Source organism: Subtercola sp. YIM 133946 (assembly GCF_036553535.1).
Classification (GTDB): Bacteria; Actinomycetota; Actinomycetes; order Actinomycetales; family Microbacteriaceae; genus Subtercola.
In genome coordinates, this window is record NZ_JAZHPE010000002.1 from 55,967 (window position 1) to 113,637 (window position 57,671).

Below are 57,671 nucleotides of genomic sequence, written 5' to 3' on the forward strand. Positions count from 1 at the left end.
TCTCGACGGTGCCCGCACCATATTCCCCGTGCGGAATGGTGCCCGCGAACGACCCGTACTCGAGCGGGTGGTCTTCGGTCTGCACAGCGAGGTGGTTCTTCTTCGTCTCGGTCGGCGGCCCCTTCGGCAGCGCCCACGACACCAGCACCCCGTCGTGCTCGAGCCTGAAATCGTAGTGCAGCCGGGTCGCGTCGTGCTTCTGGATGACGAACGTGTTGCCCTCGCCTGGCGCCGGGCGGGCATCCGGAACCGGCTCGGGCGTCTTGGCGGCGTCGCGCATCGAGCGGTAGGTGTGCAGCCGGTCGCGCTCGGTCTCGCCCGCATCGCCAGCCGCTGTCGGCAGCTCGAGCTCGCCGCCCTCGGTGTCGAGAATGACGGCCAGCGGGTCGCCCCGGCGCTTCACCCGCGCGAGCACCTCGGTGTAGTCGAGCTGCGCCAGCGACGACTGCGCCAGCTCGCGCCAGGTGCGGGGCGCGGCGACCATCGGGTGCGCCCGCCCGCGCAGCGAGTACGGGGCGACCGTGGTCTTTGACCCGTTGTTCTGGCTCCAGTCAACCAACACCTTTCCGGCCCGCAGCGACTTCTTCATGTCGCTGACGATGAGGTCGGGGTGGTCGGCCTCGAGCACCCGGGCGAGCTCATGGGCGACCGCCGAGACCTGGTCGCTGGTCTGGCTGCCGTCGAGGGCGGCGTAGAGGTGGATGCCCTTGCTTCCGCTCGTGACCGGCATCGGGTCGAGGCCCATGCCCTGAAGCAGGCTCCTCGCCATGCGGGCGACCTCGGCGCACTCCTGCAGCCCCGCGCCGTCGCCCGGGTCGAGGTCGAGCACGAGCCGGTCGGGATTGTGGCGCACCCCGGTTCGCCCGAACCGCCACTGCGGCACGTGGATCTCGAGCGCGGCGATCTGCGCCAGCCAGGTGAGCGTGGCCCGGTCGTTGACGAGGGGGTATTCGTTGTCGTGCGTCGAGTGCTCGATGGCCCGTCGCTTCACCCATGATGGGGTGCCGTCGCCGAGGTTCTTCTGAAAGAACATCTCACCCGGATGCTCGGCGGTGCCGACCCCGTTCACCCAGCGTTTGCGCGTGGCCGCCCTGTCGCGGATGTACGGCAGCATCACCTCGGCGATGTCGGCGTAGTACTGCACGACATCCGCCTTCGTCGTGCCCGTCTCGGGGTAGATGACCTTGTCGAGATGGGTGAGTTTCAGCCGGTGCCCGTCGACACTGACCAGCACCTCGTCGCTCGACCCCGTGCTGCTGCTCTTCGTGCCCTGGCGCGGCGCATTCATACCGTCATTCTGGGGGTGGGCCCGTCAACCCACTAGCTCTTGACACGGTTATGGTGAAAACTCGGGTCATGAGATCAATTTGGAAGGGTGCGATCACCTTCGGGCTGGTGAATGTGCCGGTCAAGGTCTACAGCGCGACCGAAGACCACGACATCTCACTGCACCAGGTGCACGATGCCGACGGCGGCCGCATCCGGTACCAGCGGGTGTGCGAGATCGACGGCAAGGTCGTCGAGTATGCGCACATCGACAAGGCCTACGACGACGGCGAGCGCACCGTCATCATCACCAGCGACGACCTCGCCTCGCTGCCGGCCGAGAAGAGCCGTGAGATCGACGTGGTCGAGTTCGTGCCGAGCGACCAGATCGACCCCATCAGGTTCGACCGCAGCTATTACCTCGAACCCGACTCCAAGTCGTCGAAGGCCTACGTGCTGCTTCGCAAGACGCTCGAGGAGACAGACCGCACCGCCATCGTGAAGTTCGCGCTGCGCCAGAAGTCGAGGCTCGCCGCGTTGCGCGTCACGGGCGACGTGCTGGTGCTGCAGACGCTGCTCTGGGACGACGAGGTTCGCGACGCGAAGTTCTCGTCGCTTGACGATCGCCCCACGGTGTCGGCGAAGGAGCTGGAGATGTCGGCTCGCCTGGTCGACTCGTACTCGGCCGACTTCGAGCCCGAGAAGTTCAGCGACGACTACCAGGTGCAGCTTCGGCAGCTCATCGACGCCAAGCTCGAGGCCGGCGATTCGGTCGACACCGAGGCGACGTTCGGCGAGCAGCCCGACTCTGAGGAGAAGGGCGGCGAGGTGCTCGACCTCATGGAGGCGTTGCGCCAGAGCGTGGAGAAGAGCCGTTCGAAGGGCGGCGAGAAGTCGGCCGCGCCGCGAGCGCGCAAGTCGGCGGCGAAGAAGCCCGCCTGATCGGTGCGGTCTGCGAGCGGCGGATGCACGGCCATCCGGTCTCGCCATGCTTGGTTGTCGCTTTAACGGTTTTCTCCCAATTTCGATCGATACTGTCGGCACGTGCCCGCCGATGACAGCAAGAAGCCCGCAGCCAAGCCGAACCCGAACGCAAAACCGACCGTGAACGGCAAGTCGGCTGTGAACGGCAAACCGACGGTGAAGCAGGAGCGTGAAGCGCGCCGGGCGGCGAAGGTCGAAGAGATGCGCCGGGCGCAGGCCAAGGCCACGCGAAATCGCCGCATCGCGTTCGGCACCGGGTTCGGTGCGCTGGGCCTCATCGTGGTGCTGGTGATCGTGTTCGTCGTGAGCGGTGCCGGGTCGGCACCAGCCCCCGTCGCCACCAAGGCCGACGGCGTGCAGACCTTCACCGGCCTGACCCGCAACCACGTCACCGGCTCGGTCACCTACCCGCAGGTTCCGCCCGTGGGCGGCGACCACAACCCGGTGTGGCTGAACTGCGGCGTGTACGACCAGGCGGTTCCGAACGAGAACGCGGTGCACTCCCTCGAGCACGGAACTGTGTGGGTGACCTACGATGCCACGCAGGTGACCGGCGACGATCTCACCAAGCTGCGCTCCGAGCTGCCCGACACCTACATCATCGTGTCGCCCTACGTCGGGCTGCCCTCCCCCGTGGTCGCCTCGGCCTGGGGCGCGCAGATCCAGCTGACCGGGGTCGACGACACCCGCCTGCAAGACTTTCTGAACACCTACTGGCAGTCGCCCGATGCCCCCGAGCCGGGCGCGGCCTGCACCGGCGGGGTGACGGCCCCGGGCCTGGTGTCGTGACCGCAGACACTCCCGCACCGGCAGCAGCGCCGACAGCAATGGCGGCATCCGTATCGTCGGATGCGCCGCGGGCCCCCCGTGAGCTTCCGCCTGCAGCCGACCGCGGCCGCCGGCTGCGGTTGCGCGTCGCCATCGTTCTGGGTGCGGTGCTGCTGCTCGTCGTCGGCCTCGTCGTCGGACGGGTGACGACCCCCGTCACCAGCACTCCCGGCACCCTGAGCGCCGAGGCGGGTTTCGCTCGCGACATGCAGGTGCACCATCAGCAGGCGATCGACATGGCCCTGATCATCCGCGACCAGACGACCGACCCCGAGATCAGGCAGCTGGCCTACGACATCGCCACCTCGCAGGGCCAGCAGGCCGGCCAGATGTTCGCCTGGCTGAACCTGTGGAAGCTGCCGCAGCGTTCGCCTGTGCCGGCGATGACCTGGATGACCCTGCCCACGCTCGACCAGTCGCAGGCCGAGCACGGCATGAACATGAGCTCAGTGGCCGCGACCGACGCCGCCATCGCCGCCTCGCCCACCATGCCCGGCATGGCCAGCCAGACCGATCTGGCGCGGCTGCAGACGCTCACCGGTGTCGATGCCGAGAAGCTCTTTCTGACGCTGATGATCGCGCACCACCGGGGCGGGGTGGAGATGGCGGATGCCCTGGTCGCTCGCTCGACCAACCCTGATGTGGTGGCGCTGGCCAACACGATCATCACGGCCCAGACGAGTGAGATCACCTACATGCAGCAACTCCTGGCGGCGCGTTCGTAGCATTTGCTGACATATTCTCGGCAATCTGTAGACAATTGCTGAGTTTCCGTCATACTTGTTCGCATGACGATTCTCTCTTCCTTCTCTTCTGCCGACCGCCGTCGCCCCGTTGCGCGGTCGCGGTTCGTACGGTCGCTGCTGGCGCTCACCGTGGCGGGCCTCGTCGCGCTGGCGGCCGCTCTCGCGGTTCCCAGCGCAGCCGAAGCCGGCACGCTGACCGCCGCGAAGACGCTCACGGCGACGCCCACCCCGACCCTCTCGGGCACCACCACGGTCGGGCACACGCTGGCCATCACGGCGGGCTCCTGGGCGCCGGCCCCCGTCACCCTCGCCTACCAATGGAAGCGCGGCGGCACCGCCATCGCAGGGGCCACCGCGAAGACCTACACCCTGACGAATGCCGACGCCGGCTCGACCATCACGGCGAGCGTCACCGGCACAAAGACGGGCTACCTGGCGGTCAGCAAGACCAGTGCTCCCTCGGCCACCATCGGCGGCGGAACGCTGGCCACCGCCACCCCCACCGTCTCGGGCACCGCCCGGGTGGGCCAGAAGCTCAGCTCGGCCACCGGTTCATGGGGCCCGGCCCCTGTCTCCTTCACGTACGCCTGGCTGCGTGACGGCGTCGTCATCTCCGGCGCCACGTCGTCGTACCACACGCTCACCCCCGCCGACGCCGGCCACTCGGTCGCGGTGCGGGTCACCGGGTCGAAGGGGTCGTTCACGTCGGCGTCGAAGACCAGTGCTGCGGTGAAGGTGAGCCCGGGCATCCTGACCGCCCCCGCGCCGGCGGCCCCCGAGCCGACCATTCCGGGGTCGATCGACCCCGGCGACACCATCACGGTGCCCGCCGGCACGTGGAGCCCCGCACCGGTCGCCCTGAGCTACCAGTGGATGATCGACGGCACGGCCGTGGCCGGCGCGACCTCGACGAGCTTCGTGATTCCGGCGACAGCGGGCGGCGAACAGGTCTCGGTCGCCGTGACCGGCGCCAAGGCGGGGTACACGACCCGCACGCTGGTCTCGAAGGAGATCAAGGTCTCGGTGCCCAAGTAGCGGCGTTCCCACGGCGGCATACAGCCCAGGGTGGGAGCGGCGGGGTCACCCGCCGTGGCGGTCGCAGACCGGCGTGACACGTACGCTGGGGCCATGTCGAAAGTCAGACCCGGCGGCGCGGCGGCGGTGTCGGCGTGGGCTCCGCTCGGCATCACTGTCTTCCGGGTACTGTGGCTGGCTCAGCTGGGCAGCAACATCGGCACGTGGATGCAGACCGTGGGCGCGCAGTGGTTTCTCGTCGAGAGCGCCGCCGGCGCCACGGTCATCGCGCTGGTTCAGACCGCCAGCCTCACCCCCTCACTGCTGTTCTCCCTGCCGGCCGGCGTGCTGTCAGATTCGGTCGACCGACGCCGACTGCTCATCTGGGGCTCGCTGGCCAGCGCGATCGTGGCAACGGGCCTGACGGTCTTCACCGCGGCGAACGCCCTGACCCCGCTTCTCCTGCTCACCTTCACCTTCGTGCTGGGTGCGACCTCGGCCCTCACGGGGCCGGCCTGGCAGGCCATCCAGCCCGAACTGGTTCCGCGCGAGCAGATCTCGGCCGCGTCGGGGCTCGGCGGGGTCACGGTCAACGGCGCACGGGCCATCGGGCCGGCCCTCGCGGGCCTCATTCTCGCCCAGGCCGGCACCGCGGTGGTCTTCGGCATCAACGCGGCCAGCTTCGTGGCCGCTGTTCTCGCGCTGCTGTGGTGGCGGCGGCCGGCGCAGGCCGGACTCGACGATCCCGAGCCCGCCTGGGCGGCCCTGAAGGCCGGTCTGCGCTACGTGGGGTCGGCGCACCTCGTGCGACGCATCCTGTTGCGGTCGGCGGTGTTCGCGTTTCCGGCCAGCGCGCTCTGGGCACTGCTGCCCATCACGGCGGCACGCATGGGGCTCGGCAGCGCGGGCTACGGCTTTCTGCTCGGGTCGCTCGGCGTGGGGGCGGTGATCGGCATCTTCGTACTGCCCGTGGCGCGACGGCGATTCAGCGACAACGTCGTTCTCGCCGCGAGCGCCCTGCTCTACGCGGTGGGAGTGATCGCGGCAGCCCTGCTGCCGTTCGGCGCGACGGTCGTGCTGTTGGCGCTGGCCGGCCTCGCGTGGATCGGCACCCTCACCGTGCTCAACTCCGCGCTGCAGCTCACCCTGCCGCAATGGGTCAGGTCGCGGGGCGCCGCCGCGTACATCCTCGTGTTCACGGGAACGATGGCAGCCGGGTCGCTGGTGTGGGGCGTCGTGGCGCAGATCATCGGCACACCCGAAGCACTGGGCGTGACCGTGCTGCTGCTCGTGCTGGTGGCGGCGAGCATCCGGTTTCTGCCCCTGCTGCACGGAACGGGGCAGATCGACCGCAGCATCAGCATGGCCTGGCCGATGCCCACCCTCGTGTTCGAGCCCGACCCCACCGACGGGCCGGTCACGGTGCTCGTGCGGTACCGGGTCGAGGCGGCCGACGCTACCGCGTTCCGGGCCGCCATGACGCAGCTCGGCTCGTCGCGGCGGCGCACCGGCGCGGCGCGGTGGCGGTTCTACCGCAGCGCCGAGGCGGCCGACGAGTACCTCGAGATGTTCGTGGTGTCGTCATGGTCGGAGTACCGCCGCCAGCAGACCGAGCGGCTCACCGGGCGCGACCGCGAGTTTCGGGATGCCGTGACCGCCCTCACTGCGTCTCCCCCGGTTGAGACGCACTACTTTCCGCCGGGGCTGCATCTCGCCGGCTGACGTGGTCTACGACCCGGCCGCCGCCAGGAACGGCAGCACCGCGCGCAGAAACTCCTGCGGGCGCTCCTCGGGCAGCCAGTGCCCGCACTCATCGATGACCACGCCCGTCACGTCGTCGGCGACCGCCTCCATCGAACTCACGCAGAGATCGCGGATGCTGTCGGCGCCGCCCAGCGCGAGAACGGGGATGGTCAGCCGGTTCTCCTTCAGCTTCGCGTTATCGATACCGTCTTGGTAGAACGCCCGGTAGAACTCGAGTCGCAGCCCGCCCGGCCCCGCGTAGCTGCGGGCGTACACCTCGATGTCGTCGTCTGAGATGGCGTCGACGTTGACGATCTGCATTCGGTAGAACCAGCGCAGGTACTCGCGCTCCCGGCCGCGGATGAGCATCTCGGCCACGTGGTTGGCCGCGTGGAACGAGAGGTGCCAGAGCCGCAGCTCTTCGCGCTGGTCCATGAAGTACTCGATGCCCCTGTCACCGGCGACACCCATCAGCGCCATCTCGCAGAAGACGAAGCTTCGCACCTCGTCGCGGTAGGTGGCCGAGTAGGCGTAGGCGACCGCCGCGCCGTGGTCGTGGCCGATCACGTGCACCGGCCCGAGCCCGAGCCGCTCGACGAGTTGATGGATGTCTCCCGCCACCGTGACCTTGTCGTACCCGCTGAGCGGCTTCTGTGGCAGGCCCGAGTCGCCGATGCCGCGCAGATCGGGCACGATCACCGTGTAGTGCTCCGCCAGCTCTGCGTGGCCCGCCCCAGAACATTCGATGAGACGCAGGCGCTCCGAGCCGCCCTGCTCGCCTTCTGGGAGTTCGGCTACGAGGCGACCACGCTCGCCGTTCTGATGGAGGCGACGGGTCTCAACAAGACGGGCCTCTACCGCACGTTCGGCAGCAAAGAGCAGCTGTTCGGTCGCGCCGTCGAGCATGTCGTCACGTCGGCACTGCGTATCTGGGGTGACTGAGCACCGTCGCGCGAGGGTGGTCGGCCGTATGCTGATGCACGAACATCGCCGGCAGAAGGGTATGTCATGACACGCACACGGGTACACAACTTCGCAATCTCGCTCGACGGGTTCGGTGCCGGCGAGGGCCAGACCCTCGACTCGCCCTTCGGCCACGCGGGGGGCCGGCTGATGGAGTGGTTCTTCGACACTCCGACCTTTCGCCAGATGCAGGGCGCCGAGGGCGGTAGCAACGGCGTCGACGCCGCCTTCGCCGCGAACTGGGGAGCCGGTGTCGGTGCCGAGATCATGGGGCGCAACAAGTTCGGGCCGCAGCGCGGCCCGTGGAGCGATGATGAGTGGAAGGGCTGGTGGGGAGACGATCCCGTCTTCCACACCCCCGTCTTCGTGCTGACCCACCACCCCCGGCCGACGCTCGAGATGGAGGGCGGCACCACCTTCCACTTCATCGACGCCACGCCCGCCGAGGCGCTGGCCCTTGCGCAGGAGGCCGCGGGCGGGCTGGATGTTCGCATCGGGGGCGGTGTCGAGACCGTTCGCCAGTTTCTCGCCGCCGACCTCGTCGACACGATGCACCTGGTGCAGGTGCCCATCGTGCTGGGCCGGGGAGAACGGCTCTGGGACGGCCTCGAGGGCCTCGAGCAGCGCTTCGACATCGAGGCGGTGAGCTCGCCGAGCGGCGTCACGCACCTCACCTTCGACCGCCGGGCGTAGTCGGGGCCGCGGGCCGCGGGCCGCCCGCCCGTCTCAGCGTTCGATGTCGGCGGCCTCAGCCTCGTCGGCGTCTTCGCGGGCGACGGCAGCCGTCAGCACGAAGTACTCCGCCTCCTGCAGCGCCTGAATGGCGAAGTCGATCGCGTCTTGCGCATCGAGTTCTGCGCTGTCGGCGGCACGATCGGCGTGGGTCGCCTTGCGGTGGGTTCGCCGGGCATCCGCGTCTGCCTTGAGCGACGCGAAGCTGTCAGAGACCGACCTCTGCATCTGAGCCCATGCCGTGTCGATCTCATCGGCGTCGGCGTCGAGCTTCGAGTCGACCGAGACCTTGGCAGCGTCGAGCGACGCCCGGAGCTCTGCGATGCGTGCCTCTGCCTTGGCTTTGTTCTCGGCGTGGATGCTCGCAGCCGAGTCTTCGAGGGCTTTCGCCTGGGTGCTGAGCTCGCTGAGCTGATCGGAGAGTGCCATTGTGTGTCTTCTTTCTGTTTGTTTCGGTGGGGATGTGATGAACTTCGGATGAGGACGTGACGACGATCAGCACCGCTGCGCTGGCCGGCCGGAAGGTCAGCGGGTGTTCTGCGCGATGCCGCGCACAGCGAAGGCGGCGGCGATCTCGGCGACTCCGCGGAAGAGGGCCAAGACGCTCACGTAGGTCACGAGCACGACGATGCTGGTCTGCCATGACGACGAGGCGATGAGGCCCAGCACGAGCTGGGCGATACCCGACAACAGCTGCAGCCACCAGCCGGGAACAGCCGTGCTGAAGAGGCTCGAGACGATGTCGAAGGTTCCGGCGAAGACGAAATAGAAACCGACCACCAGAGCGAGCGAGACGAACGCATCGCCGGGGTTGACGAAGATGACGACGGCACCGATGACGAGCAGTACGGCGAAGATCGCATGCCAGACACGCCAGCCGCCCGGCGTGACGAAAGCGCGGAAAGCCTCGCCGGCCGCCGAGAGAAGCACCATGATGCCGAAGATGATCGACACCACCGTCACGGTAGACGAATCGAACCTCAGCACGACGAAACCGACCACGACCCAGAACACTCCGATGACGAGGAGGATCCACCATCGCGAGCCCACTCGGTCGGCGATGGTGGCAAGGGGGCTGGCTGTCGATGGTGCCGGCATGAAGGGTCTCCTCTGAGCGTGATGATTCTGAGCATGATGATGTGACTGACGAACGAGGCGGCACTGGCTCTCTGCGATCTTGCTGGAGGGCACGGCAACATCACAATGGACGCCGCACCAGTGATCGGCGGGCCGAAACTGTGCCGCTGCACAGTGCGGCCGGCGGTCTGTCGAAACGGCCGGGGCATCGTTAGAGTGGGGCCACCGACGACCTCGCCGAGCCGGTCGAGAGGAGGCGCGCACGCATGGAGGCTCCACCCGACGGGCTCTCGAACGGCGTGGTGCTGCGGTCGACAGCTCCGACCCCTGGCTCCCCCTGGCCGACCCTGCAGGCGCTGTTCAGTTCGCTCTGCGGCACGGTGCCAGACATGTCTGTGCGGCTGGCGGCTGCGCTGCGCTCCGCCCTGCCGTTCTACCAGCCTCCGTCGCAGGTCTCGTCAGAAGAGCTCGCGGCATCCTGCCGGTCGCACATCGACTTCCTCCTCGATTATCGAACCGGCGACGGCGGCATGCGGGTGCCGTTCGAGATCGGATCAGCACGCGCCCGTATGGGCATTCCTCTGCCCGACGTGCTCGATGCTCTGCGCGTCGGCTCACGCTTTCTGTGGGATGAGCTGGTGACCTACGCCCACGCTCTGCAGACGGTGACAGACGCCGAACTCGTCGAGCTGGCGACCGAGATGTGGCTCATGCACGACGAACTGGTGAGCCGGATGGAGGAGGGGTACCGCGCCGAACAGGCCGCACTGCTGGTGACCAGGGAACGCGTGCGGTTCAGCCTCATCCACACCATTCTCACCAGCAGCGATCAACCCACCGAGACGCTCTGGGAGGCGGTCGACCGGCTCGGGTTTCCGCGACGGGGCGGCTATGTCGTGGTCGCAGCGGCGATCGACAGACTGGGCCAGGTGCCGCTTCCTGACATCGAGCGCCTGCTCAGAGCCCGGGGCGTGCCGTCGGTCTGGCTGCTGCTGGCCGATGTGCAGGCCGGAATCGTGAGCACACAACGACCGGATGCTCTCGACCGACTCCGCGCCGAGCTGGAGGCTGCGCGCACCGAGGTGGGGGTGAGTCCACAGCGCGCCGATTTCAGTCAGGCCGCGCCCGCCTTCCGTCTGGCCCGTACGGCCCTCATCGCCTCACCACCTGGGGTGACCACCTTCTTCGGGCAGTCTCCGCTGGGTGTCATGGCGGCAGGGGCGCCCGACATCGCCTCCCAGGTGAGCGTCGACGTGCTCGGCGACCTCCTGCACATCGCGCAGAGCGACCGCGACGTGCTCGTCGAGACGGTTCAGGTCTGGTTCGACTGCGGCGGATCGACCCGGTCGGCGGCCGACCGGCTCTTCCTCCATCCGAACACCGTTCGCAACCGTCTGAAGCGGTTCGAGACGCTCACCGGCCGAACGCTCTCGAATCCGCGGGAGGCAGCGGAGGTGCTCCTGGCGCTGGCGGCGCACCAGCAGCGGTGACGATCGTGGGCCGACGCTGACGCTCGTGGGCCGACGGACGCTCATTGGCCGACAGACGCTCGGTGGCCGACAGACGCTCGGTGGCCGACAGACGCTCATTGGCCGACAGACGCTCGGTGGCCGACAGAGCCTCGCCGGAAACGAGAAAAGGCCCGGCCTGAGGCCGGACCTTTTCTCTGCATTCATGCAACCTGCGTTGCGGGGACAGGATTTGAACCTGCGACCTCTGGGTTATGAGCCCAGCGAGCTACCGAACTGCTCCACCCCGCGGCACAAGAGATAACACTACCAGAGGTTTTGCATGCTCGTGACCAGAGGGCGAGGCTGAGCCGCCGATCATCCGCCCGCCGTGGGGGCCGGACTCGGCGTCGCCGTGCTCGGCGTGGTGGTGTCGGTCGGCGTTCCGCCGCTGGCCGCGATGGCCGCGTCGACCGCCGCCTTCAGCTGCGCATCGGCCACGCCGTAGGCCGTCCAGTCGGCGTTCTGCAGCGCGGCGTCTCGGGCTGCCAGGGCGGCCTGGGCGTCGTTCAGTGCCTGCTGGAGGGCCGCGTTGTTGCTCGTCGTTCCGGTACTCGTGCCGGTGCCGGTGCCCGCCCCTGTCGAGGGCGTCGTCGGCGTGTTGCCGTCGCCCGCGGTCGCCCCGGAGTCGCCGCCGAAGAGATCGTCGAGTGCGGCATCCAGCGTGTCTTCGAAGGCGATCTTGTCGCCGAAGCCCACCAGGATCTTCTGCAGCAACGGATAGCTGGTCTCACCACGCGACTGCACGTAGACCGGTTGCACGTAGAGCAGGCCGCCGCCCACCGGCAGGGTGAGCAGGTTGCCGCTGAGCACCTCTGTCGAGCCCTGTTTCAGCAGGTTGAGGGCCTGAGACACCGTCGGGTCTGAGCTGAACTTGTTCTGTTCCTGGCCGGGGCCGGGCACCGTGGCGTCTTTCGGCAGCGTCAGCAGCCTCAGCTTGCCGAAGTCGGCAGACTTCACCCCCGCCGCGTCTCCGGCGTTGGAGTCGACCGCCAGATAGCCATTGAGGCTCTTCGAGGTGTCTTCGCCGGTGAGCGGAATGAACGTCGAGTAGAGCGAGTACTCGGGTTGATCCTGGCCCGGCATCTGCAGCGTCAGGTAGTACGGCGGTTGCAGAGTGGGGTTCGTCGCTGACGAGGTCGGGTCGTTCGGCGTGGTCCAGGCGTCTTCGCGCGAGTAGAACGAGCCGGCGTCGGTGACGTGGTACTGGCCGAGAATCGCTCGTTGCACCTTGAACAGGTCGGCCGGGTAGCGCACGTGGCTCATCAGCTGTGAGCTCATGTCGCTCATCGGTTTGACCGTGGCCGGGAAGATCTTCTCCCAGGTCTGCAGGATGGGGTCGGTGTCGTCCCACGCGTAGAGCGTGACCTTGCCGTCATAGGCGTCGACCGTGGCCTTCACCGAGTTGCGGATGTAGTTGATGTTGTTGTCGACCGCGTACCCGGGCTTCGGTGTGTACGTGTCGGCGATGGCCGCACTCAGCCCCTCGGTTTTCGAGTAGGGGTAGTTGGAGCTCGTCGTGTAGCCGTCGACGATCCACACGACCCGGCCGTCGACGACCGAGGCATACGGGTCGGAGTCGATGGTCAGGTACGGCGCGACCTTCGACACGCGTGTCGCCGGGTCGCGGTCGTACAGAATCTGCGAGTCGTTGTTCACCGCCTCCGAGAGGAAGATCTGCTCCGACTGGAACTTCAGCGCATACGCGAGCTTGTTGAACACGTTGTCGAGCTTCGGGCCGCCGTCGCCGGTGAACGTGGTGTACGTCTGCTGGGCATCCGCCGTTCCCGACGGGTAGTCGAGCTCGGTCGGGGTCGACCCGGCCGGCGCACCGACGATCGAGTAGGTGGGCGAGTTCTCGCCGAAGTAGATTCGTGGTTCGTAGTCGCCGAGCACACCGGCGCTCGGGATGCCCGACTCGGCGAACACGGGCTGGCCGTCGGCCGAACGCTGGTTGCCGTAGGCAGCCACGACGCCGTAGCCGTGCGTGTAGACGACGGTCTGGTTGTACCAGCTCGCCGAGGTGCCGAGCTGTGTGAGGTTCAGGTCGCGCACGGCCGTCACGGTGTCTTGGCTCTGGCCGTTCACCTCGTACCGGTCGACGTTGAGGTCGGTCGGAAACTGGTAGTACTGCCGAAACTGCTGCAGCGCCGCGAACGTGCTCGAGACGAGAGCCGGGTCGAGGATGCGGATGCTCGACGTGGTCGCGGCATCCGACCGCAGTGCCCCCGCCTCTGCAGTGGTCGTGGCGTCGTACGGAATCGTGTCGACGTCGGCCACCCCGTAGGCGTCACGGGTCATGTCGATGTTGCGCTGCAGGTACGGCGCCTCGAGGCTGCGCTCGGAGGGGTCGACCTGGAAGCGCTGCACGACCCACGGGGTCAGCGAACCGAGGATGAGCGCGCTGACGATGAGAAGGGCGGTGCCGATGACGGGCAGTCGCCAGCGGCCGACGAAGGCCGCGATGAAGAAGAGGATGGCGACGATGATCGCGATGCCCGACAGGATCTGCAGGCCCGGGATGGTCGCATTGACGTCGGCGTACGACGCACCCGTCAGCAGGCCGCCGCTCGACGTCAGCGTGGCGAACTGGTCGAGCCAGATGCTGATGCCCTGCAGCAGCAGGTAGATGCCCGCGGTGATGGCGATCTGGATGCGGGCCGTCTTCGAGATGCGCACCTCGCGCTGGCCGAACCGGATCGCGCCGTAGAGGTAGCTGGTGGCGATGGCGGCCAGACCCGAGATCAGCACGACGGCCGAGGCGAAGCCCACCACGCTCTGCCAGAACGGCAGGTCATAGATGTAGAACGAGATGTCGAGGTTGAACTGCGGGTCGGTCTGGCCGAACGACGTGCGGTTCAGGTACATGAGCACGACCTGCCAGCGCGTCGCCGCGGCGACTCCGGCGAACAGGCCGAGCAGAGCCGGGATGCCGAAGGCGGCGAGGCGACGCAGCGGCTCGACGACCTGTTGGTAGCGGTCGAGTTGCGAGTTCAGCTTGGCGTAGACCGGGCGGAACCGGAACGCGATGTCGATGCTCACGAACACCGGGATGGCCATGGCGAAGAAGCCGACGAAGAACATGATGCCGCCGGCGATCCACTGCGTTGTGAGCACGCTCAGGAAGCCCAGCTGGTTGAACCAGAGCACCTCGGTGTACAGGTTGGTGAAGACGAAGAACAGAACCGCGAGAACGGCGATGATCGCGATCGCGATGGCGATCACGGTGCGCGACCGTCGTGCGGGCCTGCCCGCGCCCGGGTTCTGCGCGCTGGAGTTCGGCGCCGGGGAGGAAGTCACGTTGTGCCTCTTGAGTTGGGTGTTTCTGGTCAGTGCGGGTTGAGCGACCCAAGCTGTGGATGTCAGCTAATCCTAGACAACCGCGGCTGGCATTCCGCCCCGCCAACCTCCCAAGGCGCTGAAAGGTCAGTCACACGTCGGTAACGACGAGAGGTCGGCACCGGCGCTGATGTCGTTCAGTGCCGTGAGCGAGTCGCTCAGCGTCTTCACCGCGAAGACCTGCAGGCCGGCGGGCACGTGGCCGACGACCTCGTCGCAGTTCGACGCGGGGGCCAGAAAGTAGCTCGCGCCGCTGTCGACGGCCCCGTACAGCTTCTGCCGGATGCCCCCGATGGCACCGACCGTGCCGTCGGCGCTGATCGTGCCGGTGCCGGCCACATTCTTGCCGCCGTTCAGCTCGCCGGGCGTCAGCTGGTCGATGATGCCGAGCGCGAACATCATTCCGGCGCTCGGGCCGCCGACGTTGTCGAGCTGGATGTCGACGGTGAACGGAAAGGTGTAGGTCGCCCCGGCACCGATGCCGAGCAGCAGGGTTCCATCGCTCGCCTTCACCGGCGTGACCTGTACGGTCTGCTGCGCACCCGAGCGGGTGATGACGATGCTGGCCGGCTGGGCATCCCCGTTGGCGGCGACAGCGGCGCGCAGCTCGTCGACGCTCGTGACGGCGGTGCCGTTGACCGAATCGACGGTGTCGCCGACCTGCAGGATGCCCGTGGCGGGCGAATCTGCAGTGAGCTGGGCCACAGTGACCGAGGTCTGGAACGGGATGTCGAGGTTCGTCAGCGCGGCCGCGATGGCCTCCTGCTGCGAGTCGACCATCATCGCCTGGTTCTCCTGGTTCTGCTCGTCGACAGTGACCGTCGGCGGGTAGATGGCGTCGACCGGCACGATGGCCTTGCTGGTGTCGAAGAAGGCACCGATGATCTCGGCCCAGCTGGGCAGGCTGGTGGGCGTGCCCACCACCGAGACGGTGAGCATGTCGAGCGAGCCGGCGGTCGGGTAGGTCGGAGCACCCGTGATGGAGATGAGCGGGGTCTCGGTGCCGTCGTGCGAACTGGTGCCGAGGGTGTTGAACACGGGGCCGGGCTGCTCGATGACGTACGGCGACGGAATGAAGCTCATGCCGAGCGCCAGGGCGAGCGCGGCGATCAGGCTGACCCAGCCGATGGTTCTGCGGCGTCTCACGTCAGCCCTCTCGTTTTCTTCTGCAGCTGTGCCCGGCGTCGCCCTGTTCGCCACAGGCGCACGAGTCGGCACCCCAGCATATGAGAAATCCCAGCTTGGCCGATGGGCCACGAAGTAGCGTAGAAGTCGAGGCTGATAGGCACCATGGAGACAACTGGGGCTTCAGCCACATGGCCGTATGAACGCCGTGGCCGACCGAAGACGTGGAGAAGCGCAGTGAGCGACGAAGACAAGAACCCCGAAGACGAGTTCACAGAGATGCTGCGCCAGTTTCTCTCGGGCAACTCCGACCTCGACCCGTCGAAGCTGGCGAGTGCCGCCGGTCTGCCCTCCGACCCTGCCGCCGTGGCACAGCTGATGCAGCAGTTGCAGAAGGCGATGCAGCACACCGGTGACGGCGTCGACTGGAAGGTGGCCCTCGAGGCCGCCCAGGAGATCGCCGCGAAAGACGCGGTGGTCATCTCGCCCGCGAGCCGGTCGGCCCTCGAGCAGGCCCTGCACGTCGCCGAACTCTGGCTCGACGAGGTGACCTATGTGGCCGAACTCGCCGCCACGCCGCGGCTGCTCAGCCGCAAGGAGTGGGCCACCGCGACCATGCCGGTGTGGACCCAGCTCGCCGAACCCGTCGCCCTCAGCATCGCCGACGCCCTCACCCGCGTGCTCAAGGAGCAGGCCCCCGAAGAGCTGTCGGGCATGATGGCGAGCGCGAGCCAGCTGATGCGCAACATCGGCGGTGCGCTGTTCGCGATGCAGCTGGGCCAGGTGGTCGGCCAGCTCTCGACCGAGGTGGTCTCGGGCGGTGATGTGGGCATCCCGCTGCTGAGCGAGCAGCAGGCCGCGCTGGTGCCGCAGAACCTCGACGCGTTCGGCGAGGGGCTCGACATTCCCGTCGACCAGGTTCAGCTCTACTTATCCGTGCGCGAGATCGCGCACGCCCGGCTGTTCAGGCACGCGAAGTGGCTGCGACTGCACATGATCAGCTCCATCACCGAATTCGCGCGCGGCATCTCGATCGACACCGACCGGCTCGAGGAGCTGGCCTCGGGCTTCGATCCGTCGAACCCCGAAGAGCTGCGGCAGGCGATGGTGAGCGGGGCCCTGATCCCGCCGAAGTCAGACAGCCAGCTGCAGGCCCTGGCCCGCCTCGAGACCACCCTGGCGCTCGTCGAGGGCTGGGTCGACGTGGTCACCGCGGCGGCCACCGTGCGCCTGCCGAAGCGCGACGCCGTCGCCGAGACGGTGCGCCGCCGCCGGGCCACCGGCGGTCCGGCCGAGTCGGCCTTCTCCACGCTGGTCGGGCTCGAGCTGCGGCCGCGCCGGCTGCGCGAAGCGGCCGCCATGTGGCAGGCCGTGACCGACGCCGTGGGCGCCGAGATGCGCGATTCGCTGTGGTCGCACCCCGACCTGGTGCCGACGTCTGACGACATCGACGACCCGGCGGCGCTGGTGGCGCGGCTGCTCGCAGGCGTACCCGAGCCCGACGAGATGGATCAGGCGATCGAAGACTTCTTTCGCGAGGAGGAGGGCGGTGGCGCGGGTGACGAGCCCAACCCGGTGTGACCTCATCCCGGCGCCGACAGGAGCCTGTGGATAACTCCGGGGGCTGATTCGGCTGCGGGTGCAGCATGGTCGCATGACCGCGATGCTCTCCCCCACATCCCCTCCACCCGCCGCCCACGCCACCTACCGGCTCGACCGGCGGTACCCGGTCGTCTGGCGATCACCCAGCTCGGTGCAGATCGGCGTCGACCACGCACGCGTTCGCCTCGACGACGTCTCCCGGGCCGACGAGGCGATGCTGCACGCCCTCAGCGTCGGAATCGGCGCTGAGGGGCTCCGGATGATCGGCGACGCGGCGGGCGCGAGCCCCGCCGACGTGACGCGGTTCGTCGAGCGGGTTCGCCCGGCCCTCGATTCGGCGCGTGCATCGCCGTTCGCGGGCGCCGACATCCTCGTCGACGGATCCTCGGCCGGGGCCAGCGCACTGCGCCGCCTCTTCGCCCAACTGGTGGCAGAGGCCGAGACCACCGCGCGATCCCGGCCGACTGATGCGGGTGCGCAGCCCGAGCTGGTGGTGATCGTGGCGGCGTGGGCCATCAGACCAGTGGTGGCCGCCCGGTGGCTGCGGCTCGACGTGCCACACCTGCCGGTGGTGTTCGGCGACCACGAGGCGCGCATCGGTCCACTGGTGCTGCCGGGCGACGGGCCGTGCCTGCACTGCGTCGAACGCTGGGCTGCTCAGCGGGATGAGGCGTGGCCGGCCATCGCGGGCCAGTTGATCGGGCGGGCGGCTACCGCCGAGCATCCGCTGCTCGTCGCCTCGGTCAGCGCCATCACTGCACGGCTGGTGCGCAGCCACTTCGCCGCCGACGGCCGCGGGCTGCGGGCGGGGGCCGTCGTGCACGTCAACGCCGCGAGCGGGGCGGTCACCGAGAGCGCGCGGGCCGTGCATCCGGAGTGCGCGTGCCGAGCTCTTCCAGAAAGCGGGAACGGGCGCGTGACTGCGAGCGCGTCGCACCTGTCTCTGCCCACGAGAGGGCGAGCCGTTGACGCGCGCGGGTGATGCCGACGTAGAGCAGCCTGCGCTCTTCGTCGACCTGCTCGAGCGTGCTGGCGTACGAGATGGGAACGAGGCCTTCGCTGAGACCGGCGATGAAGACCACGGGCCACTCCAGGCCCTTCGCCGAGTGCAGGGTGGCGAGCGTGACCGCCGAGATGGTCGGTTCGTGCTGCGCCGCCTGGCGTTCGAGGAGTTCATCGGTGAAGGCCCGGAACGTGGTTCGAGGCGGCTGCTGTTCGGCGAGGCTCATCAGCGCGTTCAGCGACTCCCAGCGGTCGCGCGTGGCGCCGCGGCCCTCTGGCGGGCTCTGCGACCAGCCGAGCGAGCGCAGAACGTCGCTGACCGACTTGAAGAGCGGTTCGCCCGAGATCGACACCGACGCCGCGCGCAGCGACATGACCGCCTGCTTCACCTCGGGCAGATCGAAGAAGCGCTGGGCTCCGCGGATCTGGTAGGTGACACCCGCCTCGGCGAGGGCGCCTTCGAGCGCGGCGGCCTGCGCGTTCATGCGGTAGAGAATCGCGACGTCTTCGGGTTTGGTTCCGTCGGCGACGAGCCGGGCGATCGACTCGGCGATGCCGCGTGCCTCGGCCGCTTCGGAGGCGTAGGCGGTGAGCGTGGGGGCGGCGCCGGTGGTGGCCGGTGCTGCAGTCTTCGTGGCGGTGGCGGCGGTGGTCGCGGGGTGCGTATCGCCGAGAGAGGCAGGAGCAGGGTCGGCGGGCGAGGCAGGAGCGGCGGCGCGCAGGCTCAGGGCTCCCGTGCGGCCGCGCATGAGGCGGTTCGCGGTGTCGACGATGGCGGGGGTCGAGCGGTAGTTCTGCTCGAGTTTCACGATCGTGGAATCGGGGTACGTCGACGCGAACGACAGCAGATAGTCGGCGCGGGCCCCGGCGAACGAGTAGATCGTCTGGCTGGCATCGCCCACCACGCAGAGTTCGCGCCGGTCGCCCAGCCAGAGGGTGAGCAGGTGCTGCTGCAACGGCGACACGTCTTGAAACTCGTCGACGGTGAAGAAGCGGTACTGCTCGCGAACCTGCATCGCAACCGAGGGTTCCGACTCGATCATGCCGGCCGTGGCCAGCAGCACGTCTTCGAAGTCGAGCTGGCGGCGTTCGTCTTTGAGCCGCTCGTATCCGTGCTGCAGGTCGATGACCTGGTCGACGCTGAGGTTTCCGGGCTGCGCGCGCGACGTGCGAGCCGCGAGCTCGTACTGGGCGATCGACAGGTTCGAGATCTTGCGCCACTCGATCTCTGCCGCGAGGTCGCGCAGCGAGGCGGTGTCGACCCGCAGCTTCAGCTGCTCGGCGACCTGGCCGAGCAGCCGCGCCTTGCCCTCTACCAGGCGGGGCACCGTGCCACCCACGACCTGCGGCCAGAAGAAGTTCAGCTGGGCGAGCGCCGCAGAGTGGAAGGTGCGGGCCGAGACTCCACCGGCGCCGAGCGGCCGCAGTCGCGAGCGCAGCTCCGAGGCCGATCGCGACGTGAAGGTGAGAGCCATGACCTTGTTCGGCGCGAACACCCCGGTCGCGACCCCGTAGGCGATGCGGTGCGTGATCGCCCGGGTCTTGCCGGTGCCGGCGCCGGCCAGCACCGCGAGCGGGCCGTGCAGGCTGGTGGCGACGCTGCGCTGATCGTCATCGAGCCCCTCCAGCAGGGCTTCGGGTTCGCCCGCGGTCACCACGACGGTGCGGGAATAGGCCCGCCGTACCAGTGCTCGATGATGGCGCGCGCGATGGATGCTCCACCGGGCAGCAGCGGGGCGGTCGCCGGGTCGGTGAGGTCGGCGCGGCTGAACCACCGCACGTCGAGAATCTCTTCGCCGTCGGGCAGCAGGGCATCCCCGGCCGTCGCGGGGTCGACCTGGGCCAGGAACCCGCACATCAACGACGCCGGAAAGGGCCACGGCTGCGATCCGAGGTACTGCGGCTCGAGGATGCGCACGCCAGACTCTTCGAAGACCTCGCGAATGGTGGCGGCCTCGAGCGACTCCCCCGGCTCGACGAACCCGGCGAGCAGCGAGTACCGGTTGTTCTCCCAGAGGGCGTTCGAGCCCAGCAGAATGCGGTCGTCGCCGTCGACGATGCCCACGATGACGGCGGGGTCGGTGCGTGGAAAGATCTCGATGTCTTGCACCGGGCACCGGCGAACCCAGCCGCCGGTCTCGACGACGGTGGCGGCGCCGCAGCGCGGGCAGTGCGTGTGCGAGCGGTGCCAGTTCAGAATGCCGAGCGCCTCGGTGAAGGCGCCGGCGTCGCGGTCGCCGAGCGCCTGGGCGCCCTGGCGCAGGTTGACCCAGCGCGACTCGTCGGGTTCGAGGGCCCGCGCGTCGTCGTCAGAGAGAGATGCCGCCACCAGTCTCGTTCCGACCGGTTCGGCCGTCTCGGCCGACAGGTTCAGCCCGAGGTAGACGCGTTCTTCGGCCTGCGGAATGCGGGCCGGCGGCAGGAAGGCGAGCGCTGCGGTCGGGGCTGCAGTGGTGGCTGCAGTGGTGGCCGGCGTGTCAGTGGATGGCGTGGTGCCCCAGTCGTCGGCGTCGGCGGCGCCCGACGCGAGCAGGGCCTGGCCGTTCCAGATCGGCAGAACCCGGGTGGTCTCGTCGGCCCACAGCGTGTCGAACAGGCCCGGCAGCACCCGAGAGGCGTGATCCCGGTCGATCTCGAAGCGCGACAACGGCAGAGAGGCGAGCAATGTCTTCACGGGGTTGACCAATCATGCGTGGCGAAAGCCATCTGGCGAAGAAGCCAGCCCTACCCTGAAGTATGGCCAGATCTCCTCTCACTCTAGCCGCGCTCGCCACTGCGGCAGTCGCTGGCCTCGATGTCGTCTCCACCGCTCCGCTGACCACCGGCCAGGGCGGCCGCTTCGACTCGGCGCTGCTTACCGTGCGGGGCGGAGACCAGCTCGCGGTGCGCGTTCCGACCAGCCGCGAGGCCGAGATCGAGCAGTCGGGCGACCTCGTCGCCCTGCGCGCGCTCACCGGCGGATCTCGCAAACGCCTGCCGTTCGAGGCGCCCGAATTTCTCGGCCAGGCCGCCATCGGCGACACCCGGGGCATCGTCTACCGGTACATTCCGGGTCACCCCGCCAGCCTCGAGAGTCTCGACGTGAGCGTCGAGCTCGCCGAGTCGTTCGGCCGGGCGATCGCGGCCGTGCACTCGCTGCCCACCTCGGTGATCACTGACGCCGGGCTGCCCGTGCTGAGCGCCGCCGAGTCGGCGCGCGCCGCCCGCTCGGTCAAAGACCGCGCGGCCGCCACGGGCCGGGTGCCCACCGAGCTGCTGACCCGCTGGTCGGTCGCGCTGGAGAACAGTGCTCTCTGGCAGTTCCAGCCCACGGTCATCCACGGTGCTCTCGGCCCCGAGTCGTTCCTCATCGCGGGCGAGCGGGTCACGGGCATCCTCGACTGGTCGAACTTCAAGGTGGGCGACCCCGCCGCCGATCTGTACTGGCTCAGCTCGGTCTCGCGCGAAGAGTCGGCCACTCGCGTCTTCGCCGGCTACAACGCCGGCCGTCTCGGCCCCGTCGATCGCCAGCTGCGCAAACGCGCCCGCCTCTACGCCGAGCTCGAGATCGCCAAGTGGCTCGTGCACGGCTCCGACCTGCGCGACGGTTCCATCATCGAAGACGCGGTCGCCATGCTCACCGGTCTCGCGACCACGGCCCAGGCCGACCTGCTCAACCCGCTCTCGACCGACACCGGCCGCGTGATGGCGGTCTCCGAGGTCGAAGAGATGCTCAAGAGCACGCCTCGCCCCGAGCCGGTTGCAGCGCGCGACCACGCCAACGCGGCGCGCATCTCTGACGACGACTGACCCGCTGGCGCCGGGCGCGCCCGCTTGACCGGCGACAGGCACCCGTCGCCCGCACGGCGACAAGCGCGCACCCCCCTCACCGGCGACAGGTACCCGTCGCCCTCACGGTGACGGGCATGCGCCCCTCACCGGCGACAGGGCGCGCGCTCGATTGCCGACCCATGCCCGTGCGGCCACCGTTCGCTCTGCGATCAGCCCGCGGTGCGCTGCCACAGGTCGAGCAGCTCCTCCTCCGAGTAGACGCGCACGGGCGTGATCACCTCGTCGACGGCCACGAAGTAGAAGACCGCGTCGATGAGGTCGGGGTCGATGCCCTTCCACTTCGAATAGGCGAGCCGGTACAACGCGAGCTGCAGCTGCTTCACCTCGAGGTCGTCGGCGTCGGCGGGCGCCCGGCCCGTCTTCCAGTCGACGACCTGGTACCGGTCGCCCTGCCTGAACACCGCGTCGATCTTGCAGACGATGATGTTGGAACCCAGCACAAGGTGGATCTCCACCTCGACCTCCTCGGGCTCGATGCCCGCCCACGGCGAGGCCTCGAACGTCTGCTGCAGTTTCTCGAGTGCCACCTCGTCGGCGCGTTCCGCCGCGGCGCCCCCGTCGATCGCGCCGGGCAGGTCGTCGTCGAGTTCGACCGCCGACGCATCGAGCTGTTCCGACCCGCCGACCACCTTGTAGCGGTGTTCGACCCACGAGTGAAAACGCGTGCCCAGCCGCGTCTGGCGGTACGGCCGCTCGGGCATGGGCCGGCGCAGCTGGCGGGCCACGGCGGCCGGATCGGTCACGTAGTCTTTGAACCTCGACGCCGCGACACGGGTCGGGATGCCCGGCTGCTCCCCCGCCAGCGCCTCCTGTCGTTCGGCCAGCAGCAACTCGATCGTTCGCGACCAGGGCGTCTCGGCATGCTCGTCGGCCCCGACCACCGCTGCTGCCGCCGCCAGCACACGGGGCGCCCGCGACCCGAGGGGGTCGAGCGGCCAGGGAACGAGGAGTTGCGCGGCGGGCAGAGGGTTCGTCTCGTGGTGCGCCGACTCGGGCAGGGTGTCGTCGATGAGGCCGCGCTCGGCGAGCTCGCGCAGAAAAAGCCCGGGCTTTCGCGCATTGACCTGGGTCGACCAGAATGAGCCGGTCAGCAGCAGGCTCTCGCGGGCACGGGTGACCGCGACGTAGATCAGCCGGCGCTGCTCTTCGGCGAACCGGTCGACGACGTCGTTGGTGAACGAGTCTTTGGCGGCCCCGAATTCGGCCTGGGTCGTGACGGTGCGCCACGGCAGAAAGGGCAGCTCGGCCTCGTCGCCGCGAAACTCGTAGGGCAGCTCGCCGAACGCCAGCCAGCCCTGCTTGCTCTGGGGCTTGCCGGGCAGTTCGTCTTCGACCATGCGGGGCACGACCACCGAATCCCACTCGAGGCCCTTCGACCCGTGAATGGTCAGAATCTGCACGGTGCCGGGCTCGGGGTCGTCTGACTGTGGCGACAGGCGGTCGCGCTTCTCTGCCTCCTCCAGCCACGAGAGGAACGCGCCGAGGCCCGCCGTCGGGTCGGCCGCCACGAACGCGCTGATCTGCTCGGCGAAGGCGTCGAGGCTGGCGCGGCCCAGGTACGAGCGTTCGTTCGCGGCCACCTCGATGTCGAGCAGCAGCTCCTGCGTCACGAGGTTCACCAGGTCGAGCAGGTCGAGCCCGGTTCGAGTGCGCAGAAAGGCGAGCTGCACCCCTGCCGCGCGCAGGCGCGCCAGGCCCGCCTCGGTGAACTGGTCGAGCATCCAGTGCCCCTCGCGGGCCGACGCGATGAAGTCGAGGGCGTCGACGAGCGAACGCCCCTCGTCGGGCGCCACCGACTGACGCAGCCTGGCCTTCACATCGGCCGAGAGCTGGGAGAGCTTGTGGTCGTGCTCGGCCAGCCGCGACGCGAGCCGGCTCAGGGCGTGGATGTCGCGCACCCCGATGCGCCAGCGCGCGCCCGAGAGCAGCCGCACCAGCTCAGACTCCGCACCCGGATAGTAGATGACGCGAAGAGCGGCCACCAGGTCGGCGATGGCCGGCTCGTCGAGCAGGCCGCCGAGCCCCAGCACGTGGAACGGCACGTTGCGGTCGTTCAGCGCGGTCGTGAAGGCGTCGATCTTCTTGATCGAGCGGCAGAGCATCGCCGCCGAGCGTTTCTCGCCCTTCGCGTTCGGCACCGACAGCTGCTGAGCAAGCCAGTCGGCCACGGCAGCCGCCTCGTCGTTCACGGTCTCGGCGTAGACGGCGTCGAGGATGCCCGGGCCTGCGCTCTCGCGTGCCTCGAGCCGGTGCACACTGACCGGCGACGCCGCCGTGAGCGGGGCGACCAGGGTGTTGGCCGCGTCGAGCACCCGAACCGGATTGCGCCAGCTCGTCGACAGCGCGAACCCGGCGGCGCCGTTCTTCGTGCCGGTGAAGTCTTCGGCGAACGTGGCCAGATTGGCCGCGCTGGCCCCTCGCCATCCGTAGATCGACTGGTGCGGGTCACCCACGGCCATCACCGGATGCCCGTGGAACAGTCGCGCCAGCAATCGGGTCTGCACCACCGAGGTGTCTTGGTATTCGTCGAGCAGCACGACGCGATAGCGCCGACGGTACTCGTCGACCACCCGCGGCACCCGGTCGGTGATGGCGAGCGCCAGGGCGACCTGATCGGAGTACTCGACGAACCCGCGCCTGACCTTCTCGGCGGCGAACTGTTCGGCGATGCTCACCAGCACCGGCAGGGCCGACACGGTGGTTGCAGCGTCGGTGAGCGCGCGGTTCGGAGTCGCCGCCTGCGCGCCCTTCTTGCGGGTGGGCAGCAGAGTGAGGCTCACGAAGTCGTGCGCCATGGCGATGACGTCAGCCGGGTCGACCACGTTCTCGCTCATCGCCCGGCTGAGCGTCAGCACGGCCTCGGTGATCGAGTCGAGTGAACGGTCGATGGCGAGAAGCCGGTCATCCGTGCTCGCCGTCACGAGCCGGCGAGCCAGCTGCCAGGCCGACGCCTCACTCAAAATGCTCGAGTCGCCCTCGCGCCCGATCAGCAGCGCGTTGTCGCGGAAGATGGTGTTGGCGAACGAGTTGTAGGTGGCCACGGTCGGTGCGTCGAAGGGGTCGAAAACGAGGTCGGTCAGCGCGGCCGCCGAGAGTTGATCGATGCGCGAACGGATGCGTTCGGCGAGTTCGCCCGCCGCCTTGCGCGTGAAGGTCAGGCCGAGAACCTCGCTGATGGAGACGTGGCCGTTGGCGAGCAGCCACACGACGCGGTTGGCCATCGTCTCGGTCTTGCCGCTGCCTGCTCCGGCGACGACGATGCTCGGGCCGAGCGGGGCCTCGATGACGGCGCGCTGCTGGGGGGTCGGCGGTGGCAGGCGCAGGGCGTCGGCGATGGCGAGAGCGCTGATGCTGCCGGAGGCAGAGGCGGAGGCAGAAGCAGAGGCGGAGGCCGTGCCGGTACCGGGGGCCGTGCCGGCGGCGGAAGTGATGCCGGGGGCCGCGGGTGTGCCGGTCACGCGCTGACCGCCTTCACGAGGTGGATGCGGTAGGTCCAGCGGCCGTGCGGGTCGAACTCGTCGAGCCCCTCGCGCCCGGGGAACACCGACCCCGCCATTCCGGTCGCCGCCGTGGTGATGCGTTCGCGGAACGCCGCCTCGGCCTCTTCGGTCAACGGAGCCTGCAGCAGCAGCCTGTACTGCCGCTTCTTCGAACCTGAGCCCTGGCTGCCGGAGACATAGAGCAGCAGGGCGCCCGCGCTCTGCACCGCGTCGGCGACGACCTCCGGCAGGCTGGTGGCGGCCTCGGCCAGCGCTAGGTTCTCGGCCTCGTCGTCTGCCACAACGGCGGCCGCGTCGCCCACGCCAGCCGGTGCTTCGCCCACGGCGCCCGTTGCACCGGTGTCGGCGTCGGCCGCGCCGGTGACGGTGTCGGCTGCACCGCTGACGGCGTCGGCCGGGTCGCCGATGGCGTCGGCTGCGTCGCCCTCCATCGCGGCGAGCTCTGCATCCACGGCAACCCCGGCCACGCCCTGGGCGGCCCCCGGTGTCGCGACCGCCTCGACCGCGCCGCGACCGACCAGGCTGCCGGTGAGGGCGAGCTGGTAGCTGCCGAGCTGCGCGTGCCGCTCGAGTTCACGGGCGGCCGGAGCAGACTTGCCGGTCTTCAGGTCGACCACGCTCACCAGGCCGTCGGGCCCACGTTCGACGCGGTCGACGGTTCCGCGCAGGCGGGCCGGGCCCACCTCGAGCACGAAGCTCTCTTCGCCGCCCAGCAGCTCGGCGCCCGATCGTTCGAAGTCGCGCAGGTACTCCGACAGGCCCTTGATCTTGTCTTCGGTGCGCAGCCGCTCACGCTCGCCCAGCCAGGGCGACTCGAAACGCAGCTCGCCCCAGCGGGCATCCAGTCGCTGCCAGAGCCCGGCCTCGCTCAGGTCGGGCTGCTGCTCTTTCGAGACCTCCTCCATCACCGAGTGCAGCAGCGTTCCGATGTTCGCGGGCAGCCCGCTCGTGCCCCCCGACACCCGCTCGATGAACCACGCCAGTGGCGACTTCTCGAACGTGTCGAGCTTCGACGGCGACACGTCGACGGTCGCCTCGGGGTCGGTGAGGTCGACCAGGTCGTCGAGCGTCGACGGCTCGAGCAGCCCGTACCACGACTGCGGATGCGCGCCCGGCACACCCTCCGCGGCCAGCCGTGCCAACGCGGATGCCGCACTCGGGTCGCCCGTCTCGACGAGCCTGCGCCGCAGCACCCCCACGAGCGCCCGCAACGACAGCGGATGCGCAGAGGTGTCGTACACCGCCCCAGGTACATCCTCCCGCCGCCGGCTGTCGGTGGAGTGGCCCGCAGGGATGCCGGTGTAGGTTCCGGTGCCGGCGGACGCGGCGGGCGGCGTGTCGGAGACTGTCGTGCCGTCACCGAAGCCCGCATCACCGGCGCCCGTGTAGGTGGCGGCCGATGTCTCGGAGACTGCCGCCGCACCACCGGTGCCCCCGCCACCCGGTGCCCCCGGCACCGGCAGCACGAGCCGGGTGAACGGCGAAGGCTGCTCGTCGTCGTTGAACACGGCGCTCAGCACGACCTGCGTTCTGGCTCGCGAGGCGGCGAGCACGAACATGCGCAGCTCGTCGCCGAGCACCTCGGCGCGTTCGTCGATGTCGCGCGACGGCCGGGCCGCCACCACGTCGCTCAGCCGGTCGGGGTGAAGCAGCGAGCCGCGCAGCCGCAGGTTCGGCCATACCGACTCTTGCAGTCGGGCGATGACCACGACTTCGAACTCTGCGCCGATGACGCCGTTCGGGGTCGAGACCACGACCGCGTCGCTCGCCGACCTCGGCGACAGCGAGTCTTCGGCGACCTCGGCCTCGAGCACCCCGACGAAGAAGTCGGCCGCGGGCCGGTTCGGCGTGCGCTCGACGAAGCGCTTCGCGGCCGTGAACACTCCGACGACACCGTCGAGGTTGCGGTTCGCCTCGTCGGCGAGGATGCCCGTGCCCTGCGACTGCTCGAACCACGCCGGGCCGAGACCGCTCGCGCTGAACAGCTGCCACAGCAGTTCTTCGGCACTCGCGCCCTGCTCGGCCAGGCCGCGAACGCTGTGCAGGTTCGCGGCCAGGCGTGCCACGCGCCGGGCCGGCGCCGAACCGATGGTGGCGAGCCTGCCGGGGTCGGCGATCGCCTCGCGCAGCAGGTCGTCGGCCGAGCGATTGCCGTCGCCGGCGAGCTCCTCCTGGCGGAGCGCGAGGCGCAGGCGGCGCAGCGACACGGCGTCGAGGCCGCCGAACGGCCCCAGCAGCAGGTCGGTGAGCCGGTCATCCGTCAGTTCGAGCGCGCCGGTCGCGATCAGAACGGTCGTGATGAGCTGGCGCGCTGCGTAGTCGTCGCGCAGGGCGAGGCCGCCCGTGACGGAGCTCGTGGGAACCTCGGCGAGCGCCAGCCCGCGCGAGACCGATGACAACAGAGCGCCGGAGCGCACGACGACGGCCATCGCGCTCCACGGAACGCCCCGCAGCAGGTGGTGCTCACGCAGCACCTGGGCGATCTGGGCCACCTCGGCTGCCGCCGACGTCGCGTACAACCGCCGCACGGGCTCCACACCCGCAGCACCGAGCTCAACACCCGCAGCACCGAACTCAACACGCACGGCACCGGGCTCGACACCAGAAGCACCGCGGTCGACACCTGCAGCACCGGGTTCGCCCTGCACCGCCCGCTCGCCCTCACCCGTCGTCTGCCCACCGGGCTCGGCCGCGCCGGCCCTTGCTACACCGGCCTCGGCCCCGCCCACCGCACGCGCGGCACGCTGGCGACCGGCCGCAGCCGCGCCGATGCGCGCGGTGGCTCGATCGATGAGCGAGCGGATGCCCGTTGCATGCCGGTAGACCGTCGACAGGTACAGCGGCTCGGCCACCGGCACCGCCAGCACCGACCCGAGCCGCCCGAGGCCGTCTTTCTCGGCCCCGCGAAAGCTCGTCGTGGCCACATCGGGATCGCCGAACGCGATCACCGCCACCCCACGCCGGGCCAGGGTCGAAAGGAAGTTCACGGCGCCCGCCGCCAACTCCTGGAAGTCGTCGACGACCACGAGGCGTACCCCGGTGAGGGCAGCGGCACCGCCGCGCACCACCGCGAGCCGTGCGGCCGCGATGAGCTCTGCCGAGTCGAGGTGCGCGTCGTCGAGCCCGGCCACCACGCTGCCGTACTCGGCGGCGAACCGGCCTGCGGCGACCCATTCGGGTACGTCGTGCTGGCGCCCGAGGGCACTCAGCTCGTCGGGCGAGACGCCGTCTTCGGTCGCGCGCATCATCAGCTCGCGCAGCTCGGTACGAAAACCGCGCAGAGCCCTCACGTCGGCCGTCAGCGGGTCGGGCCACACGGGCCCGGTACCGTCGGCGAGGTGCCCGGCGAGGATCTCGGCGATGATGCGGTCGTGCTCGGCGCCGGTGAGCAGTGTGGGTGCGGGCGCCCCCGCTGCCACCGCCTCGGTCTGCACGATCTGGAAGGCCAGGGAGTTCACGGTGCGGGCGAGCGGACCGTTCGTCGGCACCCCGATGCGCAGGGCGAGCCGATCGCGCAGGCGCGTCGCCGCGAGACGGGTCGAGGTGAGCACCACGACCTCAGACGGGCGATACCCCCGCACCATGATGCGGTCGGCGACGAGCTCGACCAACGTGCGGGTCTTGCCCGAGCCGGGCGCGCCGATGACCGCCACGGTCACGTCGTCGGCCAGGTCGACGACGGCCTGCTGCGAGGGGTCGAGCGCCGAAGAAGTCACGAGTGCAAAGGTAGCGCCCCCCGCCGACACCGGCACGCACGCAGCCGTGTTCGCTCACGGCGAGGGCGGGTTGGGCCGTGCACGCGCTGCCGGGCATCCGACCTGCCGTACTCTTCTTGGGTGGGCTACGCCCTCGACACGTCAACATCGAAAGGCACGTGAAGTGGAAATCCGCATCGGCATTGCACAATCTCCCCGCGAACTGAGCTTCGAGTCGAACCAGTCGCCCGAAGAAATCGAGAAGACGGTCTCTGAGGCCCTCGCCACCGGTACGGGCCACCTCTCGCTGAAAGACAGCAAGGGCAAGCTGTACCTGGTACCCGTCGCCGGCCTCGCCTACGTCGAGATCGGCTCGGAGGAGAGCCGCCGCATCGGCTTCGTCGGCTGACCGACCGGGCCTCGCACCTTCTGATCGGCTGAGGGCCGGCGACCACGAGCAGATCGTGGTCGCCGGCCCTTCGTCGATCGGCTAAGTTCACCTGTATGGAACTGCTCTTCATCGTCTTGGCCGGCCTGATCATGGGCGGCATCGCGCGGTACCTGTTTCCCCTGCGCGAGACGCACGGCGTCGTGCTCATGCCAGCGGTCGGCGCCATCACGGCCGCGATCATCTGGGAGGTTCTGACCTGGCTCGGCTGGCCCTACGACGGCGGCTGGATCTGGGTCGTCACTCTCATCGTCACCGCCCTCGTCGTGGCGATCACGCCGCCGGTTCTGGGCCGCAGCCGCCGCGCGCACGACCGCGCGCAGCTCACCGCCCTGCTGGCCCCCTCCGCCCGCGGCACGAAGGCGCGCGCCTGAACCGGATGCCCGCGGCTACGCCGTGAGCCCCAGCCCGTCCTGAAGACGCACGCGGCGTCGGGGCGGGTGCCAACGGCTACGCCGTGAGCCCCAGCCGGGCCGAAAGACGCACACCACGTCTCGGGGCGGGCGCGCGTGACTACGCCGTGAGCCCCAGCCCGTCCATGCGGCGGCTGTGCTTGGCGATGAGCTCGGTGAAGACCGGCTCGATGCGCTGCTCGTCGGTGCGCACGTTTCCGCTGTGGTGGATGGCCGAGCGCGCCAGCAACAGGGTGTCGCCCACCAGGCGCCGACCCCACAGCGCCAGCCGCGACCCCATCGTCGCATCTTCGGCGATCGCGTCGGCCAGCAGCGTCTCGATCACGTGGCGCCCCGAGTCGGCCTCGATGATGCGTGCGGCCTTCTGCCCGGCGTCGCCGTCGATGCCCGCCGACAACAGAATGAAGAAGTCGTCGAGAATGCCGGCGGTGAGGTACACGCTCGCCAGCGACTCGTACCAGTCTGCCCCGCGGATGACGGCGGCGTACTCGTCGATCGCCGGTGCGAACGAGGCCATGATCACGGCCGGGTCGTCGACGAGCTTGCGCAGCTCGACCACGAGGCGCTGGTGCTTCTCGAGGGCACTGCCCGACGCCGGCCCGAGGGCCTCCTTGGCCCCGACGCTGGGTGCGAGCATGAGGGCCCGGGCGAGCGCTTCAAACGCGGCGAGCTGGATGTACGCCGCCTGCCCGAGGTACGACACCGGCTCGGGCGTGAGCTCGGCGAGGTTGACCCGCAGCGACGCGTCGGGGGTGCGCCGCGGTTTCAACCGCGGCACCTCGAGGCGCGCCGCAGGGCGCTTGAAGACGTCGAACACACGGCAAGTGTACCGGCTGGTGCTGGGAGCCGGAGCGGCCGTCTCGGCCCCTCATGCCGCATCGGGAATATGCCGATGCACGCCGCACCCCCTGCGCCAGCGGCGGCAGAGGCGGATGCACGGCTAAACTAGTGGCAACCCTGACACGAATCGGGGCCTCTACGCCTCGCCAGGCGCCATCGCCGGCCGCACCACCGCTGCACGAATCACGCTGCTGCTCACGACCGTGTTGTCCACAACACGTCGCGCAGCCGGCGCGCAGCACCAGACCTCTCCACAGGCGTAGCCCACATCCATGACAGGGCAGCACACGTGACTTTCACCGACCAGAACACCGACACCCCCGACAATACCGACGGCATCCAGCCCGACGGCATCGAGCCCGACGGCATCCAGCCCGCTGAGTCGGCTGAGATCGACCTCGCGGAGATCGACCTCGCCGTGATCGACGCAGCCGAGACCGACCCGTCTGAAGACGACCTCATCGAGATCGACTTCGTCGCCCCCGACCCGCTCTCCGAGGCGGCCCCCGTCGTCGAGACCACCTTCGGCGACCTGAAGGTCGAGCACGACCTCGTCGACGCGCTGGCCTCGCACGGCATCCTGCACCCGTTCCCCATCCAGGTGCAGACGATTCCGCTCGGCCTCGAGGGGCAAGACATCATCGGCCAGGCCAAGACGGGCACCGGCAAGACGTTCGGCTTCGGCCTGCCGCTGTTGCAGGAGCTCGGCCCGAACCCGGCGCCCGGAGTGCAGGCGCTCGTGGTCGTGCCGACCCGCGAGCTCGCGGTTCAGGTCACCGAAGACCTGCAGCTCGCAGCCAAGAACCGTCCCACCACCGTGATCGCCATCTACGGCGGCAAGTCGTACGAGGGCCAGATCGAGCAGCTCAAGGCCGGAGCGCAGGTCGTCGTCGGAACCCCCGGCCGCCTGCTCGACCTCGCCGGCCAGCGGCTCCTTTCGCTTTCGAACGTTCGCGTCATGGTGCTCGACGAGGCCGACAAGATGCTCGACCTCGGCTTCCTCGCCGACGTCGAGAAGCTGTTCGCCCAGACCCCGGCCGGCCGCCACACCATGCTGTTCTCGGCCACGATGCCCGGCCCGGTGGTCGCGCTCGCCCGCCGGTTCATGAGCCGGCCCATCCACATCCGCGCCACCGACCCCGACGAGGGCCTGACGCAGGCGAACATCAAGCACGTCGTATACCGCGCCCACAACCTCGACAAAGACGAGGTCATCGCGCGCATCCTGCAGGCCAACGGCCGGGGCAAGACGGTCATCTTCACCCGCACCAAGCGCGCGGCCGCCCGTCTCGTCGAAGAACTCGGCGACCGCGGCTTCAACGCCGCCGCCGTGCACGGCGACCTCAACCAGGAGCAGCGCGAGCGCGCGATGGCCGCCTTCAAGGCCGGCAAGCGCGACGTTCTGATCGCCACCGACGTGGCCGCGCGGGGCATCGACGTGAACGACGTCACGCACGTGATCAACCACACCATCCCCGAAGACGAGAAGACCTACCTGCACCGCGCGGGGCGCACGGGCCGGGCCGGCAAGACCGGCATCGCCGTGACGTTCGTCGACTGGGATGACCTGCACAAGTGGGCGCTTATCAACCGCGCCCTCGACATGGGCCAGCCCGAACCGGTCGAGACCTACTCGTCGTCGCCCCACCTCTTCACCGACCTCGACATTCCCGCCGGAGTGAAGGGGCGGCTCAAGCCCACCCCGGCCGCGAAAGGTCCGGAGGCCGCGAGCAGCCGACCGCCCCGCACCGGGCGCGACGGTGGTTCGGGCCAGGGCGGCGGTCGCTCACAGGATCGCGACGGCCGCGGGCAGAGTTCGCGCAACGCGCACGTCTTGCAGAGCGGTTTCGCGGGTGCGGCCACGGGTTCGGGCCAGAATTCGGCCGACGACGCCGCGGGCAGCCAGGATGCCACCACCGAGGCCGGCGCGCGGCCGGCGCGCTCGCGCAACCGCCTTCGTAGCCGAGGCGGCAATGGCGCACAGGCCGGCGTCGGCGGCGCCACACTGAGCGGCGCCGATCAGGATTCGTCGTCTGGCCGGTCGACGGCTGTCGACGGCGGCGGCATGGCGGGCAGCACCACCGCCGTGAGCTTCTCGGGCGGCTCTGGCACGGGCGACGGTTCGACCGGCACGGCGCAGGGCGCGGCATCCGCTGCCGGTGGCTCGGAGCATGGCGCACCCGCGGCCGGCCACGAGCACCACGACGGCAACAGCGCCCCGCGTCGCAGAAGCCGCTCGCGCAACCGCGCGCCGCGCGCCGAGTAGTCTGCCGGGCCCCGTCGAGTGCACGAGCGTCGAGACATGAGCACGACAGCATGAGTACGGTCGACTCCGAGGGAGTCGTGTTCACCGTCGCGCCCTCAGGCGGGCTCACGCCCGCCGAGCAGGCGAAGCTACATGCGCTGCGACGCATGAAGCTGCTGGCCACCTCGCTGCTCGTGCTGATGGCGGTGATCTTCGCGGTGTCGTTCGCCCTGCAGGGCCGCTACCCGTGGCTGCAGTACGTGCGGGCCGCGAGCGAGGGCGGCATGGTCGGCGCCCTGGCCGACTGGTTCGCGGTGACGGCGCTGTTCCGGCATCCGCTCGGCCTGAAGATTCCGCACACCGCGATCATCCCGACCCGCAAAGACGAGATCGGTGCGAGCCTCGGCGAATTCGTCGAAGAGAACTTTCTCTCTGAGGCCGTGGTGCGAGACAAGCTGGCCTCGGTCGGGGTGTCGCGCGTGGTCGGCGGCTGGCTCTCGACGCCGAAGAACGCCAAGCGGCTCGCCGACGAGCTCGCGAACGCGGCGCAGGGCGCCCTGACGCTGCTCAGCGACGACGACATCCGCGCGGTCATCGAGAGCCTGGCGCGCACGCACATCGTCGACCGCGACTGGTCTCCCGACGTCGGGCTGCTCGCCGAGAAGATCGTGGCGTCGGGTCGCCACCACCTCGCGGTGAACCTGCTGGTCGACCGGGCCGGCGAGTGGCTCGAACAGAACCCCGAGGCGTTCACCGAGCTCGTGTCGAAGCGCCTGCCGAGCTGGGTGCCGTCGTTCGTCGATCGCCTGGTCGACGAGCGCGTGTACTACGAGGCCGTGAAGTTCGTGCGGGCCGTGCAGACCGACCCCGACCACCGCCTGCGCCTCGCCCTCGACGACTACCTGCGCCAGCTGGCCACCGACCTGCAGCACGATCCCGACATGCGGGGCCGGCTCGAAGCGGCCAAGTCTCAGCTCATCGACGACCCGCGGCTGCGCGAGATCGCCTCGCTGGCCTGGGAGGCCCTCAAGGATGCCCTCGTGGCCTCGCTCGCCGACCCTGAGAGCGCGCTGCGCCAGACCGTCGAGTCGACCCTCGTCGACACCGGCCGGCGCCTGCAGACGGATGCCCTGCTGGCCTCGAAGGTCGACGCCTGGGTCGCGAACGCGGCCGCACACGTCGTGGCGACCTACCGTCACGACATCGCGGCGGTCATCGCCGAGACCGTCGAGCGGTGGGACGGCGCCGAGACCAGCCAGAAGATCGAGCTGCAGGTCGGGAAAGATCTGCAGTTCATCCGCATCAACGGCACCGTCGTCGGCTCGCTCGCGGGCCTGGCCATCTTCACGGTCGCGCAGGCCGCGCTCGCCCTCGCCTCCTGAGCCAGCCGAACGCGTCACGCGGTGCGCGACCCGGCGCCATCAACCAGGGGTCAGACCGTGCGCGCCTCGGCGCCGTCGACGAGGGGTCAGACCGTGCGCGCCTCGGCGCCGTCAGCGGGGTAGGCCGGCGACGAGCCCGACACCTCGGCACCGTAGACGGGCGACCAGCCCGTGGCCCGGGCGATGATCTGCTCGAGCACCTCGGGCGACGTCGAGTTCTCGCCCAGGCGGTTCGGCTTGCCGGCGCCGTGGTAGTCGCTCGACCCGGTGATCGCGAGACCGAACTTCGCGGCGAGCTCGTACAGCCGCTCCTTGCCGTCGGGCGTGTTCTGCCGGTGCCCGATCTCGAGGCCGAACAACCCCGCGTCGACGAGCAGCCGTAGCCGCGCCTCCGACACCACGCCCGAACGGCCGTTCGTTCCCGGGTGCGCCAGCACCGGAACTCCCCCGGCGGCCACCACGAGTTTCACGCCGTCGAGCGGCGTCGGCGCGTAGTGCGGCTGGAAGTAACCGGCCCGCCAGTGCAGAATGCCCTGGAACGCCTGGCTGCGCGTCTCGGCCAGCCCCTTCGCCACCAGAGCGTCGGCGATGTGCGGCCGCCCCACTGTCGCACCCTCTGACGTCTGGGCCACGACATCGCCCCAGGTCAGATCGTAGTCACGGCCGATGCGGGCGACGATGCTCTCTGCGCGCTTCAGCCGGGCATCCCGAATCGTCTCGATCTCGGCCGCCAGCGCGGCATCGGCCGGGTCGAACAGGTACGACAGCACGTGCACGCTGGCGTGCTCGAGGCGCGTGCTCAGCTCCATGCCGGGAATCAGGGTGATGCCGACATCGTGGGCCGCCTGGGTCGCCGACGCCCAGCCCGCGGTGGTGTCGTGATCGGTCAGTGCGAGCGCCGCGAGTTCGGCCCTGGCCGCCGACCGAACGACCTCATCGGGCGTCTCGGTGCCGTCTGACACGCTGCTGTGCGTGTGCAGGTCGATGGCGCCTGCGTTCGGCGCGGTCTGGTCGGGCATACCTCATCGTATGCCTGACCGGGCAGGTGGCTTTCCCACCGGGCGAGGCGCGACAATAGAGGCATGGCTGACCAGACCGACACCGCTGCCCGAACCGACGCTCCGCGAGCCACCTCGAACCGCTCGACGACACCTCATTCCGACGCGTTCAAAGAGTACATCTCGAGCAACTGGGCCGAACGAACGGATGTTCTGCCGCCCGCCCGCGAAGAGGCATCGTTCGCGGCCGACCGCCGCGCCCGCCTCTCGGCGAAGTACCCGGGTAAGCGCCTCGTCATCCCCGCCGGCCGGCTGAAGCAGCGCTCGAATGACACCGACTACCCGTTCCGCGCCCACACATCGTTCAGCTACCTCACCGGCTGGGGGTCCGACAGCGAGCCCGGATCGGTGCTCGTGCTCGAGCCGCACGCCGGCGGCGGTCACGAGGCCACCCTCTACTTTCGCGAGCGGGCCGGCCGCGACTCCGACGAGTTCTACGCCAACCCCGAGATCGGCGAGTTCTGGATCGGCCCCCGCCCGTCGCTCGCCCAGGTGGCGGCAGACCTGCAGCTGGCCACCCTGGGCATCGCCGAGCTCGACCGCGTCATCGGGTCGGTCGACGAGAACACTCTCGTGGTGCGCGGCGCCGACCCCGAACTCACGACGCTGATCGACGCGCACGTCGAGGCCGCGGTGGTCGAGGCCGAAGACGAGGCCGCCCTGCCGACCATCGCCTTCAGCCCGGCGGAGGGCGAGCGCGACGAGGTCGACGAGTCGGCCCTGCTCGACCAGGATCTGTCTGAGATGCGGCTCGTCAAAGACGACTACGAGATCGGCCAGATGCGGCTGGCCATCGACGCCACCCGGCGCGGCTTCGACGACATCATCGCCGACTTCCCGCGCATCACCGGCCACGAGCGCGGCGAGCGCCTGGTCGAAGGCGTGTTCAACGGCCGCGCCCGCGCCGACGGCAACGCGGTCGGGTACGACACGATCGCTGCCTCGGGCCCGCACGCGTGCATCCTGCACTGGACCCGCAACGACGGCCCCGTCGTTCCCGGCGACCTGATGCTGGTCGACGCCGGAGTCGAGCTCGACTCGTACTACACGGCAGACATCACGCGCACGCTGCCGGTCAGCGGCACGTTCAGCCCCGAGCAGCGCATGATCTACGAAGCGGTACGCGAGGCGGCCGACGCCGCGTTCGCGATCGTGCGGCCGGGCATCCGGTTTCGTGAGGTGCACGCCACGGCGATGGGCGTGATCGCCCGCAAGACCGCCGAGTGGGGGCTGCTGCCGGTGTCGGCCGAGGAGGCCGTCGAGCCGCAGAACCAGCAGCACCGCCGGTACATGGTGCACGGCACGAGCCACCACCTCGGCCTCGACGTGCACGACTGCGCCAAGGCGCGGCGCGAGCTGTACCTCGACGGCGTGCTCGAGGCGGGCATGGTGTTCACGATCGAGCCTGGCCTGTACTTCCAGCCCGACGACCTGACGGTGCCCGAGTCGTTCCGGGGCATCGGGGTGCGCATCGAAGACGACATCGTGGTCACCGCGACCGGCGCCGAGAACCTCTCGGTGCAGATCCCGCGCACCGCCGACGACGTCGAGGCCTGGATCGCCCGCTCCCGCCCCTGACGGCGCCGGCCCCCGCCCCGCCCCGCGACCGCATGGATCACGAAAACCGCCCCATCCGCTCAGCGGTGGGGCGGTTTTCGTGATCCATGTTCTAAGGGGTCGGCGGGGGCGACGGAGGCGCGGGCGGTGGCGGGGGGTCTGAGGGATGCGCGGGCGGGGGCGGCGGGTCTGAGGGATGCGGGGGCGCGGGCGGTGGCGGGGGGTCTGAAGGATGCGTGGGCGGGGGCGGCGGCGTGAAACCTGTAGGGGCGCCCGACGTGGCACCCCACGTGCTGCCCGGAGCGATGAGGTTGCGCGCACGGTTGGCCACCTCGGGGTCGGCGATGATCTGGTAGCTCGTGGCGATCACCTGGATGTTCGAGGTGAAGTCACGCCGACGCCGGTTCAGCGCGTACGACACGATGCCGAAGAGCACGCCGAACCCGGCCCCGATGAGCACTGCGGCGACGACGAACTCGACCGAGGTGGCGGTGGGTGAGAAGATCACCAGCAGCAGCCCGATGAACAGGCCGAGCCACGCGCCGCTGAACGCCCCCGCGAGCGCCCCACGCCCGTAGCTGAGCTTGCCCGTGACGACCTCGATGGTCTTCAGGCCGCTGCCGACGATCGTCAGCCGCCCCACGGGGAAGTCGGCCTTCGCCAGCGCATCCACGTCCGCCTGGGCCTCTTCGTACGTCTCGTAGGTCATCACGACGTCGCCCCGCGGCATGCGCGCGGGCTGGCGCGAACCCCGACCGCCGCCGGGCATCTGGTTGGTCACGTGACCAGTCTTTCATGTGCATCCACCACCGGACTGCTGGGTATTCAGATTGACCCGGTAAGTTGGTTCTGTGAGTGCCACCAGAGTCTTCGTCGCCAGATTGGCCGGGTGCACCGTCTTCGACCCCGCGGGCGACCGCCTGGGCAAGGTGCGCGACGTGCTGGTGGTGTACCGTGCCAACGAGTCGCCGCGGCTCGTGGGCCTCATCGTCGAGATTCCGGGTAAGCGCCGCGTGTTCGTGAGCATCGGCCGCGTCACCAGCATCGGCAGCGGCCAGATCATCACCACGGGCCTGATGAACGTGCGCCGCTTCGAGCAGCGCGGCGGCGAGGTGCGTGTCATCGCCGAGATTCTGGGTCGCAAGGTCACGTTCGTCGACGGCTCGGGCGAGGGCACCATCGAAGACGTCGCCATCGAGCAGTCGGGGCCCGGCGAGTGGAGCGTCTCGCAGCTCTTCGTTCGGCGCCCGAAGACCAGCGCCAGCCCGTTCGGCAAGGGCCCCACGGTGTTCGCCACCTGGAACGAGGTGCGCGAGAAGGGCCAGACCGGCCAGTCGCAGTCGGCCGAGCAGCTCATCGCCACCTACGGCGACATGAAGCCCGCCGACCTCGCCAACACGCTGCTCGACCTGCCGCAGGGGCGCCGCCTCGAGGTCGCCGAAGAGCTTCCGGATGCCCGGCTCGCCGATGTGCTCGAAGAGATGCCTGAGAGCGACCAGGTCGAGATCATGAACCAGCTCGACGACACCCGCGCGGCCGACGTTCTCGACCAGATGCAGCCCGACGATGCCGCCGACCTGATCGCGCAGCTCTCGGAGGCGCGCGGCGAAGAGCTGCTGAAGCTCATGCAGCCCGAAGAGGCCGACGACGTGCGCATGCTGCTCGCCTACGCCCCCGACACCGCCGGCGGCCTGATGACCACCGAGCCCATCATCGTCTCGGCCGATGCCACCGTGGCCGAGGGCCTCGCCCTCATCCGCCGGCACGAGCTGGCCCCCGCGCTCGGCGCGGCCATCTGCGTCACCCTGCCGCCGTACGAGCCGCCCACCGGGCGCTTCCTCGGCATGGTGCACTTCCAGCGCATGCTGCGCTATCCGCCGCACGAACGCCTCGGCGCCCTGCTCGACGACGGCCTCGACCCGGTCACCGCCGAGACGAGCGCGGCCGAGGTGTCGCGCATCCTGGCGAGTTACAACCTCGTCTCGGTTCCCGTCGTCGACGAGAACCACCGACTGGTCGGGGTGGTGACCATTGACGATGTTCTCGACTATCTGCTGCCCGACGACTGGCGAAGTCACGACGGAGACGAACGCACCCCTGTAAATCGCGGAAGGAGATCACCCAATGGCACGCACCTCGCCCAGTCGAACTCCTGATACCCGCCTAGACGCCCCCAAGGGCCTGCGCACGCGGGTTCTGCCGGCCCGCCGCACCAGTCGCGACCGCTTCGGCCGCTCGACCGAGGCGATCGCGCGTGGAATGGGCACCCCGTGGTTCTTGATCATCCTGACCGGTTTCGTGGTCATCTGGATCGGCTTCAACACCTATGGGCCCTCGAACCTGCGGTTCGACTCGGCGGCCATCGGGTTCACCGCGCTCACCCTGATTCTGTCGTTGCAGGCGTCGTACGCCGCCCCGCTCATCCTGCTCGCCCAGAACCGGCAAGACGACCGCGACCGGGTGCAGATCGAACAAGACCGCCAGCGCGCCGAACGCAACCTGGCCGACACCGAGTACCTCGCTCGCGAGGTGGTCGCGCTGCGGCTGGCTATGCAAGACATGGCCAGCAAAGACTTCATCCGCAGCGAACTGAAGGCCCTGCTCGAAGAGCTGACCGCGGCCGACGAGCAGCCGCCCGCGGTGCGCGAGACGCCGGGCGATGCCACTGCCGCGCCTGCCGCCCGGCTCGCGCGCTCGGTGCGCACCGAGGCGAAGCTGCCCGGCGGTGCCTGAGCCGGCCACCCCGACCCTCGACACGGCGGTTCGGTCGGCCCTGGCGCGGGTCATCGACCCCGAGATCCGCCGCCCCATCACCGAACTCGACATGGTCGGAGCGGTCTCGGTCGACGAGCGCGGCACGGCCGACGTGGTGGTCAAGCTCACGATCGTCGGATGCCCGGCGGCGCAGACCATCGAACGAGACGTCACCGCGGCCACCCTCGGCGTCGCGGGCGTGACCCGAGCGAACATCCACATCACCGTGATGACCCGCGACGAACGCGCCGCGCTCACCGCGAAGCTGCGCGGCCCGGGCGCCGCCCGCAGCTCGCAGTTCGGCCCCGGCACACTGACCCGCATCTACGCCGTGACCAGCGGAAAGGGGGGCGTGGGCAAGTCCACGCTGACCGCCAACCTCGCCGCGGCGCTCGCCGCCAGGGGCCTGGCGGTGGGGGTGCTCGACGCCGACGTGTACGGGTTCTCGATTCCGGGCATCCTGGGCCTCACGACGAACGGCACGGCGCAGAAGCCGACGCGGGTCGACGACATGATTCTGCCGCCCGTGGGCTACGGAGTGAAGGTCATCTCCATCGGCATGTTCGTCGACGACAACGCCGCGGTCGCCTGGCGCGGGCCGATGCTGCACCGCACGATCAACCAGTTTCTGACCGACGTCTACTTCGGCGACCTCGACGTGCTGCTGCTCGACCTGCCGCCCGGCACAGGCGACGTCGCCATCTCGGTGGGCCAGCTGCTGCCGCACGCCGAGGTGCTCGTGGTGACCACGCCCCAGCCCGCGGCCGCCGACGTCGCCGAGCGCTCGGGTGTCGTTGCCCGGCAGACCGGGCAGAAGATCGTGGGCGTCATCGAGAACATGGCGGGGCTCCCGCAGCCCGACGGCACCGTGCTCGAGCTGTTCGGCTCGGGCGGTGGCGACGAGGTGGCCCGTCGGCTGTCTGCGGGCCAGGATGCTCCGGTGCCGCTGCTCGTCTCGATTCCGCTCAGCGTCGCCCTGCGCGCCGGCGGCGACACGGGCGCCCCGATCGTGCTGACCGACCCCGCCGACCCCGCCGCCGTCGCCATCCTGCGCCTGGCCGACACCCTGGCGGCCCGCCCTCGCCACCTGCAGGGGCTGAAGCTCCCCGTCTCCCCCCGCGACCACCTCGCTGGTTGAGTAGTTCCGCAGGAGCGTATCGAAACCAAGACCCGCGCGGCCGGTTTCGATACGCCGCTTCGCGGCTACTCAACCAGCGAAACTGGTCGCGGCCGGTTTCGCTGGTTGAGTAGCTCCGCAGGAGCGTATCGAAACCAAGACCCGCGCGGCCGGCTTCGATACGCCGCTCCGCGGCTACTCAACCAGCGAAACTGGTCGCGGCCGGTTTCGATACGCCGCTTTGCGGCTACTCAACCAGCGGCGGCGGGCCTCAGGTGCCGGGGCCGCGCGGCCGGTTTCGATACGCCGCTCCGCGGCTACTCAACCAGCGGTGGCGGGTCAGGTGCCGGGGCCGCGCACCCGAAGGCGGGTCTCTTCGAGGTCGAGCATGGCCTGGGCCTCGGCGAGAATACGCGAGGCGTAGGCGCCGCGACTGCGCGCCTCGAGCAGAGCGGCGCGTTCCTCCTCCATCACCACGAGGCGCAGCTCGCGGTAGAGCTGGTGCGGCGTCTCGTCGGTGCCGTGGGTGAGCTGACGCGACCGCTCCCACGCGAGCTCGGTGCGCAGGAACGACGACTGCCGCACGCGCTCGACCACGTCGGGGTCGACCGGGGTCGTCTCGCCGAGGGCTCCGCCCGGATCATCCAGAACCTCGAGCCCCTTGTTGCTGATCTCGTCGAGCAGCCGCGCCAGTTCGCGTCGGTCTTCGGCCACATCGATGCCCTGGATGCCCACCAGACGAATCACGGCCGGCAGCGTGCTGCCCTGCACGACGAGGGTCAGAAAGGCGACCGCGAACGCGATGAGAATGAGCTGGTCGCGGTAGGGCGTGTTCTGCGGCAGCGACTGGGCCGCTGCCAGCGTCACGACACCGCGCATTCCCGACCAGCCCAGCACCACACCGCCGCGCCAGTCGATGCCATCGACGCGCAGCTGTTCGAGGTCTGACCGTCTGCGGGCGTACGACCGCTCGGCCAGCCGCAGCCGGCGGCGGCTGCGCGCATCCCGAACCGGTCTCGACCGCAGGTAGTCGAGGCGCAGGCGCTCATACAGCGTGCGCTTCTCGGCGTGCTGCGCCCGCAGCCGCAGGCCGAGAACGAGCGGGCCCGCCCAGACGAAGCGCAGCACGATGAGCGCGACGGTGGCGAGCACGCCGATGCCGATCGACTCCCACACGCCGAGCTCCGGCTCGTCGCTCACATGGTCGATGAGGGTGCGGATCTCGAGCCCGATGAGCAGAAAGACACCGCTTTCGAGAAAGAACTGCACGGTTCGCCAGTTGATGCGGTCGCTGATTCGCGACTGCGCGCTGAACGCCGACGGTGCCGCGTGCCCGGTGTAGAGGCCGGCCACCACCACCGCCAGCACACCGGATGCGCCGAGTGCCTCGGCGGGCATGAAGGCGACGAACGGCACGGCGAACGACAGCGCCGTGTCGAGCACCGGGTCGTTCAGCTTCGACCGCACGAACACCGTCACAAAGCCGGCGACGAGGCCGATGGCGATGGCGACGACCACGGCGTAGACGAAGTCGGTGACTCCGGCCCACGGGCTCGAGAGGGCCCCGATGGCGGCCGCGGCCGCGGTGCGCAGCAGCACGAGGGCGGTGGCATCGTTGACCAGCCCCTCCCCCTCGAGAATCGTCAGCAGACGCGGCGGGAGGCCGAGGCGGCGGCCGACGGAGGTGGCGGCGACGGCATCCGGCGGGCTGATGATGGCGCCCAGGGCGATCGCGGCGGCGAGGTTGAGATCGGGCAGCATCGTGTAGAGCAGAAACCCGGTGCCGAAGGCGGTGAGGAGAACGAGCACCACCGACAGCGACGTGATGGTGCCGAGGTTGCGCCTGAAGTCGACCACGGGAACGCTGATGGCCGCGGCGTAGAGGATGGGCGGCAGCAGCCCGTCGAGGATCCACTCGGGGGCAATCTCGATCGAGGGTACGCCGGGCAGGTACGAGAGGCCTACGCCGACGACGACGAGGATGATCGGCGCGGCGACGCCGAGCCGCTTCGAGAACGCGGCCACCCCGACGATGACAGAAACCCCGACGACCGCGTAGATCCCCAGTTCCATCTCCCAAGACTACCGGGAGTCTGAGAACTCTCACATGTTCGGGCGGCCGCCCCGGTCAGTGGAAGCGGTTCGCCGCCAGCAGCAGGTACTCGTCGCTGCTCGTGATGCCCTTGCGGGTGGCGCTGTCGCCGATGGCGAGGTCGACGTTCGCCCACACCTCGATGCCCTGCTCGTCGGGGGTGCGCCCGAGGTACCGCTGGTACATGCCGGTGACCCTGGTGCGGGCCGCCTCGAGCGAGCCGTAGATGCCGTTCACGTAGTAGCTCCGCGGCTCGGGAAACGGGCTCGACAGCCAGCGCTGGCCCTCGTCGCCCACGACGTTGCGCCCGAGAATGTAGTAGTACAGCGAATCGACGAAGGCTCCGTCGTTGGGGTTGATGTGGTTGTTGTCGGCGGCGATCTGGTAGAACTCGTTCGACTGATAGAGGTTCTTCTCGATGTCGTCTGTCGTGATCACGCCCGCCTTCATGTAGTTCAGCCAGGTCGTCGCCCCGCCCGGGTCGACGCCGCGGCCGAGCACGTGCTGGTAGGCCTCGGTGATGCGGATCATTCGATACTCGTCGCTGTCGACGAAGCTGTCGGAGATCACCGTTCGCGGGGCACCGGCGGCGAGCTTGGCCGACCAGTAGTCGATGTCGCTCTGCGATGGCGAGCGCCCCAGGTAGTCGGCATAGAGCGCCGTGACGAACGACCCGTTCTTCGTCAGCGCCGCCGTCACCGGCGTCGACGAGGCCAGTGCAGTGGCGTCGGCGCCGCCGACCAGCGCGGCCACGATGCCGGCTACGGCGAGAATTCGCACAGTACGTCTCATCAGCTTCTCCTCGTCAAAATGTTTCTCGTCAGAATCGTTGGGATGCCAGCGCGAAGTACTCGTCGCTGCCGGTCAGGCCAGAACGCGTGGCGGAGTCGCCCACCGCGAGATCGTAGTTCGCCCACAGGGCCAGCCCCCCGGCATCCGGAACCCGGCCGAGGTAGTGCTGATACATCGCCGACACACGGGAACGGGCGCCTTCGGTCGAGTTCATGATGTTGTTGACGATCCAGAGGCGCGGGAAGACCAGCGGAATGTCGACGCCGGGCGGCTGGTGTATCCAGTCGCTCTGCGCGAGCGCGTAGGCGTTGCCCTGGTTCAGCCAATAACCCACCTCGTCCATCGAGGCACCCCTGCCGAGGATGTGCTCGTAGAGGCCATTGATCCAGCCGAATTCGTTGCCCCCGTTGTCGTTGTAGAACTCGTCTGACGCGTACAGCGATCGCTCAATGTCGTCGGTCGTCAGAAGGCCGATCTTCATGCCGTTCAGCCAGCTCGCACGCCCGCCGGGCTCGGCCTCGCGCGTCAGAATGTCACGGTAGGCGGCGTCGATGCGAATGAGGCGGTACTCGTCGCTGTCGACGAACCCGGCCGCCACCGCCCCCCGCGGCGATCCGGTCGCCAGGTTGTGACCCCACCACGCGATGTCGTCGCTGGAAGGATTGCGGCTGAGGAAGTCGTTGTACAGCGCGGTGATGAACGATGCGACCGGCGCCGAGACCGTCGCCTGCACGGTCGTTCGCTGTCCGGCAGGGGCCGTGACGGAGGAACCCGGGCTGGTCGTCGCTCCGGCGACCTGCGCCGCCCCGGTAGCCAGCACGGCGGCCAGCGTCGCGGCGAGAGCCGCCTTCAGTACGACGTTCACAGTTCCTTCCCCGGCGGCTCAGCGACGAGCGGCACCGTGGGAAGTCTAGGCGAGAGTCGGGGCGAAGCGGCTCAGGTGGCCTCTGAGTCGTGCGGCACGGGGAGGGCCACGGCCACTCCGTCGGTGCCGGAGGCGGCAGCGGCGGCCAGCTTCTTCTTGCGCTGCAGGTAGGCGGGCTCGGGGCGCGTCAGCGTCACGGGTGCGGCTTCGCCGGTGTCGGGCGCGAGCGGGTCAGCGGCCATGGGCGCGGCCGGCTTCACCGGGGTGGGGGCGACCTCGTCGGGGTCTTCGAGCAGGGCGTCGCGGATGATGCGGCGCGGGTCGTACTGCCGGGGGTCGAGCTTCTTCCATTCGACGTCGTCGAACTCGGGGCCCATCTCCTCTTTCATGCGCGCCTTGGCGTCGTTGGTGAAACCGCGGATCTGTTTCACGAACTGGGCGAGCTTGCCCGCGTACAGCGGCAGGCGCTCAGGACCGATGACGAAGGCCGCGATGACGCCGACGATGATCAGCTTCTCAAAGGTCAACCCGAACATAGATACACACTACCGTCTCGGTCGCGGCGGCGTCTGCGAGCCTCCCGGGAGCACAGCCAGACGTAACCTAAACTTCACACCGGAGGCCACAACACGTGTCGAAAGAAACCAACTGGAAGTACGCAGAAGACTTCGTCACCGAACCGGCGGTCATCGCGCAGGCGAGGGCGCACGCGGCAGAACTCGGCGTCGAATCGGTGTCGCCCGGCATCGGGGCACAGCTCGCCGTGCTGTCGGGCACGGCCGCGGCGAAGGCCATCGTCGAGATCGGCACCGGCGTCGGCGTCTCCGGGCTCTGGATGTTCGCCGGAGCCCCCCAAGCCACCATCACGTCGATCGACACCGAGGTCGACCGCCAGCAGTCGGCGCGGTCGGCGTACCTCGAGGCGGGCATCCCGGCCAACCGCATCCGCATGATCACGGGCCGGGCGCGGGATGTTCTGCCGCGCATGAACGAGAACACCTACGATCTCGTGCTCGTCGACGCCGACGCCGAGTCGGTCATCGAGTATGTCGAGCACGCCCTGCGCCTCGTGCGCGTCGGCGGAACCGTGCTGGTACCGCACGCGCTCTGGCGCGACCGCGTGGCCGACCCGGTGCAGCGCGACAGCACCGTCACCGACTTCCGCAGCCTGCTCACCGAGCTCTCGCAGTCGCCGGCGGTCATCACGGCCCTCTCGCCGATCGGCGACGGGCTGCTGCAGATCACCAAGCTCGTGGGCTGAGACTCGCTCGGCAGACGCGAAAAGCCCCGTCGAGCTCTGCTCGGCGGGGCTTTCTCAGGCGTCGACCAGCGTGTCTGGTCGACGCCCAGCTATTCAGGCGGGCGTCACAACTCCAGCGAGAGCATCGTGCAGTTCGCGTGCCTCGGCGTCGTTGACGGAGACGACGAGCCGCCCTCCCCCTTCGAGTGGCACTCGCACGATGATGAGGCGTCCTTCTTTAACAGCCTCCATCGGGCCGTCACCGGTCCTTGGTTTCATGGCGGCCATGCGGCATCCCCTTTCGTGGTGTCGTTCTTCTATTATCTGTCATCAGCGGCGGGGTCGAAAACCGACCGCCCCCGCGCGTCACGCCGAACCGATCACGGCGGGGTCCAGTCCGACCCGTCGACGCCCCAGCAGATGAGCAGCCAGCCCCACTGCGCGGCCAGGAAGACGACGACGATCGCCACCCGGTAGAGGCGCGACTTCGGCAGCGCCAGCACCCCGAGCAGCGGGAACAGCGGCATGAGCAGCCGGAACACGCTCGACTGCGGAAAGAACACAGCGAGGAGGTAGACCGCGTACGCGATGACCCAGAACCGCAGATCGATCGGCAGCCGCCTGACTGCCTTCGTCGCCATGAACAGGCCGAAGGCCACCGCCAGCAGAACGACCACGATCGCCCCAGCCGGGGCGCCGAGCCACCAGTTGCCGCCCTGGATCCACGACGTGAACGGAATCAGGTGGGTGTACCCGATGTACGCCGAGCGCCACGCCAGCTCGGTCTCGGTGTAGGCCGAGAAGTAGCCCGTGCTGGCCCACGCGATGACGTTCCAGGCGATGCCCATCAGCCCGCTGAACACCGCGGCCGACCCCACGAGCATCCGTTCGCGTTGCGGGAACGGGTCGCGCTCGCGCACCCACCACCGGTACCCGAAGTGCAGCACGAGGCAGAGGGCGAAGGCGAGGCCGCTCGGCCGGGTGAACGACATGACCAGGATGATCGGGAAGAGCCAGGCGTACCGCCGCCTGACCAGCAGGTACAGCGCCAGCACGAGCAAGAAGATGTACATCGACTCGGCGTAGGCGACCTGGAACATCGGCGACACCGGCGCGATGCAGAACAGCAGCACCGCGAACATCGAGGTACCCGCCGGCAGCGCCACCCGCATCAGCCGGTAGAAGACGAGCGCCGCGCCCAACCCGAACGCGAGCGACACGACGACCGACACATACTCCCATGGCGCCGTCGTGATCGTCGACAGGCCCCGCACCAGAAACGGGTAGCCGGGCAGGAACGCCCATGAGTTCTGCCCGATGTGCCCCGAGGTCGTCAACGGCAGCTGGCTCGGGTAGCCCCAATAGGCGATGATCTTGTACCAGGTGCCGTCCCAGATCGACGCGTAGTCCCAATACGACGGCTGCGGCCCCGTCCACGGGTTTCGGCCCTGAACACTCGCCAGGGCGAGCAGCATCGTGGTCGTGACCACCCGCGCCGCCGCATAGACGACGATGACGCTCAGCCACCACCGCGAGTACCACCAGCGCGGCAGCAACCGGGGGCTTCGGATGCCCGGCTCGTCGTCTCCCGCCGGCACCGCCTCGGCGTGCCGGTCGTCGACCGTGTACGACACCGTCGCCTACCCGCGCCGGGTGAGCCAGACCCGCAGGGCCTCCTCGCAGTCGGTGATCTGGCTGGTGAGCACCCGCTCGTCGTCGGCGTGCGCCTTCAACGGGTCGCCCGGGCCGAAGTTCACTGCGGGCATGCCGAGGGCCGAGAAGCGGGCGACGTCGGTCCAGCCGTACTTGGGCTTCGCGACCCCGCCGACCGCGGCCAGGAACTGCTGCGCCAGCGGCGCGTCGAGCCCCGGGCGGGCGCCCTCTGCGAGGTCGACCACGGTGATGTCGTAGTCGCCGAACAACTCATGCATGTGCGCGATGGCCTCGTCGCCCGAGCGGTTCGGGGCGAACCGGTAGTTGATGTGCACCATGGCCTCGTCGGGAATGATGTTTCCCGCGACTCCCCCGCTGATGCCCACCGCGTTCAGCCCCTCGCGGTAGACCAGGCCGTCGACCTCGACCTCGCGTGCCTCGTAGCCGGCGAGCGTGTTCAGAATGGGGGCGAGCTTGTGCACTGCGTTGTCGCCGACCCAGCCGCGTGCAGAGTGGGCGCGCAGGCCGAAGGTGCGCACCTCGACGCGCAGATTGCCGTTGCAGCCGCCCTCGATCTGCGAGTTGCTCGGCTCGCCCAGAATGGCGAAGTCGCCCGCGAACAGGTCGGGCCGGTTCGCGGCGAGCCGGCCGAGGCCGTTCATCGCGGCCGAGACTTCTTCGTGGTCGTACCACATCCAGGTGAGGTCGACGCTCGGGTCGCTGAGCTCGGCGGCGAGCTTCAGCTGCACGGCGACGCCCGCCTTCATGTCGACCGTGCCGCGCCCCCAGAGGTACTCGGCGCCGTCGATGGTCTCGAAGCGTGTCGGCAGGTTGCCGTTCAGCGGCACGGTGTCGATGTGCCCGGCGATGACGACGCGCTGGTCGCGGCCGAGGTCGGTGCGGGCGACGACCGTGTCGCCGTCGCGGATGATCTCGAGGTGCGGGTAACCCTCGAGCGCCGCCACGATCGCGTCGGCGAGGGTCTTCTCGTCGCCCGACACCGACTCGATGTCGCAGATCTGCCGGGTCAGTTCGATCGACGACGCCCCGAGGTCGAGCACGGGCGTTTCGGTAGCGGTCGGTGCCATGCCACAAGTTTACGGTGACCAACCTGTCACCCGGGTGCGAGGCGCGTACGCCGGTTTCGCTAGCCTTGGAGCATGACCGCACAGAGCACAGCCGCACCCGCCCGTTTCGCCTGGGGCTACGGCCTCGCAACGATCGCCGGCGACGGCACCGTGCTCGACACCTGGTACCCCACCCCGCGACTCGGGCGTCTCAGCGACTCTGTCGAGCCGTGGGTCGTGCCCGTCGAGCTCGAAGAGGTGCAGGGGCCGGATGCCCGCCGCAACGTTCGCACCGAGGTGGTCACGACCTCCATCGAGCTCTCGCAGCCCCCCGCCGGCACCTCTGACGCCTACCTGCGCCTGCACTTGCTCTCGCACCTGCTGGTCGCCCCCAACACCATCAACCTCGACGGCATCTTCGCGCACCTGCCGATCGTCGTCTGGACCAACGCGGGGCCCGTCTCGCCGGCAGATTTCGACCGTCTGCGCCCCGCGCTGCAACGAGCCGGCATCGCGGCGCACGGCATCGACAAGTTCCCCCGGCTGCTCGACTACGTCAGCCCAGCCCGCGTGAGAATCGCGGATGCCTCGCGGGTGCGCCTCGGCGCCCACCTCTCCCCCGGCACCACCGTCATGCACGAGGGCTTCGTGAACTACAACGCCGGAACGCTCGGCGCATCGATGGTCGAGGGCCGCATCTCGCAGGGCGTCGTGGTCGGCGACGGGTCAGACATCGGCGGCGGCGCCTCGATCATGGGCACCCTCTCGGGCGGCGGCACCCAGCGCATCTCGATCGGCGAGCGCGCGCTGCTCGGCGCGAACGCGGGCATCGGCATCTCGATCGGCGACGACACCGTGGTCGAGGCCGGGCTCTACGTCACCGCCGGCACGAAGGTGGTGCTGGTCGGCTCGGCGCCGAAACCCGACGGCACCACGCCCACGACCAAAGCCGTGGCGCTCTCGGGCGTGCCGAACCTGCTCTTCCGCCGCAACTCGGTGACCGGCGCCGTCGAGGCGCTCAGCCGCACCGGGGCGGGCGTGACCCTCAACGCCACGCTGCACGCCTGACGCGCGTTTCGATACGCGTTGCGCTCCGCGCCCCGCTACTCAACGAGCGAGTGCGCTGATTGAGTAGCGCCGCGCAGCGGTGCGTATCGAAATCAGACCACGCTCAGCCCGGCTTCGATACGGCCCGCCACGCGGGCCTACTCAACCGGCGGAGTACCGGTCAGCCCGGTTTCGATACGGCCCGCCACGCGGGCCTACTCAACCGGCGGGGTGCGCTGATTGAGTAGCGCCGCGCAGCGGCGCGTATCGAAATCAGACCACGCTCAGCGCTTCGGGAACTCGCGCTCAGGGCTGCCCAGATAGAGCTGCTGCGGGCGGCCGATCTTGGTGGCCGGGTCGGTCTGCATCTCACGCCAGTGCGCGATCCAGCCGGGCAGCCGGCCGATGGCGAACAGCACCGTGAACATGCGCGTCGGAAAGCCCATCGCCTTGTAGATCACGCCGGTGTAGAAGTCGACGTTGGGGTACAGCCGCCGCGAGATGAAGTACTCGTCGGCGAGCGCGATGGCTTCGAGCTCCTTGGCGATGTCGAGCAGATCATCCTGAACGCCGAGGGCCGCGAGCACCTCGTCGGCGGCCTCTTTGACCAGCTTCGCGCGTGGGTCGTAGTTCTTGTAGACGCGGTGGCCGAAGCCCATGAGACGGATGCCCGCCTCTTTGTTCTTGACCCGCTCGACGAACTTCTCCACACCCTCGCCCGAGTCGCGGATCTGCGCCAGCATGGTGAGCACGGCCTCGTTCGCCCCGCCGTGCAGGGGACCGTAGAGCGCGTTGATGCCGGCCGAGATCGACGCGAACATGTTCGCCTCGGTCGAGCCGACCAGCCGAACAGTCGACGTCGAGGCGTTCTGCTCATGGTCTTCGTGCAGAATGAGCAGGCGCTCGAGCGCCTTGGAGAGCACCGGGTTGATCTCGTACGGCTCGGCCATCGTGCCGAAGTTCAGCCGCAGGAAGTTGTCGATGAAGCTCAGCGAGTTGTCGGGGTACAGAAACGCCTGCCCCAGGCTCTTCTTGTGCGCGTACGCCGCCATCACCGGCAGCTTCGCCAGCAGGCGGATGGTCGAGATCTCGACGTGCTCGGGGTTTCGCGGGTCGAGCGAGTCTTGGTAGTAGGTCGACAGCGCCGAGATGCCGGCGGAGAGCACCGACATGGGGTGCGCGTTGTGCGGCAGCGCGTCGAAGAACCGCTTGAGGTCTTCGTGCAGCAGCGTGTGGTGCCTGATCTCGTTGTCGAACTTCTCGAGCTGGTCAGGCGTGGGCAGCTCACCGTAGATCAGCAGCCAGGCCGTCTCGAGGTAGGTCGAGTTCTCGGCGATCTGGTCGATCGGGTACCCGCGATAGCGCAGGATGCCGTTGTCGCCGTCGATGTACGTGATGGTCGACCGCGTGGCGGAGGTGTTCACGAAGCCGTAGTCGAGGGTGGTCAGCCCGGTCTGCTTGGTCAGCGTGGAGATGTCGAGCGACGAGGCGCCCTCGACACTGTCAAGAATCGGGAACTCCGCGGTGCCACCGGGAAACGTCAGTGTCGCAACGTTCTTCTCGGCACGGCCATCAGTGTCGCCCACGGCGCCTCCTTTGCGTTTACGCGAATACCCACCCAGCCTAAACGACGCGGAGGGTATCTCGATGCCGAGATACTTCGCCGAGCCTGTTCGCGGCCGCCCGGATGCGTTCGTCGGTCGCGGTCAGCGAGAAGCGAACATGTTCAGGATAGTGCTCCCCGTAGAACGATCCGGGCCCGGCGACGATGCCCAGCCCGGCGAGCTCGGCGATGGTCTGCCAGCAGTCGACGCCGGCCGTGGTCCAGAGGTAGAGCCCGGCCTCACTGCGGTCGATGCGCAGGCCGTAGGCCTCGAGCGCAGGAGCGAGAACGGCCCGGCGGGCGCGGTAGAGCTCCTTCTGCGCAGCGACGTGCGCGTCGTCGCCGAGCGCTATGGTCATGGCGACCTGAACCGGCCCCGGCGGCATCATGCCGGCCTGTTTGCGCACGTTCAGCAGGCGCAACACGAGGGCCTCGTCGCCGGCGATGAACGCCGCGCGGTAACCGGCGAGGTTCGACTGCTTGCTGAGCGAGTAGGCGGCGAGCACTCCGGTGGTGTCGCCGGCGGTCACGCGGGGGTCGAGGATGCTCGGCACCGGTTCGCTCGACCAGCGGCCCGCCCAGCCCAGCTCGGCATAGCACTCGTCGTTCACGATGATCGCCCCGAGCATCCGCGCCCTCGACACCGCCGCCGCGAGCTGCTCGATGCTCAGCACACTGCCGTCGGGATTGCCCGGCGAGTTGAGCCAGACCAGCTTCGTGTCGGCCGGCCACTCGGCCGGGTCGTCGGCTGCCAGCGAACGGGCGCCGGCGATCGTGGCACCGATGGCGTAGGTCGGGTACGCGGCCTTCGGATGCACGACCACGTCGCCCTCGCCGAGACCGAGCATGAACGGCAACCACGCCACGAGCTCTTTCGAACCGATGGTCGGCAGAACCTGGCTGTCGCGCAGGCCCGGCACCCCCCGCCGCCGCTCGAACCAGTGCACGATCGCGGCGCGCAGCTCGGGTGTTCCCGCTGTGGGTGGGTAGGCGTGTGAGTCTGTCGCGGCGGCGAGCGCCTCGCTCACCAACGCGGGCGTCGGGTCGACGGGCGACCCGATCGACAGGTCGACGATGCCGTCGGGATGGCGCTTGGCCGTCTCGACGAACGGCGTCATCTGCTCCCACGGGTAGTCGGGCAGCGCGGCGAGGGCCATGGGCGCTCGGAGCCTGCGCTAGTGCGCGGCCTGCGGCGGCAGCGCCATGATGACCGGGTGGTCTTTGGCGATCACGCCGATCTTCGCTGCCCCGCCGGGCGAGCCGATGTCGTTGAAGAACTCGACGTTGGCCTTGTAGTAGTCGCTCCACTCGTCGGGCAGGTCGTCTTCGTAGAAGATGGCCTCGACGGGGCAGACCGGCTCGCACGCACCGCAGTCGACGCATTCGTCGGGGTGGATGTACAGCGACCGTTCACCCTCGTAGATGCAGTCGACGGGGCATTCGTCGATGCACGCCCGGTCTTTGACATCGACACACGGCAAAGCGATGACATAGGTCACTGTGGAGAAGTCCCTTCGAAACTGTTGGGTTCAGTCTATTCGCTCGAACTATCGACTCGAACCGGTGGCCGCTTCACGGCGGGCCACGCCAGTACGACAAGGGCGATGACGGTGGGCGCGAACGTCCAGACGTAGCCGTAGGCGTTCGCCGGAATCAGCACCGAACCGCCGGGGCTCTGCAGCGTGAGCGCGGCGACGATGCCCACCAGCCCGATCGCTGCCAGCAACGCCAGGGTGCGGGTCGGCAGCACGAGGCGCAGGCCCACCAGCAGCAGGATGCTCGCCAGGCACGCCATGATGAGTCCGATCGGCAGGGTGAACCAGCCGAAGACGCTGACGGTGGCCTGGTTGACAACGGTGCCGACCATGCCGAAGACCACCCCGAGCAGCAGCCCGACGACCCAGCTGCCGACCCGCACGACCCACGATTCGCCCACGACTTCGGCGTCGGTGTGGCGCAGCAGCGACGGCGGCGGCCCGCCCGGCGAGGGGGGCTGAGCATCCGGGTGCAGAGGTTCGGCTGCCAGAGACATCACAATTGCCTTTCGTTCTTGACATCAATTTAGCGATGCAACCTGAACGCTGTACCGTGAAGAGGGCAATGGTGCCGCATCAGTTCTGCCGCATCCGACTCACACGAAAGACCCTTCGTGACCTCCAGACCCACCGCACGCACGGCGACGGTTCTCGTGACCGTGCTTGTCACCGCGCTGCTGCTGGCAGGATGCTCGTCGAAGACCTCGCAGCCACCGCAGTCGGCCGGCCAGGCCGCCGGTGCCCAGGCCTCGGTCGCCGTCGAGCTCAGCGAGTCGACCAGCGACTTCGCGATCTACCTGCGCCAGCAGGCCACTCTGCTCGACACCGGAACGGCCGAGTTCGCCGCCGCCTACCAGTCGGGTGACGACGCGCTGGCCCGCTCGCTCTACGCTCCCACGCGCATGTTCTACAACCGCATGCTCGTCGCCCAGACGCTCTTCACCGACCTGGCGGCACAGCTCGACGCCCACCAGGCCGATCTCGCCCCCGGCGCTGCGTTCACCGGCTGGCACGCCATCGAGAGCGACCTCTACCCCGCCCCCGGCCAGGCGCCACTGACGGCCGAACAGCGCACCGACCTCGCCACGCGCCTGGCGAGCGACACGCACGCGCTCTACGAGAAGGTGATGAGTGAGCGCCCCACCGTCGACCAGCAGACCGAGGGCGCGGCGACTCTGCTGCAGACCCTGGGCGCCGCGGCCGCGGCTCGCCGGCAAGACGCTCCCTCGGGCAGCGACGTGTCAGACCTGCAGGGCTACGTCGACAGCGCGCACCTGGTCTTCGAGGGCATCCGGGTGGTGCTGGTGACCCAGGATGCCGCACTCGCCACCACGCTCGACCACCAGTTCGGGGCGCTGCAGAACACGCTGAACGACCAGCGCACCGGCGTCACCTTCCGCACCGACGACCAGGTGAGCGACGCCGACTGGGCGACGCTCGTCAGCCAGACGGCCGACCTCGCAGCGTCGATGGCCCGCGTAACGTCGACGATGGCGCCTGCGACGGCGTCGCCGTCACCCGCCCCCGCCGGCTGACCTGCCCCGCCCAGCTGACCCGGCCACTCCGGCTGACCCACCCGCACCGGCTGAGCCATCCCTACCGTCTGACCCGCCCACACCGGCTGACCCGCCGACACGCGCTGTCGCTCAGGCGAACAGCGCCTTGCCGTAGTAGTCCCCCGCACCGGTGAGGCCCGGTGGCACCGCGAAGACACCCGATCCGACGTGCCTGATGTACTCGTTGAGGGCGTCGGAGGAGCCGAGCCGTGACTGGATCGCGACGAACTGCGCCGGGTCTTTCTGGTACGAGATGAACATGAGCCCGGCATCCAGTCGCCCGACGCTGTCGATACCGTCGGTGAAGTTGTACCCGCGCCGCAGAATCTTCACGCCGCCGTTGTTCTCGTGGGCGGCCAGGGCGACGTGCGCGTTCGCCGGAATGACGAGCTTGCCGTCGGCGCCCTTCGCGGCGAAGTCGGGAGTATCGAACTCGGCCGTTCCGGTGAGCGGGGCACCCTCTGACTTGGTTCGGCCGAAGACGGCGTGCTGGTCGGAGATGAAGTCGGCGTCCCACGTCTCGATCAGCATGTGGATCTTGCGGGCGACGAGGTAGCTGCCGCCGGTCATCCAGCCCTGGTCGCCGTCGTCGCCCACCCACACATACTGCGAGAAGTCGCTCTCGTCGGTGATGTTGCGCGTGCCGTCTTTGAAGCCCATCAGGTTGCGCGGGGTCGACTGGCCGACGCCCTTGGATGCCCGGCCGAAGCCCTGCACAGTCCACCGGGTGGTCGCGGTGGTTCGTGCCATGCGGGCGAGGTTGCGAATGGCGTGGTAGGCCACCTGCGGGTCTGCGGCGCACGCCTGGATGCAGATGTCGCCGCCGGTGAACTCGGGCGTGAGGGCGTCGCTGGCGAAGACCGGCAGGTCGTTCAGGGCGGCTGGCTTGTACTTCGCCCAGCCGAATCGGTCGTCGAACATCGACGGCGCGAAGCCGAGGGTCAGCGTGAGTTCGTTCGGGCCCATGCCGTAGGCCTCGCCGGTGTCACCGGGAACAGCCTGGTCGCGGTCGGGCTCGACGGCGCCCACCGGCACACCCTTGGTGTACTGCGCCATGGCCGCCGACCACTTCGCCAGCATCACCTGCAGCTCAGAAGCCGAGGTGGTCGTGACGTCGAAGACCATGAAGACGAGGTGGTCTTGGGGCGGGGTCTGGATGCCCGCCTGACGCACCCCGTAGAAGTCGAGACTCGTGTCGTTCGGTGCCGGGCTCGCGTTGGATTCGGCCGCCTCGGCGGCCTGGTCTGTCACACCGGTGGCCACCGCGCCGATGGCCGCGCCCGCGGCCGCGCTGGCCAGCGCCCCGCCGAAGAGGGCGCGCCGGGAGAAGCCGCGCGGGCCCGCCGGCTCGTCGGCGGCGTCGGCGTCGTCGGCGGCGTCGGCGGCGTCGGTCGTCAGGGCCGGCTGTTCGTCAACCGGCTCGGCCGGCACACCCTCTGCGGGTGTACCGGCCTCGTCGTTCGTACGTCTGCGCATGGGTTATGCGGTCGCCACCTTTTCAGAGATCTGCGAGAGGGGTGCCTGCAGGGCCTGGATGGCCTGCGTGAGCTTGGTCGCGTCTGAGGCCTTGAGCGCATCGGTGTAGAGGGCGTAGCCGCCGACCGCGCTCGTGTCTTTGTAGGTGGCGAGCAGGGCGTCGACCGCCGCGAACTGGTCGGAGATCTGCTGGGTCAGGTCGGGGTCGATGGTGGTCAGCCCGGGCTTGAGGTACTCGAAGGCCTGCTCAGAACCTTCGACGTTGGCGGCGAAGTCGAGCAGGTCGATGTGACTGTAGGCCTCTTCTTCGCCGGTGATCTTCGACGACTGAACCTCGTCGAGCAGGCCGGATGCCCCGTTGGCCAGCTCTTCGGGCTTGTAGGTCAGGCCCGTGGTGAGCGTCTGCAGCTGGGTGACGTCGGTGACGAGCTTCGTGCTGAGCGCCTTCGTGCTGTCGGTGATGGCCTGGGTCTCGAAGAGGTCTTTCTCGATGGGGTGAAAACCCGTCCAGTCGGTGCCGGGATCGACGTCGGCGACGCGGGCGTCGATCTCGGGGTCGAGGTCGGCAAAGCTCTCGGCGACGGGTTCGATGCGCTCGTAGAACGGGCGGGCATCCGCATAGGCCTTCTGGGCGGCGGCGACATCGCCCGACTGGATGGCGGCGTCGAGCGCCTGGGTGGCGGTCACGAGAGCCTGAGCCTGGTCTTCGACGTAGGCGCCGTACCCGGTGGTGCCCTCGGCGAGCAGGCTCGCGGTGTCGCTGGCGGTGGTCGCCGCGGCACCGACGACGGTGAAGCTGGTGTTCTCGGTCGTGGCACCCGGGCAGTTGAGGGTGTAGGTGCCGCCGGAGAGGGTGACGGTGAAGGTGGCGGGCTGCAGGCCGGCGACGATGTTCTCGCGCTCACCGATGATGCGCTTGTCGCTGAGCAGCTCGACCTCGCTGAGGCCGGCGGCATCGGTGTTCGTCACGGTGAAGGTGACCGGACCGGCGGGGGCGCTGGTGTAGTCGGTGGTGCAGTCGGAGCCGGTGAGGGTCACGGCGATCTGCGCCGAGCCGTTCGAGACGGGCGCGGTTCCGTCGGCGGCCGCCGCGGTCGATCCGGCCGTGCTCGAGCTGCTGCAGCCCGCGAGCAGCAGGCTGCCGGCCACCAGGCCGCCGAGAACGGCGAGCCTGGCGCCCGTGCGGGCGAGCGGGATCTTCGTGGGTGTGATCATTCTGCGGGCTCCTAGATGCGTGTGCTGTGTGCAGGGGTCGGTTCGGGAACGGTCGGGGTGGCCGGGGCGGTGGCTGGGGTGCGCTCGGCGGCCGCCGCAGTGGTCGAAGTGCCGGGAGCCGCGGGGCCGGTAGCCACGGGCGCGGCGGCATCGCCAGCACGTGCCGCGTCGGCCGAACGGCGAGCCGCCCGCAGGCCGCGCAGGCCGAAGGCGGCGAGGATGAGCGCGGCGAGTGCCAGCACGAATGGCAGGTAGACGCGGAACAGCGCAGCCTCGGCTGCAGCGACCTGGGCGTCGCCCACTGCCACGGCGAGGTGTTGCGCCTGCTGCGGATCGACAGACCACGACAGCGACGCCGCAGCGGTCTGACCGCCGCTCACGCTCACCGTGCGGGGTGATGCGAGCCCGCCGCCCGAGAGGGTGAGGGTGGTGACCGAGGTGCTGGTCGCGTCGAGCAGTGTGTCGCCGGCCACCCAGACCTGCTGCGACTGGCTGGCCTGCCAGGTCGCGTCGAACGGGCCCGGGTTCGTGACCCGGCTCACCCCCACCGGGGTGCGGCCGCCGTTCAGCGCGGCGAGCTGGTCGAGGGTGAGCGTCGAGGGCTGGCCCGCCACGTCGGTGTCGGTCGTGATGGTGTACGCCCGGGCATCCTCGCCCAGGTGGTTCTCGGTGGTGGCCGTGGCGTCATCGAGCGCGATGGTCGAGGTGTCTTCGAGCACGGTCGCCTGAAGCGACAGGTCGCCCGCGGTGCCCGTGAGTTC

At 69.3% G+C, this 57,671-nt stretch carries 48 protein-coding genes, 1 tRNA gene and 1 pseudogene (2 of these 50 running past the window's edge); 22 read left to right on the plus strand and 28 right to left on the minus strand.

Annotation, left to right across the window (positions count from 1 at the left end):
* Positions 1-1,288: the beginning of an ATP-dependent DNA ligase gene (locus V3W46_RS00490; protein ID WP_331781117.1), read on the minus strand. It extends 1,355 nt beyond the left edge of the window; the window shows 1,288 of its 2,643 coding nt (coding positions 1-1,288); its start codon is at positions 1,286-1,288; its stop codon lies beyond the left edge, outside the window.
* Between the two features lie 68 nt (positions 1,289-1,356).
* On the opposite strand from V3W46_RS00490, the gene ku reads away from it, so the two are divergent.
* The 5 genes from ku to V3W46_RS00515 all read left to right on the plus strand — a co-directional run bounded on the left by ku (position 1,357) and on the right by V3W46_RS00515 (position 6,560).
* Positions 1,357-2,208, plus strand: a complete 852-nt coding sequence (gene ku / locus V3W46_RS00495) for a non-homologous end joining protein Ku (RefSeq protein ID WP_331781118.1) — start codon at positions 1,357-1,359, stop codon at positions 2,206-2,208.
* 102 nt (positions 2,209-2,310) lie between these two features.
* Positions 2,311-3,039 carry a DUF3105 domain-containing protein gene (locus tag V3W46_RS00500; protein WP_331781119.1) on the plus strand — a complete coding sequence of 243 codons (729 nt, stop codon included), beginning with the start codon at positions 2,311-2,313 and terminating at the stop codon, positions 3,037-3,039.
* Positions 3,036-3,803 carry a DUF305 domain-containing protein gene (locus V3W46_RS00505; protein ID WP_331781120.1) on the plus strand — a complete coding sequence of 256 codons (768 nt, stop codon included), beginning with the start codon at positions 3,036-3,038 and terminating at the stop codon, positions 3,801-3,803. The genes V3W46_RS00500 and V3W46_RS00505 overlap by 4 nt, the downstream gene beginning before the upstream one ends.
* Positions 3,804-3,866: 63 nt before the next feature.
* Positions 3,867-4,859, plus strand: a complete 993-nt coding sequence (locus V3W46_RS00510) for a hypothetical protein (protein WP_331781121.1) — start codon at positions 3,867-3,869, stop codon at positions 4,857-4,859.
* A 93-nt stretch (positions 4,860-4,952) separates the two neighbouring features.
* Positions 4,953-6,560: an MFS transporter gene (locus V3W46_RS00515; protein ID WP_331781122.1), complete on the plus strand. Its 1,608-nt coding sequence runs from the start codon at positions 4,953-4,955 to the stop codon at positions 6,558-6,560.
* Positions 6,561-6,566: 6 nt separating this feature from the next.
* Here V3W46_RS00515 and V3W46_RS00520 read toward each other — a convergent pair whose 3' ends face one another.
* Positions 6,567-7,274 carry an alpha/beta fold hydrolase gene (locus V3W46_RS00520; RefSeq protein WP_331781123.1) on the minus strand — a complete coding sequence of 236 codons (708 nt, stop codon included), beginning with the start codon at positions 7,272-7,274 and terminating at the stop codon, positions 6,567-6,569.
* A gap of 12 nt (positions 7,275-7,286) precedes the next feature.
* On the opposite strand from V3W46_RS00520, the gene V3W46_RS00525 reads away from it, so the two are divergent.
* Positions 7,287-7,523, plus strand: a complete 237-nt coding sequence (locus tag V3W46_RS00525) for a TetR/AcrR family transcriptional regulator (protein WP_331781124.1) — start codon at positions 7,287-7,289, stop codon at positions 7,521-7,523.
* Positions 7,524-7,589: 66 nt separating this feature from the next.
* On the plus strand, positions 7,590-8,237 hold the full coding sequence (locus V3W46_RS00530; RefSeq protein ID WP_331781125.1) for a dihydrofolate reductase family protein: 648 nt from the start codon (positions 7,590-7,592) through the stop codon (positions 8,235-8,237).
* A gap of 33 nt (positions 8,238-8,270) precedes the next feature.
* Here the strand turns inward: V3W46_RS00530 and V3W46_RS00535 are convergent, their stop codons facing one another.
* Together V3W46_RS00535 and V3W46_RS00540 are read right to left on the minus strand one after the other, a co-directional pair.
* Entirely contained in the window at positions 8,271-8,705 is a 435-nt protein-coding gene (locus V3W46_RS00535) for a hypothetical protein (protein WP_331781126.1), read from the minus strand.
* Positions 8,706-8,801: 96 nt separating this feature from the next.
* The gene (locus tag V3W46_RS00540) at positions 8,802-9,374 is read right to left on the minus strand and encodes an HdeD family acid-resistance protein (protein ID WP_331781127.1); all 573 of its coding nucleotides are present in this window, start codon (positions 9,372-9,374) and stop codon (positions 8,802-8,804) included.
* Positions 9,375-9,619: 245 nt separating this feature from the next.
* On the opposite strand from V3W46_RS00540, the gene V3W46_RS00545 reads away from it, so the two are divergent.
* Entirely contained in the window at positions 9,620-10,843 is a 1,224-nt protein-coding gene (locus V3W46_RS00545) for a PucR family transcriptional regulator (RefSeq protein WP_331781128.1), read from the plus strand.
* Between the two features lie 196 nt (positions 10,844-11,039).
* Here V3W46_RS00545 and V3W46_RS00550 read toward each other — a convergent pair.
* From V3W46_RS00550 to V3W46_RS00560, 3 genes are all read right to left on the minus strand, one after another.
* A tRNA-Met gene (locus tag V3W46_RS00550) sits at positions 11,040-11,113 on the minus strand.
* Positions 11,114-11,179: 66 nt separating this feature from the next.
* Positions 11,180-14,161 (minus strand): UPF0182 family membrane protein, encoded by a 2,982-nt coding sequence (locus V3W46_RS00555; protein WP_443069898.1) that lies wholly within the window; start codon positions 14,159-14,161, stop codon positions 11,180-11,182.
* Between the two features lie 126 nt (positions 14,162-14,287).
* Positions 14,288-15,346 (minus strand): YlbL family protein, encoded by a 1,059-nt coding sequence (locus V3W46_RS00560; protein WP_331781129.1) that lies wholly within the window; start codon positions 15,344-15,346, stop codon positions 14,288-14,290.
* A 216-nt stretch (positions 15,347-15,562) separates the two neighbouring features.
* On the opposite strand from V3W46_RS00560, the gene V3W46_RS00565 reads away from it, so the two are divergent.
* Complete coding sequence (locus tag V3W46_RS00565) at positions 15,563-16,906, plus strand: zinc-dependent metalloprotease (RefSeq protein ID WP_331781130.1); 1,344 nt, start codon at positions 15,563-15,565, stop codon at positions 16,904-16,906.
* A gap of 280 nt (positions 16,907-17,186) precedes the next feature.
* Positions 17,187-17,801 (plus strand): annotated as a pseudogene (locus tag V3W46_RS00570) (hypothetical protein); the annotation flags it as partial.
* Here the strand turns inward: V3W46_RS00570 and V3W46_RS00575 are convergent.
* On the minus strand, positions 17,773-19,587 hold the full coding sequence (locus V3W46_RS00575; RefSeq protein WP_331781131.1) for an ATP-dependent helicase: 1,815 nt from the start codon (positions 19,585-19,587) through the stop codon (positions 17,773-17,775). The pseudogene V3W46_RS00570 and the gene V3W46_RS00575 overlap by 29 nt on opposite strands.
* Positions 19,581-20,603 (minus strand): NAD(+) diphosphatase, encoded by a 1,023-nt coding sequence (nudC, locus tag V3W46_RS00580; RefSeq protein ID WP_331781132.1) that lies wholly within the window; start codon positions 20,601-20,603, stop codon positions 19,581-19,583. Before nudC ends, V3W46_RS00575 begins: the two co-directional genes overlap by 7 nt.
* A 62-nt stretch (positions 20,604-20,665) precedes the next feature.
* Between nudC and V3W46_RS00585 the strand changes: the two genes are divergently transcribed.
* Entirely contained in the window at positions 20,666-21,718 is a 1,053-nt protein-coding gene (locus tag V3W46_RS00585; RefSeq protein ID WP_331781133.1) for a phosphotransferase, read from the plus strand.
* Between the two features lie 191 nt (positions 21,719-21,909).
* Here the strand turns inward: V3W46_RS00585 and V3W46_RS00590 are convergent, their stop codons facing one another.
* Both V3W46_RS00590 and V3W46_RS00595 read right to left on the minus strand, forming a co-directional pair.
* Positions 21,910-25,218: an ATP-dependent DNA helicase gene (locus V3W46_RS00590; RefSeq protein ID WP_331781134.1), complete on the minus strand. Its 3,309-nt coding sequence runs from the start codon at positions 25,216-25,218 to the stop codon at positions 21,910-21,912.
* Positions 25,215-28,976, minus strand: a complete 3,762-nt coding sequence (locus V3W46_RS00595; RefSeq protein ID WP_331781135.1) for an ATP-dependent DNA helicase — start codon at positions 28,974-28,976, stop codon at positions 25,215-25,217. The genes V3W46_RS00590 and V3W46_RS00595 overlap by 4 nt, the downstream gene beginning before the upstream one ends.
* A 163-nt stretch (positions 28,977-29,139) precedes the next feature.
* Between V3W46_RS00595 and V3W46_RS00600 the strand changes: the two genes are divergently transcribed.
* A complete protein-coding gene (locus V3W46_RS00600; protein ID WP_331781136.1) occupies positions 29,140-29,364 on the plus strand; it encodes a DUF3107 domain-containing protein in 225 nt (74 codons plus the stop codon).
* A gap of 95 nt (positions 29,365-29,459) precedes the next feature.
* On the plus strand, positions 29,460-29,777 hold the full coding sequence (locus V3W46_RS00605) for a hypothetical protein (RefSeq protein WP_331781137.1): 318 nt from the start codon (positions 29,460-29,462) through the stop codon (positions 29,775-29,777).
* Positions 29,778-29,916: 139 nt separating this feature from the next.
* Here the strand turns inward: V3W46_RS00605 and V3W46_RS00610 are convergent, their stop codons facing one another.
* The gene (locus V3W46_RS00610; protein WP_331781138.1) at positions 29,917-30,633 is read right to left on the minus strand and encodes a ferritin-like fold-containing protein; all 717 of its coding nucleotides are present in this window, start codon (positions 30,631-30,633) and stop codon (positions 29,917-29,919) included.
* Between the two features lie 555 nt (positions 30,634-31,188).
* Between V3W46_RS00610 and V3W46_RS00615 the strand changes: the two genes are divergently transcribed.
* Positions 31,189-32,922, plus strand: coding sequence for a DEAD/DEAH box helicase (locus V3W46_RS00615; RefSeq protein WP_331781188.1), 1,734 nt, complete (start codon positions 31,189-31,191; stop codon positions 32,920-32,922).
* 50 nt (positions 32,923-32,972) lie between these two features.
* Positions 32,973-34,283 (plus strand): DUF445 domain-containing protein, encoded by a 1,311-nt coding sequence (locus V3W46_RS00620; RefSeq protein WP_331781139.1) that lies wholly within the window; start codon positions 32,973-32,975, stop codon positions 34,281-34,283.
* 86 nt (positions 34,284-34,369) lie between these two features.
* On the opposite strand, the gene V3W46_RS00625 is transcribed toward V3W46_RS00620, so the two are convergent.
* A complete protein-coding gene (locus tag V3W46_RS00625; protein WP_331781140.1) occupies positions 34,370-35,302 on the minus strand; it encodes a PHP domain-containing protein in 933 nt (310 codons plus the stop codon).
* A gap of 63 nt (positions 35,303-35,365) precedes the next feature.
* Here V3W46_RS00625 and V3W46_RS00630 point away from each other — a divergent pair, with 63 nt between their 5' ends.
* On the plus strand, positions 35,366-36,919 hold the full coding sequence (locus V3W46_RS00630) for an aminopeptidase P family protein (RefSeq protein WP_331781141.1): 1,554 nt from the start codon (positions 35,366-35,368) through the stop codon (positions 36,917-36,919).
* 91 nt (positions 36,920-37,010) lie between these two features.
* Here the strand turns inward: V3W46_RS00630 and V3W46_RS00635 are convergent, their stop codons facing one another.
* Positions 37,011-37,679 carry a general stress protein gene (locus tag V3W46_RS00635; protein WP_331781142.1) on the minus strand — a complete coding sequence of 223 codons (669 nt, stop codon included), beginning with the start codon at positions 37,677-37,679 and terminating at the stop codon, positions 37,011-37,013.
* Positions 37,680-37,749: 70 nt separating this feature from the next.
* Here V3W46_RS00635 and V3W46_RS00640 point away from each other — a divergent pair, with 70 nt between their 5' ends.
* From V3W46_RS00640 to V3W46_RS00650, 3 genes are read left to right on the plus strand one after another with little or no spacing between them, the layout of a single operon-like run.
* A complete protein-coding gene (locus V3W46_RS00640; protein ID WP_331781143.1) occupies positions 37,750-39,054 on the plus strand; it encodes a magnesium transporter MgtE N-terminal domain-containing protein in 1,305 nt (434 codons plus the stop codon).
* On the plus strand, positions 39,023-39,631 hold the full coding sequence (locus V3W46_RS00645; protein WP_331781144.1) for a DUF1003 domain-containing protein: 609 nt from the start codon (positions 39,023-39,025) through the stop codon (positions 39,629-39,631). The genes V3W46_RS00640 and V3W46_RS00645 overlap by 32 nt, the downstream gene beginning before the upstream one ends.
* Positions 39,558-40,790, plus strand: a complete 1,233-nt coding sequence (locus V3W46_RS00650; protein WP_443069899.1) for a P-loop NTPase — start codon at positions 39,558-39,560, stop codon at positions 40,788-40,790. Before V3W46_RS00645 ends, V3W46_RS00650 begins: the two co-directional genes overlap by 74 nt.
* 318 nt (positions 40,791-41,108) lie before the next feature.
* On the opposite strand, the gene V3W46_RS00655 is transcribed toward V3W46_RS00650, so the two are convergent.
* The 4 genes from V3W46_RS00655 to V3W46_RS19590 form a co-directional block, all read right to left on the minus strand.
* Complete coding sequence (locus tag V3W46_RS00655; RefSeq protein WP_331781146.1) at positions 41,109-42,842, minus strand: cation:proton antiporter; 1,734 nt, start codon at positions 42,840-42,842, stop codon at positions 41,109-41,111.
* Positions 42,843-42,897: 55 nt separating this feature from the next.
* Positions 42,898-43,653: a DUF4214 domain-containing protein gene (locus V3W46_RS00660; protein WP_331781147.1), complete on the minus strand. Its 756-nt coding sequence runs from the start codon at positions 43,651-43,653 to the stop codon at positions 42,898-42,900.
* Between the two features lie 28 nt (positions 43,654-43,681).
* Complete coding sequence (locus V3W46_RS00665; protein ID WP_331781148.1) at positions 43,682-44,518, minus strand: DUF4214 domain-containing protein; 837 nt, start codon at positions 44,516-44,518, stop codon at positions 43,682-43,684.
* 71 nt (positions 44,519-44,589) lie between these two features.
* Positions 44,590-45,054 carry a Sec-independent protein translocase TatB gene (locus tag V3W46_RS19590; protein ID WP_443069900.1) on the minus strand — a complete coding sequence of 155 codons (465 nt, stop codon included), beginning with the start codon at positions 45,052-45,054 and terminating at the stop codon, positions 44,590-44,592.
* Between the two features lie 95 nt (positions 45,055-45,149).
* On the opposite strand from V3W46_RS19590, the gene V3W46_RS00675 reads away from it, so the two are divergent.
* Entirely contained in the window at positions 45,150-45,779 is a 630-nt protein-coding gene (locus V3W46_RS00675; RefSeq protein ID WP_331781149.1) for a class I SAM-dependent methyltransferase, read from the plus strand.
* A 93-nt stretch (positions 45,780-45,872) separates the two neighbouring features.
* Here the strand turns inward: V3W46_RS00675 and V3W46_RS00680 are convergent, their stop codons facing one another.
* From V3W46_RS00680 to dapE, 3 genes are all read right to left on the minus strand, one after another.
* Positions 45,873-46,046, minus strand: a complete 174-nt coding sequence (locus V3W46_RS00680; RefSeq protein WP_331781150.1) for a DUF3117 domain-containing protein — start codon at positions 46,044-46,046, stop codon at positions 45,873-45,875.
* Between the two features lie 92 nt (positions 46,047-46,138).
* Positions 46,139-47,392 (minus strand): hypothetical protein, encoded by a 1,254-nt coding sequence (locus tag V3W46_RS00685; protein ID WP_331781151.1) that lies wholly within the window; start codon positions 47,390-47,392, stop codon positions 46,139-46,141.
* 6 nt (positions 47,393-47,398) lie between these two features.
* Positions 47,399-48,499: a succinyl-diaminopimelate desuccinylase gene (gene dapE / locus V3W46_RS00690; protein ID WP_331781152.1), complete on the minus strand. Its 1,101-nt coding sequence runs from the start codon at positions 48,497-48,499 to the stop codon at positions 47,399-47,401.
* Between the two features lie 72 nt (positions 48,500-48,571).
* On the opposite strand from dapE, the gene dapD reads away from it, so the two are divergent.
* Positions 48,572-49,546 carry a 2,3,4,5-tetrahydropyridine-2,6-dicarboxylate N-succinyltransferase gene (dapD, locus tag V3W46_RS00695; RefSeq protein WP_331781153.1) on the plus strand — a complete coding sequence of 325 codons (975 nt, stop codon included), beginning with the start codon at positions 48,572-48,574 and terminating at the stop codon, positions 49,544-49,546.
* 263 nt (positions 49,547-49,809) lie between these two features.
* On the opposite strand, the gene V3W46_RS00700 is transcribed toward dapD, so the two are convergent.
* Genes V3W46_RS00700 through V3W46_RS00715 form a run of 4 tightly spaced genes read right to left on the minus strand, consistent with a single transcriptional unit; the run spans position 49,810 to position 53,160 of the window.
* Positions 49,810-51,111 (minus strand): citrate synthase, encoded by a 1,302-nt coding sequence (locus V3W46_RS00700; RefSeq protein WP_331781154.1) that lies wholly within the window; start codon positions 51,109-51,111, stop codon positions 49,810-49,812.
* A 37-nt stretch (positions 51,112-51,148) separates the two neighbouring features.
* Positions 51,149-52,285: a succinyldiaminopimelate transaminase gene (gene dapC / locus V3W46_RS00705; protein WP_331781155.1), complete on the minus strand. Its 1,137-nt coding sequence runs from the start codon at positions 52,283-52,285 to the stop codon at positions 51,149-51,151.
* Between the two features lie 18 nt (positions 52,286-52,303).
* A complete protein-coding gene (fdxA, locus tag V3W46_RS00710; RefSeq protein WP_331781156.1) occupies positions 52,304-52,627 on the minus strand; it encodes a ferredoxin in 324 nt (107 codons plus the stop codon).
* Positions 52,628-52,662: 35 nt separating this feature from the next.
* Positions 52,663-53,160, minus strand: a complete 498-nt coding sequence (locus V3W46_RS00715) for a hypothetical protein (RefSeq protein WP_331781157.1) — start codon at positions 53,158-53,160, stop codon at positions 52,663-52,665.
* 117 nt (positions 53,161-53,277) lie between these two features.
* Here V3W46_RS00715 and V3W46_RS00720 point away from each other — a divergent pair, with 117 nt between their 5' ends.
* Positions 53,278-54,198, plus strand: a complete 921-nt coding sequence (locus V3W46_RS00720; RefSeq protein ID WP_331781158.1) for an EfeM/EfeO family lipoprotein — start codon at positions 53,278-53,280, stop codon at positions 54,196-54,198.
* A 111-nt stretch (positions 54,199-54,309) separates the two neighbouring features.
* On the opposite strand, the gene efeB is transcribed toward V3W46_RS00720, so the two are convergent.
* The 3 genes in view from efeB to efeU are tightly spaced (at most 11 nt apart) and all read right to left on the minus strand, a layout consistent with a single transcriptional unit that may run on beyond the window.
* Entirely contained in the window at positions 54,310-55,695 is a 1,386-nt protein-coding gene (gene efeB, locus V3W46_RS00725) for an iron uptake transporter deferrochelatase/peroxidase subunit (RefSeq protein ID WP_331781159.1), read from the minus strand.
* A 3-nt stretch (positions 55,696-55,698) separates the two neighbouring features.
* Positions 55,699-56,910, minus strand: a complete 1,212-nt coding sequence (efeO, locus tag V3W46_RS00730; RefSeq protein ID WP_331781160.1) for an iron uptake system protein EfeO — start codon at positions 56,908-56,910, stop codon at positions 55,699-55,701.
* An 11-nt stretch (positions 56,911-56,921) separates the two neighbouring features.
* Positions 56,922-57,671: the final stretch of an iron uptake transporter permease EfeU gene (gene efeU / locus V3W46_RS00735; RefSeq protein WP_331781161.1), read on the minus strand. Its footprint extends 957 nt past the window's final position; only the last 750 of its 1,707 coding nucleotides appear in the window; its start codon lies beyond the right edge, outside the window — the gene reads right to left on this strand; its stop codon occupies positions 56,922-56,924.

Coding starts and splice junctions, on each gene's coding strand:
- V3W46_RS00680 (WP_331781150.1), bottom strand. CDS start 46,046: ATGGCCGCCATGAAACCAAGGACCGGTGACGGCCCGATGGAGGCTGTT.
- V3W46_RS00605 (WP_331781137.1), top strand. CDS start 29,460: ATGGAACTGCTCTTCATCGTCTTGGCCGGCCTGATCATGGGCGGCATC.
- dapD (WP_331781153.1), top strand. CDS start 48,572: ATGACCGCACAGAGCACAGCCGCACCCGCCCGTTTCGCCTGGGGCTAC.
- dapC (WP_331781155.1), bottom strand. CDS start 52,285: ATGGCCCTCGCCGCGCTGCCCGACTACCCGTGGGAGCAGATGACGCCG.
- V3W46_RS00655 (WP_331781146.1), bottom strand. CDS start 42,842: ATGGAACTGGGGATCTACGCGGTCGTCGGGGTTTCTGTCATCGTCGGG.
- V3W46_RS00515 (WP_331781122.1), top strand. CDS start 4,953: ATGTCGAAAGTCAGACCCGGCGGCGCGGCGGCGGTGTCGGCGTGGGCT.
- V3W46_RS00540 (WP_331781127.1), bottom strand. CDS start 9,374: ATGCCGGCACCATCGACAGCCAGCCCCCTTGCCACCATCGCCGACCGA.
- dapE (WP_331781152.1), bottom strand. CDS start 48,499: ATGGCACCGACCGCTACCGAAACGCCCGTGCTCGACCTCGGGGCGTCG.
- V3W46_RS00530 (WP_331781125.1), top strand. CDS start 7,590: ATGACACGCACACGGGTACACAACTTCGCAATCTCGCTCGACGGGTTC.
- V3W46_RS00620 (WP_331781139.1), top strand. CDS start 32,973: ATGAGTACGGTCGACTCCGAGGGAGTCGTGTTCACCGTCGCGCCCTCA.
- V3W46_RS00585 (WP_331781133.1), top strand. CDS start 20,666: ATGGCCAGATCTCCTCTCACTCTAGCCGCGCTCGCCACTGCGGCAGTC.
- V3W46_RS19590 (WP_443069900.1), bottom strand. CDS start 45,054: ATGTTCGGGTTGACCTTTGAGAAGCTGATCATCGTCGGCGTCATCGCG.
- V3W46_RS00630 (WP_331781141.1), top strand. CDS start 35,366: ATGGCTGACCAGACCGACACCGCTGCCCGAACCGACGCTCCGCGAGCC.
- ku (WP_331781118.1), top strand. CDS start 1,357: ATGAGATCAATTTGGAAGGGTGCGATCACCTTCGGGCTGGTGAATGTG.
- efeB (WP_331781159.1), bottom strand. CDS start 55,695: ATGCGCAGACGTACGAACGACGAGGCCGGTACACCCGCAGAGGGTGTG.
- V3W46_RS00510 (WP_331781121.1), top strand. CDS start 3,867: ATGACGATTCTCTCTTCCTTCTCTTCTGCCGACCGCCGTCGCCCCGTT.
- V3W46_RS00645 (WP_331781144.1), top strand. CDS start 39,023: ATGGCACGCACCTCGCCCAGTCGAACTCCTGATACCCGCCTAGACGCC.
- efeO (WP_331781160.1), bottom strand. CDS start 56,910: ATGATCACACCCACGAAGATCCCGCTCGCCCGCACGGGCGCCAGGCTC.
- V3W46_RS00715 (WP_331781157.1), bottom strand. CDS start 53,160: ATGTCTCTGGCAGCCGAACCTCTGCACCCGGATGCTCAGCCCCCCTCG.
- V3W46_RS00545 (WP_331781128.1), top strand. CDS start 9,620: ATGGAGGCTCCACCCGACGGGCTCTCGAACGGCGTGGTGCTGCGGTCG.
- V3W46_RS00660 (WP_331781147.1), bottom strand. CDS start 43,653: ATGAGACGTACTGTGCGAATTCTCGCCGTAGCCGGCATCGTGGCCGCG.
- V3W46_RS00625 (WP_331781140.1), bottom strand. CDS start 35,302: ATGCCCGACCAGACCGCGCCGAACGCAGGCGCCATCGACCTGCACACG.
- V3W46_RS00535 (WP_331781126.1), bottom strand. CDS start 8,705: ATGGCACTCTCCGATCAGCTCAGCGAGCTCAGCACCCAGGCGAAAGCC.
- V3W46_RS00650 (WP_443069899.1), top strand. CDS start 39,558: ATGCCACTGCCGCGCCTGCCGCCCGGCTCGCGCGCTCGGTGCGCACCG.